This is a genomic window from Collinsella sp. SGI.184, from assembly GCF_050313415.1.
Lineage (GTDB): Bacteria > Actinomycetota > Coriobacteriia > Coriobacteriales > Coriobacteriaceae > Collinsella.
Window position 1 is genome coordinate 57672 of record NZ_JBNPLJ010000005.1, and the last position, 57671, is coordinate 115342.

The following is a 57671-nucleotide window of genomic DNA, read 5'->3' on the forward strand; positions in this document are numbered from 1 at the left end:
AAGGTGCCGTTTACCGCTTGACGTTTTGCAGCTGTGGCGGTGGAGTACACTCGGGGGTGTTGAATTTCCTGCCAGAGATGGGGATGCCCATGCAACATATCGATCGGATTATCCGCTCTAAGAACGTCTTTACCTCGCAAGACGGCATCGATACCGCCCGTGAGCTGGCGATTGCCATCGCAGGCGACCGTATCGTCGCAGTCGGCAAGCCCGATGACGTGATCGCCGCCGCGCCTGCCGCCACGCCGGTTATCGACTACGGCGAGCAGTTTGTCTGCCCCGGTTTCCATGACGCTCATCTGCACTTCTTTCATACCTCGGTCGGTTCCTCGCCGTATATGCTCATGGATGGGGGCACGTCCGAGGTGGCGCTGGTGCAGCACGTGCTCGAGTTTTCCCAGGATCTGCCCGACGACGCTTGGGTTGTGACGCAGGGCTGGCGCGACTACCGTTGGGACCCGCCCGAGCATCCTACCAAGGCGTCGCTCGATGCGGTATTTCCCGATCGTCCCTGCGTTATGTACTCGGGCGACGGCCACACGCTGTGGCTCAACAGTCGCGCTCTCGAGGCGCTCGGCGTCACGCGCGATAGCGAGCCGCCAGCGGGCGGCAGCTACGACAAGGACGCAAACGGTGAGCTCACGGGCATTGCTCACGAGGCGGCCGCCATGCAGCTGTTGCCGCGCTGCCTTGAGTGGCTGGGCGAAGATCGCATCGCAAGCGCTTACGCCGATCAAATGAGGCGCATGGCCGAGCAGGGCATCACCTCTATCTGCGACATGTCGCTCATGCCCATGCCGGGCTGCGATTTTATCCGCGACGACGTCTACGACAAACTGCAGACAGCCGGCAAGCTGGGCATTCGTGCCCATCTGTTCCCCACGCTGCTGGATGACCAGTCGCGTCTAGAAGAGCTGCAGGCACGTTACGCGAACAACGCACTGCTTTCGGCGCCGGGCTTTAAGCAGTTCTTTGACGGTGTGTCGAGCGAACATACGGCATATCTCACCGAGCCCTATACCAACCCGCGCTTCCCGGGCGACCAAGGCCGTCTGACGGTTTCCGCCGAGCGCATGCGCAAGCTGGTTCTGGCGGCTGCGGAGCGCGGCCGCGCCGTGCGCATCCACGTTATCGGCGACGGTGCGATTCATGCCGCGCTGGATATCTTCGAGGAAGCCGCCGGTCTGTACGGCCTGCCCCAGCACGGCCACAACACGCTCGAGCACCTGGAGAACCTCCTGCCCGAGGACATCGACCGCCTGCGCAAGCTCAACGTGGTCGCCTCGAGCCAGCCCTGCCACATTACGCTCGACCCGGGTGGACCGGAGCGCGATTTGGGCTTGGAGCGCAGCCGCATCATGTGGCCGTTCGCAACCTATAAGCAGCGCGGCATTCGCCAAGCCTTCGGTACCGACAGCCCCATCACGCCCGTTACCAGCATGGACGTGCTCTACACGGCTATCACACGCCAGGACCCCAAAAGCCACTGGCCCGAGGGCGGCTGGTTGCCGAGCGAGCGCATCGACGCGGCAACGGCTTTGCGCAACTACACCTTGGGCAGCGCCTATGCGGCAGGTGACGAGCAAAACCTCGGCAGTTTGGAGCCCGGCAAGTATGCTGACCTGGTAGTCTTGGATCAAAACCCGCTCACCGTTGACCCCCAAGAGCTGCAAGCCACCAAGGTTCAGGCCACCTACCTAGCCGGTAACCTCATCTACGAGCGCTGATGCTCATGCCGTGTCGTTAAACGCGGCCCGGGCGACTTATTTTGGGATGGCGCTCGAGCCACGTCTGCATATCGGTGGGGACTCGTTATGAGCGTCCCTGCTCTGCCGGATTTGTGCGTGGGGTGGAGGCGCTGCTGCCCCGCGCGTTCAAATCGGACATTTGCAATGCTGCCTCATGGTGTTTTGCATACTTCCCATTACAGATTGCATAAAAAGGTTGGGATGTTCTTTCTGGCCCTGATGTACCCCCGCCTGGGCCGTGCAAAAAACGGAGTATTCAGCACTGCGAGCTCTGCCGGCGCCGTTGCGGTCGGGTAATGTCATGGGGATTGACGTCATTTTGGCGTCCGGGCAGGCACGAGGCATGCCTTTATGCCCTGATGGGGTCTGCCTGCCGACTCAAATCGCCGGTCGAAGGCGTCCTTGGGACCAATAAGATGTGTCTGGCGCGTATACAGCCATCCTGGTCTGCTGAATACTCCCAAAAATGCACGGTGCTCCCCAGGGGACCCGTGCGTGCAGCGAAAGCCATGCCCATGTTCCTATCCACATCGCCATTTTGATGCACTGACGTTTCTGAATGCCGCGCCCGAACTAGTTAACTTGGCTCCCGTGTGGCGCCGGAGGGGCGGGATATAAGGTTTGTCGCGAGTTCCGCACGAGCCGAAGGCCACGTAATGTGGCCTTCGTGCGAGCAGGACTGCCCGAGCAGGAAACCTTATGCCCCGCCCCTCCGGCGCCACACGGGAGCTGCGCACAAGTTATTCCCCCGGCATTCAGAAAATCTAAGTGCCAAAAAATAAGATTTTTTGACTCTGTGTTGTATAACCCGCCATTCGTGGGTACCATTCAACGCGTACGCAAACAAATAGGGTTAATTCGCGTGGCATAACCACGCGGCCCAAAAAGGAGGAGACAAGCATGTCGTCTTTGAAACCGCTTGCAGATCGTGTTCTGGTCAAGCCCGACGAGGCCGAGCAGAAGACCGCTTCTGGTCTGTATATCGCCAGCAACGCTCAGGAGAAGCCGCAGCGCGGCACCGTCGTTGCCGTTGGCGCTGGCAAGGTCAACGACAAGGGTGAGCGCATCCCCATGGACGTCAAGGAAGGCGACGTTGTCATCTATGGCAAGTTCGGTGGCAACGAGGTCAAGGTCGACGGCGAGAAGTATCTGCTGATGCGCGCCGACGACATCTACGCCGTCGTCGAGGCCTAGTCTCATCAGGCTCTCTGATTCGTCTTTGAACGCGGTCGCCGCATAGGACTCGGAAGCGGCGACGTGAGTCACATTTCTTTTGGAGGATTACCTACCATGGCAAAGAACATTACGTTCAATACCGATGCCCGCGCTAAGCTCGCCAAGGGCGTCAACACTCTGGCCGATGCCGTTACCGTCACCATGGGCCCCAAGGGCCGCTATGTCGCCCTGCAGCGCACGTTCGGTGCCCCGACCATCACCAACGACGGCGTTTCCGTCGCCAAGGAGATCGAGCTCGAGGACAACATCGAGAACATGGGTGCCCAGCTGGTGAAGGAGGTCGCCACCAAGACCAACGACACCGTGGGTGACGGTACCACCACCGCAACCCTGCTCGCTCAGGCCATCGTTAACGACGGCTTGCGCAACGTCGCCGCTGGCGCCAACCCGCTGGCCATCCGTCGCGGCATCGACAAGGCCGTTAACGCCGCCGTCGCCGAGATGAAGAAGCAGGCCAAGCCGGTCGAGACCAAGGAGCAGATTGCTTCCGTCGGTACCATCTCCGCCGGTGACCCCGAGGTCGGCGAGAAGATCGCCGAGGCCATGGAAGTCGTGGGCAAGGACGGCGTCATCACCGTCGAGGATTCCCAGACGTTCGACATCACCATCGACACCGTCGAGGGCATGCAGTTCGATAAGGGCTACGTCTCCGCTTACTTCGTCACGGACAACGACCGCATGGAGGCCGTGATGAAGGATCCGTACATCCTCATCACCGACCAGAAGATCTCCAGCGTCCAGGACATCATGCCTGTTCTCGAGGCTGTCCAGCGCGCTGGCCGTGGCCTGCTCATCATCGCTGAGGACATCGACGGCGAGGCCCTGCCCACCCTCGTCCTCAACAAGATCCGCGGCGCCCTCAACGTCTGCGCCGTCAAGGCTCCGGGCTACGGCGATCGCCGCAAGCGCATTCTCGAGGACATCGCCGTCCTCACCGGTGGTCAGGCCGCTCTGGACGAGCTGGGCGTGAAGGTCGCTGACATCACCGCCGATATGCTCGGTACCGCTAAGTCCGTCACCATCTCCAAGGACAACACCGTCATCGTCGGCGGCGCTGGCTCCAAGGAGGCCATCGACGCCCGTATTGCTCAGATCAAGGGCGAGATGGAGAACACCACCTCTGACTTCGACCGCGAGAAGCTCCAGGAGCGCCTGGCCAAGCTCTCCGGTGGCGTTGCCGTCATCAAGGTCGGCGCTGCCACCGAGTCCGAGCTCAAGGAGATCAAGCACCGCGTTGAGGACGCCCTGCAGGCAACCCGCGCTGCTGTCGAGGAGGGCATTGTCGCTGGCGGCGGCGTCGCCTTCATGGACGCTGTGCCTGCGCTCGATGCCGTCGAGATCGACGACCCCGAGGAGAAGATCGGCGTCGACATCGTCAAGAAGGCTCTGACCGCTCCGGTCGCAACCATTGCCAAGAACGCTGGCTTTGAGGGCGCTGTCGTGGTCGACAAGGTCGCCGAGCTGCCCGCTGGCCAGGGTCTCAACTCTGCCAGCGGCGAGTGGGGCGACATGATCGAGATGGGCGTCCTCGACCCCGTCAAGGTCAGCCGCGTCACCCTGCAGAACGCTGCTTCTGTCGCCAGCCTGATCCTCATCACCGAGGCCACGGTTTCCGATGTGCCCAAGAACACTCAGCTTGAGGATGCTATCGCTGCTGCTACCGCTGGTCAGCAGGGCGGCGGTATGTACTAAGGCCGACAAGGTCTAGAACTCCCACCGGGGATCCGGGGGCGTGACGGGGTTTCTCTCCGGAACGTCCTCGGACATGCAAAGAGGCTCCGCATCGCGCTTCGCGCTGCGGAGCCTCTTTGCGTCCTGCGGAATGTTCCGGAGAGAAACCCCGTCACGCCCCCGGATTCCCTGCGTTTACGGCCTTGAGGTCGGCTCGCGGAGAAGGACATGGTTGTTGGGGATACGTATCCCGGACGCTGTTTCGCGCTTTGCGCGAAAGGCGCGTTACTGTGGGATGGGTGGGGAACGTGGTTGTTGCGGCAACTGATCCCCACTATAAATTACCCTTGGCATGCTTGCGCGAAAGCCTGCCCGTGCTAGACTTGGAATTGCTGTTTCAGGGCGGGGTGAAATTCCCCACTGGCGGTAAATCGGACGGTGCCAGAGGGGCACCGTGGCGCAGGCGAGGTGCCTGCGTCCGAGCCGATGAGTCCGCGACCCGTGCGTGCGTTGGTTCGCATGTCGGCTGAACTGGTGAGATCCCAGTACCAACGGTTAGAGTCCGGATGAAAGAGGCAGGTGATCTTATGTCTGAACAGTCGCAGCATATCCATTTCGAGAACACGAATAGGTGGAGCACCAAACAGCTCGTTACCATGGCGCTGATGTGCGCCTTGGGCGCCCTGTTTATGTACGTGCAGCTGCCCATCCTTCCTTCGGCGCCGTTTTTGACCTACGACCCGTCGCTGGTGCCGGCGATGGTGTGCGGTTTTGCGTATGGTCCCGGCGCCGGTACTGCTGTTGCCGCTATGGCTATCGTTATTCACGCGCTCACCACGGGTGACTGGGTCGGTGCGCTTATGAACCTGGTTGCCACGCTGGGCTACATTCTGCCCGCGGCTATCGTCTACCAGAAGATGCATACCTATAAGGGTGCTGTGATTGGCCTGGTGTTCGGCGTCATTGCCGCTACGGCACTGTCTATGGCCGCAAACCTTACCATTGGCGTATGGTTCTGGTATGGCTCGGTCGATGCGATCGCCCCGCTCATGGTTCCTGCCGTGCTGCCGTTCAACCTTATCAAGACCGTGCTCAACTCGGTGCTCACGCTTGCAGTGTACAAAGCGGTCTCCAACCTCCTCACGCCTAAAAAGAACCAGGTCAAAGGCCGCGCATGATTGATTGTCGAGGCGTTTCCTTTAGCTATGACGGTGTCACGCCGGCGCTCGACGGTATCGATCTGAACATCGAGGATGGCGAGTTTTTCTGCATCCTCGGCGGCAATGGGTCGGGCAAGTCGACGTTTGCCAAGCATCTGAATGCGCTGCTGCAGCCCGATGCAGGAACGGTGCGTATCAACGGCATGGACGCGTCCGATCCCGAGCTGGTCTACGACATCCGCTCGACTGCGGGCATGGTGTTCCAGAATCCCGATGATCAGCTGGTGGCAACGCTTGTCGAAGATGACGTTGCGTTTGGTCTCGAAAACCTTGGCGTGCCATCGGCGCAAATTGCGCAGCGCGTACGCGAGGCGCTGAAGGGTGTGGGCCTGGTGGGCTTTGAGCGCCACGAGACCCATGCACTTTCGGGCGGCCAAAAGCAGCGCGTGGCGCTTGCCGGCGTGCTCGCCATGGAACCGCGCGTGCTCATATTGGACGAGGCTTCTTCGATGCTCGATCCGCGTGGACGTAAGGGCCTCATGAAGGTTTGCCGCGCGTTGCACGATCGCGGCATGACCATCGTGATGATTACGCACGTTATGGAAGAGGCCGCCGAGGCCGATCGTGTCGCGGTGTTTCGGGCGGGGCGCGTTGCCATGCTCGGTGCGCCCGAGGAAATCTTGACGCGGGCGGACGAACTTGCCCAGCTCAACCTGGATATGCCGGCGTCGTGCTCTCTAGGTAGGGCACTCCGCGCGAAGGGCGTACCCGTTTGCGCGCAGGTGCGTGAGGCGGATATGGTCGCCGAGATTGCACAGGTTTATGCTGAGCGAAGCGGGGCGGACGTCGCTGGGCGGCCCTCCGCATCCGATTCTCGTGTGCTTGACCATGCATCCTCTGCAGCCGACGGGATGGTCGCGTCGGAGCCCGTCATCGAGATTTCGCACCTCTCGCATAGTTGGTCGCTGAGCGCCCGCGAGCGCCGCCGATGGCGCAAGCGCTCGACCACTGTGGGCGCATCGGGCAAACAGGCTCTTTGGGGCAACGATCCAAACAGCCCCTGGGCGCTACGTGATGTTTCGCTGACGGTGCGTCGCGGCGAGTTTCTGGGCCTGGCGGGTCATACCGGCTCGGGTAAATCAACGCTGGTTCAGCATCTCAACGGGCTGATTCGTCCACAGGAGGGGAGCGTTTGCGCACTGGGGCTCGACCTATCAAGCAAGAAAGGCGCCGCCGCGGTTAAGGCCAAGGTCGGCGTGGTGTTTCAGTATCCCGAGCGCCAGCTATTTGCCGAGACCGTGGCGCAGGACGTGGCGTTTGGCCCGCGCAACCTTGGCCTGCCGCAAGACGAGGTTGTTCGCCGTGTCGCAACATCGCTTGCGCGCGTGGGCCTCGACCTTGCTGCGATAGGCGACAAGAGCCCCTTTGAACTTTCGGGCGGTCAGCAGCGCCGCGTGGCGTTTGCCGGCGTGCTCGCCATGGAGCCCGAGGTCCTGGTGCTCGACGAGCCCATGGCGGGGCTCGATCCGGCTGCGCGCAGGGATTTCCTGGAGCTCATCGATCGGCTCCATCGTGAGGGCCTGACCGTTGTCATGGTTTCGCACAGCATGGATGACCTGGCAAATTGTTGTGACCGTATCGTTGTGATGAACGAGGGCGCGGTGTTCGCCGATGGAACGCCCGCACAGGTTTTTGCGCACGCGAACGAGCTCAAATCGATCGGTTTGGGCGTTCCCGCTGCGCAGCGCATGGCATTGTCGCTCGTGCAAGCCGGTGTGCCGCTCCGCTGCGACAAGCTTTATACGGTTGAGTCACTGGCCGACGAGTTGGCCGGCATGCTGCTAGGCTGCGCGGACGGACCTTTGAGGGCGTCGCGTCAGGCTGGTTCCAAGATGGCCACGCAAGAGGAGGGCTGCTAATGGAGGCGTTTTCGTTTGGCAGCTACTATCCCGGCGATAGTGCGATCCACCGCCTGGATCCGCGCACTAAGTTGCTCCTAGGTTTCGCATTTCTGATCACTGCGCTCACCGTCGGCAGCTTCCGCGGGCTGGTTCCGATCGCAATTTTTGTCGTGCTGGTCTATGTCGCGGCCCGGGTTCCGTTGCGTCGGGTCCTATCGTCGATGGCACCACTGCTGGCGATTGTCGTGGTGGTCGCGGTGCTCAACCTGTTTTCCGATCAGAGTGGCCGCATTTTGTGGCAGTTTGGCTTTTTGCAGGTGAGCGAGGGCTCGCTGCGTTCTGCGACGTTTATGGCGTGTCGCCTGACGATGATGATGGCCGGCATGAGCGCCATTACGCTCACCACGCCGACGCTCGACCTCACCGCGGGTTTTGAGCGCCTGCTCGCACCATTCGCGCGCGTGGGGCTTCCGGCGCACGAGCTCGGCATGATTATGGGTATCGCACTGCGATTTATGCCACAATTTGCCACCGAGATGAAACAGACGGCCGATGCACAGGCAAGCCGTGGCGCGCGCGTGACGGGCGGTCCGCTCGGTGGCGTGCGCATGCTCGGCAGTGTGGCGATTCCGCTGTTTACTGGCGTGTTCCGTCATGCCGAGACGCTTTCGGCCGCCATGGATGCGCGCTGCTATCACGGCGAGCGGGGGCGCACGCGTCTGCATGCGCTTACGTTTGGCCGCGGGGATGCACTGGCCGCGGTGGCGATGGCGCTGTTGGTGGCATGCGTTGTCGTTATCAATCTTCAACTCGTCTAAGCTCGATTCGAGCGCAAGAAAGGGGTCTCTATGACCGACATCGATCGCACGGCTCAGCTCGAGCGCGTCTGCTCGTATCTCCGGCGCATTCCGGCGTGGTATCTTGCCACGACCGATGCAAACGACGGGCATCAGCCCCGCGTGAGGCCGTTTTCGTTTGCCATGGTCGATAACGACAAGCTGTGGTTTTGCACGTCGCGCGACAAGGACGTGTGGGCGGAGTTGAGCAAGAATCCCAAGTTTGAGGTATCGGGCTGGAAGCCGGGGGAGTGCTGGATCGTGTTAACTGGCGAGGCCGCACTCGAGGACGATGCATTCGTGAGTGACAAGGTGCGCCAGACGGGCTTTAAGCACATGGTGGGCATTGGCGAGCAACACGATAGTGCCAACGATGGCCGCCTTGCGTTCTTCTCGGTCCGCAACATCGCCGCGCGGTTCTGCGATATCGACGGCAGCGAAGAGCTCCTCGAGCTTTAATTTCCCAAATTAGCTGCCCATTCCAAAAAGACTGGTCAGATGACAGGAGGAAACGTGGACGGATTGAATACGGTGCTGGAGTATCTGACGTCGGTGCCGGCGTGGTACCTAGCGACGAGCGTGGACGGGCAGCCGCATGTGCGTCCGTTCTCGTTTGCGCAGATTCAGGACGGCAAGCTGTGGTTTGTAACGGCGCGCACCAAAGATGTGTGGCAAGAGCTGCTGCAAAACCAGCGCTTTGAGGCCACGAGTTGGTGGCCGGGCCATGGTTGGTTGATCCTGCGCGGACGTGCGGGTCTGGACGACCGGGCTTCGGATGAAATGCGCGAGGCCGGGTGGAAACATCTTGAGCGCTTGAGCGAGCACTATGAGGGGCCTAACGATCCCACGCTCGTCTTCTTTAGCGTCGAGGACCCCGAGGCTTTTATCTGCAATCACGACGAATGGGTTCCGGTCGAGCTCTAGGCTGCTCTGGGCGACCCTTAAGTTTGGTATTCCGTATAAGGTGGGCTCTGCATTGGCCAGCAGCATGATGCGCTGCGGCTAATGCAGAGCTCGCTTATTTTTTGTCAATTCTTTCAAGCGAATGTGTCGGATATGTTTCAATGCATGAAGACACAAATTATTTGCGTAAATATGCATTCTCGGGTGCTAAAGTTTCAACCTACCTCATAACGACGGCTGCGGAATGCGCAATGACGCATAAGACCGCAGACAAGGAGTCCGATATGTCTTTAAAGGTTGGAATCGTCGGCGCGGCTGGATATGCCGGCGCCGAGCTTATTCGCCTCGTGCTCGGCCATCCCGAGTTTGAACTTGTTGCCATTACGTCCAACGCCGATGCCGGCCAGCTGCTGTCCGTGGTGTATCCGAGCTTTGCTGGCGTGAGCGATCTGGTTTTCACCACGCATGACGCCCCTGAACTCAAGAGCTGCGATGCGGTTTTTCTTGCCGTACCGCACACGGCTGCCATGGCACAGGTGCCCGCTCTGCTTGCATCGGGTGTCTCTTGCTTTGATCTTTCGGCCGATTACCGTCTGAGCGACGCGTCTGTCTTTGAGACATGGTATGCCGCCGAGCACACGAGCCCCGAGTTGCTTAAAACACGTGCCTTCGGTCTGCCCGAGTTGTTCTGCCGGGACTTAGAGACCGCTGCTTCCAGCCATGCCGCTGGCAGACCCGTGCTGGTCGCCTGCGCCGGTTGCTATCCCACCGCAACGAGTCTTGCTGCCGCGCCTGCCGTGCGTGCGGGCTGGGTGGCCCAGAGCGGCCCCGTAGTCGTCGACGCCATCAGTGGCGTGACGGGTGCCGGTAAGTCGTGCAACACCCGCACCCATTTTTGCAGCGCGGACGAGAATCTGGAGGCCTATGGCGTAGGAAAACATCGCCATACGCCAGAAATCGAGCAAATTCTGGGCCTTACCGATCGCGTCGTCTTTACTCCGCACCTGGCACCGCTCAAGCGCGGCCTGCTCTCTACGGTGACGCTGCCGCTCGCAACGCAGGCTCTCGAAGCGCTGACTCTTGAGGATGCCGTCGACCATTACAAGAAGTTCTACGCCGGTCGTACCTTTGTGCGCGTGCTCGATGCCGGCCAGCAGCCCAAGACGGCTTCGGTTGTCGGTACCAATGCCGCCCAGATCGGCCTTGCGCTCAACAAGCGTGCGGGCGTGCTGGTGGCGACGGGCGCCATCGACAATTTGTGCAAGGGCGCTGCGGGCCAGGCGGTCCAGTGCGCCAACATCGTCTTTGGTTTTGACGAGCGACGAGGCTTGCCCACAGTGGCGTGCCCGGTGTAGCACATTCGATTATTAACGATTTGGTAGTCGGGTATCGAGTTTGGCGCCACTTTTAAGCTGGTCTCATGATTGTGGCTGACATGGCGCACCAACCGATGCCCATTTTTTGTTTGACATAAGGAGTCGTACAGACGATGAATGCTGAGCAGTTCGATATCAAGATTCGTACCGTAGAGGGCGGCGTAACGGCGGCAGCCGGCTTTAAGGCGGCGGGCATCCATGCCGGATTCCGCAAGAATCCCGAGCGCCTGGATTACGCGCTCGTTGTGCCCGATAAACCCTGTCCCGGGGCCGGCGTGTTTACGACTAACCGCTTTTGTGCGGCGCCCGTGCAGGTGAGCCGTGCCAACCTGGGCGGTACGGACAAGGGCTATGGCATCATCGCCGGTGTTTCAATCAACTCCGGCAACGCGAACGCCGCCACGGGCGAGACCGGCCTTGCCTGTGCGCGCGAGACGTGCAATATCGCCTCGCAGGTCATTGGCTGTGAACCCCAACAGATTTTAGTTGCCTCCACGGGCGTGATCGGACAGATTCTGCCGATCGACACGTTTGAGACGGCAATTCCGTCCGCCTACGAGGCACTCTCTGCCCATGGCGGCGCCGATGCAGCCTGTGCCATCATGACGACCGATACGCATTCCAAGGAGTATGCCGTTCGCTACCGCAGTGAGGCTGTGGGCCATGTGGGCAACGCTTATACGGTGGGCGGCATGTGCAAGGGATCGGGCATGATCATGCCCAATATGGCCACCATGATCGCGGTCATTACTACCGATGCCCCCGTCGAGTCGGCGGCGCTCCACACCCTACTGCTCTCGACCGTTAAACAGACCTTTAATAAAGTAACGGTCGATTCCGATACCTCGACTAACGACACCTGTATCATGCTGGCTTCTGGCGCTGCCGCCGCGGATGCCGAGGCCATCGTCGAGGGCACTGACGCCTTTGGCGAGCTGGCCTTTGCCGTGCACGAGGTGTGCGAGAGCCTGGCGCGTAACATTGCGGCCGATGGCGAGGGTGCGTCAAAGCTCGTGACGGTTAACGTCACCGGCGCCGCCAACGACGAGGAAGCCGATATCGCCGCCCGTGCCGTCGCCAACTCGCCGCTCGTCAAGACCTGCATCGCTGGCCACGACTGCAATTGGGGTCGCGTTGCCATGGCGCTCGGCAAGTGCGGCGTAAAGTTTAATCAGGAGGACGTTTCCATCGACATGATGGGCATGCCCGTCTGCCGCGAGGGCCTGACTGTTCCTTTTGACGAGGACGAGGCCCTGCGACGTTTTGAGGCGCCCGAGATCGTGATTTCGGCCGACCTGGGCGCAGGCGACGCGGCAACGACCGTGTGGACCTGTGACCTCACGCACGAGTACATCTCAATCAATGGCGACTACCGCTCCTAGACTCCAGGCACGCTGCGCATCTCGCCGCGATTGCGGGCAGCGGAGCACAGCGCGATAACGATACGAAAGACGAGGCAGATTATGAAATTCGCACGCGATTGTCGTTCGAGCGAATCCAACGAAGCAACTGCGCAGCTGCTGTTCGAAGCGCTGCCGTGGATTAAAAACCTGACCGGCAAGACGGTCGTTATCAAGTATGGCGGGGCCGCCATGGTAGACGAGCAACTGCGTCGCGACGTGATGAGCGACATCGTTTTGCTCAAGATTATCGGCATGCGCCCCGTCATCGTGCATGGCGGCGGTAAAGCCATCAACGAGGCGCTGAGCCATTACGATATGCCCGTCGAGTTTAAGAACGGCCAGCGCGTGACCACGCCGGCGACCATGGATATCGTGCGCGAGGTGCTGGGCGGCAAGGTTAACCAAGAGCTGGTGGCGGCAATCAACCACCACGGTAACTTGGCCGTGGGCGTATCGGGCAGCGACGCCGGCACGCTCATCGCCGAGCCGCTCGACCCCGAGCTCGGACGCGTGGGCAAAGTGACGCATGTCAACACCGACTACATCGAGAACTTGCTCGATAGCGAGTATATTCCCGTCATCGCTACCGTCGCGGCGGGGGAGGACGGTGGCTTCTTCAATATCAACGCCGACACCGCCGCCGGTGCCGTTGCGGCGGCGCTCCACGCGCACAAGGCGATCTTTTTGACCGACGTCGACGGCCTGTACAAGGACTTTAGCGATAAAGACTCGCTCATCTCCAACCTAACGCTCGACGAGGTTAATGAGATGCTCTACGGTGGCGAGGTCGATAAGGGCATGATTCCCAAACTGCGCGCGGCCGTCGATGCGCTTGTCGGCGGCGTATTTCGCGCTCACATCATTAACGGTACCACGCCGCATTCGCTGCTCCTGGAGCTGCTGACCGATGCCGGCGTCGGCACCGTGATCCACTCTACCGAGACGGCCTACGAATTTGATACGCACCCGCACCCGCTTTCGACCTTTGCGGCGCGCCTGACCGAGAACCTCGACGAGGTCGAGAAGCTCCAGACGGTCTAGCTGGTTAGAAATCGTCACACCGTTACACCCACAGTCCGCGCCACCTGGCGCTTAACGAAAGGCATCTCATGTCACTTGCAGCTCAACAATCGCTCGAATCCCACTACGTTATGCAAACCTTTGGCCGCTCGCCGGTCGAGTTTGTCGAGGGCCACGGCATGAAGCTCACCGGCGACGATGGTCGCGAGTATCTCGATTTTCTTGCAGGTATTGGCGTATGCAGCCTAGGCCACGGCAATCCGGCGGTGCTCTCGGCGCTCGAGGCCCAGGCCAAAAAGCTCCTGCATGTCTCCAACTACTTCTACATTGAGCAGCGCGGCCAGGTCGCGGCGTTGCTGTCCAAGCTCGCCAACGACGATGCGGACGGTGCGCGCGTGCTTGCCGACGCGATTGCCGCTGGCGACGAGACCACGGCGGCGGCGCTTGGCGCTCCGGCTGCGGGCGAGCAGGTGTGGGAGACGTTCTTTGCCAATTCCGGTGCCGAGGCCAACGAGGGCTCTATGAAGCTCGCGCGTCTGTACGCCAAACGTGCCGGCAACGGTGGCAACACCATCGTGTGTATGCGCGGCGGATTTCATGGTCGTACGCTCGAGACCATTGCCGCGACCATGCAGGATTGGCTGCAGGACAGTTTCCGCCCGCTGCCGGGTGGCTTTGTGGCATGCACACCCAACGATGTAGATGAACTGCACGCAATCTTTAAGCAGTTGGGAAGCGAGATTTGCGCTGTGATGCTCGAGCCGATCCAGGGCGAAAGCGGTGTGCATCCCATGACCGAGGAGTTTATGGCGGCGGCGCGCGACTTGGCACACGAGGTGGGTGCCGTGCTTATCGCCGACGAGGTCCAGTGTGGTATTTTCCGCTCCGGCAAGCCGTTCGCGTTTCAGACTTATGGTGTGGAGCCCGATATCATGAGTCTTGCCAAGGGCATCGCCGACGGCGTGCCCATGGGTGCCGTGGTGGCAAAGAAAGAAATCGCTGACATCTTTAAGCCCGGCGACCATGGTTCGACCTTCGGCGGCAGCTGCTTGGCCATCGCGGCGTGTGCCGCGACGCTCTCCGCGCTTGTGCGCGGTGACTACGCAGACCATTCCGCCAAGGTGGGTACCTATATGGAGGCAAGGCTCGCCAAGCTGCCGCATGTTACCGAGGTGCGTGGTCGCGGCCTAATGCTCGGCTGCGATTTGGACGATGCTGCGGGTGATGCGCACGACGTTGTGGCTCGCGCATTGGTGGCTGGTGCGGTGATTAACGCTACGGGTGCACATACACTGCGCTTCTTGCCGCCGCTCGTGTGCGAGGAAGCCGACGTGGATGGTCTGATCGAGATCCTGGCGGGTGTTTTAGCTTAGCGCCATCAGGCATAGCAGTTTGAAGCGGGTTCCAGACCGTCACGTGCCGTTTGGCGCACGATTGGGCGAACTGGAGCCCGTTTTGCTATCGATTTACCATGGCTGGGATAGGCCGTGTGCAAACAAAAACGGTCCCCTTGCGAGGACCGTTTCCAATTCAGTGGTGGGCGATGAGGGATGTCCGCGTGCGGCTGGCGCCGCCCGCTTCCGCTTCGTCGCTCCGCTCCTCGCGTGCTGCGCTGGAAAACGCTTCGCGTTTCCTCAGCTCCGCACCCTTGCGGGTTCGAATCCCTCTGCACTGGGCCCAAAAAAGAAAGGCCCCCATCGCTGGGAGCCTTTTCAGTCAAGTGGTGGGCGATGAGGGATGTCCGCGTGCGGCTGGCGCCGCCCGCTTCCGCTTCGTCGCTCCGCTCCTCGCGTGCTGCGCTGGAAAACGCTTCGCGTTTCCTCAGCTCCGCACCCTTGCGGGTTCGAATCCCTCTGCACTGGGCCCAAAAGGGAAAGGCCCCCATCGCTGGGAGCCTTTTCAATCAAGTGGTGGGCGATGAGGGATTCGAACCCCCAGCCTTGTGCGTGTAAAGCACCTGCGCTAACCGTTGCGCCAATCGCCCGTGCGGAGAGAGTATAGCAAAACAATCGCCCCATTCACCTCATATCCATTAAAGGTAACCGGCGCGTGTCACAGCGGAGCTGATTCAGTTGAGATTGCCTGAACATTCCGCCCCTCTTTACGCCCTCGGGTATACTTAAAAGCTACTGATTCGATTTGATGCCCAGCAACAGCAGAGGGGATAGTATATGTGCGGTTTTGTCGGTTTTGTCGGTGGGACGGATAACCAATCCGAGGTGCTCACCAAGATGATGGACCGCATCGTCCATCGCGGTCCCGACATGGGCGGTCAGTTTATCGACGGCCGCGTTGCCCTCGGCTTCCGCCGCTTGTCAATCCTTGACCTGACCGAGGCTGGCGCCCAACCCATGGCCAACGAGGACGGTAGCGTCGTCATTGTCTTCAACGGCGAGATCTACAACTTCCAAGAACTCCGTTCCGAGCTCGAGGCCAAGGGCTACAAGTTCCACTGCGGCGCCGACACCGAGAGCCTCCTGCACGGCTACGAGGAGTGGGGCGAGGCCGTCCTCGATCGCCTGCGCGGTATGTACGCCTTCGTCATCTGGGACAAAAAGAAGAACAAGCTTTTTGGCGCCCGCGACATCTTTGGCATCAAGCCGCTTTACTACTATCCCATGGCCGATGCGGGCGACGGCGCTCCGGGCGTGCTCTTTGGTTCCGAGATCAAGAGCTTCCTGGACTACCCGCACTTCCACAAGGCGGTCAACAAAAAGGCTCTGCGTCCGTACATGACGCTGCAGTATTCGGCAACCGAGGAGACCTTCTTCGAGGGTGTCTACAAGCTGCCGCCGGCGCACTACTTTACCGTCGATATTCCGACCGGCAAGATGAACATCGAGCGCTACTGGGATTGCGATTACTCTGCCGTCGAGAAGCCGTTCGAAGAGTATGTCGATGAGCTGGACGAGGTCGTGCACGAGAGTGTCGAGGCCCATCGCATCGCCGACGTCAAGGTCGCGTCGTTCCTCTCCGGCGGCGTCGACTCCAGCTATATTGCTGCTTGCCTCATGCCCGACAAGACCTTCTCGGTGGGCTTTGACTACAAGAACTTCAACGAGACCAACTACGCCAAGGAGCTTTCCGATAAGCTCGGCGTCGAGAACGTCCGCAAGATGATTACCGCCGACGAGTTCTTCGGTGCGCTCGAGGATATCCAGTATCACATGGACGAGCCGCAGTCCAACCTGTCTTCTGTGCCGCTGTGGTTCTTGGCCGAGATGGCCCGCAAGGACGTCACCGTAGTGCTTTCGGGCGAAGGCGCCGACGAACTCTTTGGCGGCTACGCCTACTACGAGGACACGGTCCCGGTCCGCAAGTACAAAAAGATGGTGCCGCTGCCCATCCGTCGCGCGCTCGGTAACCTGGCGCTGCATATGCCGTACTTCAAGGGACATAACTTCCTGGTCAAGGGTGCCGAGATCCCTGAGAAGTCGTTCCTGGGACAGGCTCTGGTATGGCCGGAGCGCGAGGTCGACGGCGTGCTCAAGCCCGAGTACAACACCGGCGATGGCGCCTTCGAGCTTGCCGCTCCCATCTATGCGCGCGTGAAGGGTCAGCCCGAGCTGGTCAAGAAGCAGTACCTGGACATGAACATGTGGCTCCCGGGCGACATTCTGCTCAAGGCCGACAAGATGTGCATGGCACACTCACTGGAGCTGCGCGTGCCCTTCCTGGACCGCAAAGTCATGGAGTTCGCCGAGCACATTCCCGACCGCTACCGCATCAACGAGAACGGCAACAAACAGGTACTCCGCCACGCTGCCAACAAGTCGCTGCCCGATGAGTGGGCCACCCGTCCCAAGGTGGGCTTCCCGGTGCCGATTGTCTACTGGCTGCGCGAGCAAAAGTGGTACGACTATGTTAAGGAGTACTTCACCGCGCCGTGGGCAAGCGAGTTCTTCAATACCGACGAGCTCATGCACCTGCTCGATCTGCACTTTGCGGGCAAGGGCGATTTCCAGCGCAAGATCTATACGCCGCTCGTGTTCCTAGTGTGGTACAAGCGCTTCTTTATCGACGAGGGCCAGCCTTCTGTTCAGGCTGCCTAGCCTCGGCTTACGAACGCCTGCGCGTAACGGCTCCTCCGGGAGCCGTTTTTGCATGGGTGCGTTTCAGTTACTATAAAAACCGTCCCTGCCAAATGGCTGAGAAAGGTGAAAGATGCACCATTCGGATTCCGCGACCGTGACCACGGTCGATACGCTTGCCAAGCTTCTCGACGTGTGCGGCGAGCTGCGCGCATCAGAGCAGGTTGACGAGCGTGCCGTGACCGGCTGCTCGTTTGATTCGCGCGTGGTCTCGGCAGGTGACGTATTCTTTTGCAAAGGTGCTGCCTTTAAGCCCGCGTTTTTGAGCATGGCGCTCGATGCGGGCGCCGTCGCATTTGTGTGCGAGGAGTCGCTGGTCGAGTCTCTGGAGCCGCTGGCGCAGGAGAGCGGTGCTGCGATGCTGGTTGTTGATAGTGTTCGCACAGCCATGGCCCTGTTGCCGCCGGAGGTCTACGACCGTCCTGACCACGACGTCAAGATCGTGGGCATCACCGGCACCAAGGGAAAGACCACGGCCGCTTTTATGCTCCAGTCCATCATCAAGGCGGCGGGCGAGTCCTGCGGCATGATCGGCTCGGTGAGTACCGACGATGGTATCGAGTGCTACGAGAGCACCAACACCACGCCCGAGGCCCCCGAGGTTTGGCGCCATATCGCCAACTGCCGCACGTCCGGTCGCCAGTCCATGGTCATGGAGGTCTCGAGCCAGGCGCTCAAGTATCAACGCGTCGAGAATCTGCCGTTTGACGTGGCGTGCTTCCTCAACATCGGCCGCGACCACATCTCGCTGATTGAACACCCCACGTTTGAGGATTATTTTGAGAGCAAACTCAGGATCTTTGACCAGGCAAAGACCGCCGTGGTGAATCTGGGCACCGAAGAGGTCGACCGTGTGCTGGAGGCAGCGTCGACGGCCGAGCGCTTGGTGACCGTTGGTGTCGAGCATCCCGAGGCAACCCTGTGGGCGAGCGACGTGCGCATGGTCGGCTTTAGCATCGAGTTCAACTTGCATGGCCTGTGTGCCGACGAGTCCGAGGCGGGGGAGAAGATCCTGCTGGGTATCGCGGGAGACTTTAACGTGGAGAACGCGCTGGTCGCTATCGCCGCCGCGCGCGAGATCGGTATCGGTATCGAGGCCATCAAGAAGGGCCTCTCCAAACTGCGTGTGCCGGGCCGTATGGAGGTCGTGGAGTCGAAGGACGGCCGCGTGATCTGTGTCGTTGACTATGCGCATAACCAGCTTTCGTTCCGTTCGCTTTTCTCGTCGGTCAAGCGCGCGTTTCCCGCTAGTCCAGTCATTGCGGTGTTTGGCGCTGCCGGCGGCAAGGCGCAGGAGCGCCGCGAGCAGCTTCCGCGCGAGGCCGCACCATATTCCGACCTGATGATCTTTGCCAACGAGGACCCGGCTCACGAGGACCCGATGAAGGTCTGTCGCGAGCTTGCCGAACATGTTCCCGACGATACGCCGAACAAGATCATCCTCGATCGCGAAGCCGCTGTGCATGCGGCGTTCAAGGCGGCGCGCGAGGAGTACGTCAACCCCGATGCTCCCACCATTGTCTTGCTGCTGGCAAAGGGTGACGAGGAGCTCATGCACGTGGGCGACGAGTTCGTGCCCATCGAGAGCGACCTTTCGTTGGCCAATCGCCTGATCGATGTTACCCAGTTTGACTAATGAACCATGATGGCGGCGGCGCCCTGAGTGCGCTGTCGCCATAAGCGTGTTCCCTCAATCAAAACATGCCGTCCAAGTCCAAACCCTTCTACGTAAACGGAGTGACCATGTCCCACAACACCCTGCCGACCGTTGCCGAGCTTTCGGGCGAGATGCGCGAGCGCCTTGCCAAGGTCAAGTACGTCTTTACCGATCTGGACGCCACGATGCTCGCGCCCGGCTCGTGCGTGCTGCGCGACAACGACGGCAATCCCTCGACCAAGCTCGTCGAGGCCGTCGTGGCGCTTGCCCGCGCTGGCATCCAGGTAATTCCCACCTCGGGTCGCAACCGCACCATGATCCACGAAGATGCCCGCGTGCTCGGCCTCAACTCCTACATTGGCGAGATGGGTGGTCTGGTCATGTACGACCTCAAGGCCAACGACTGGGAGTATCTGACCGGCGACATGCCTTACGACCCCGCCTGCGGCCTTACGCCGCACCAGGTGATTGAGCAGACCGGCGTGTGCGAGAAGATTCTCGCTCGCTGGCCGCACAAGATCGAGTACCACAACGACATGTCGACTGGCTATAAGTACCGCGAGGTCACCGTCGGCATGCGCGGCGATATTCCCGATGACGAGGCGCAGGCCATCCTCGACGAGGCCGGCTGCGGTCTGGTCTGGGCCTGCAACGGCCACTTGACTCATCTGTCCAAGCCGACGACCCTCGAGCTCGATCGCGTCGAGGACGGTCGTGCCTTTAACATCAATCCGTCGGGTCTCGACAAGGGCGTGGCGGTCGCGCGTTTCTGCGAGCGTCTGGGCATCGAGCGCGACGAGACGCTGGCACTCGGCGATTCCGAGTCTGATTTCTACATGGCCGACCACGTGGGCACGTTCTGCCTGGTCGAGAACGGTCTGACCAGCGCCGGCGCGTCCGAGTTTCTTGCGTCCTGCGATAACGCCTTTGTCACGCGTGGCAGGATCGTTGACGGCTGGGCGGCGACGGCGGAGCTGCTCGTCGCGGCCCGTTCATAGCGCAGTGCCGTTACGCTTGGCCATATCTTTTCGAGAGAGAATCTGGTGAGGTAATGTCCGATATCGAGAATCTGGCCGGTGATACGCGCCCCATCGGCGTGTTCGACTCGGGCCTGGGCGGCTTGACGGTTGCGCGCGCGATTGCGACGGCGCTTCCGCACGAGTCCGTCTACTACTTTGGCGATACCAAGCGCTGCCCTTACGGCACCCGCACCGAGGACGAGGTGCGCTCGTTTGCGCTACAGGCGGGGCGCTGGCTTTCGAGACACGACGTCAAGATCATGGTCATCGCCTGCAATACGGCGACGGCAGCGGCGCTTCGCCTGGCTCAGCAGGTGCTCGATGTCCCCGTGATTGGCGTAATCGCGCCGGGCGCGCGTGCCGCCATCAACAGCACCCGCACGCGCCGTGTGGGCGTGCTCGCCACCAACCTCACCATCCGCTCGGGCGCCTACACGCGCGCCATCCAGGACTTGGATGCCGGCGTGGACGTGTATGGCTGCCCTGCCTCGAGCTTTGTCGAGGTTGTCGAGCACGAGCTCGCCTCGGGCGCGCATCTGCAGGAGCAGTGGCTCGAGAACGAGGATATTTTTGATACGCCAGCCGTTCGCGCGCTGGTCAACGCCACAGTCGAGCCACTGCACGATCGTGGCATCGATACCGTGGTGCTCGGCTGTACGCACTTTCCGTTGCTGGTGGGCCCCATCCGTCATGCGTTGGGGCCCGGAGTGCGCGTGGTGAGCTCCGCCGAGGAGACCACCCGCGAGCTGACCGATATCCTCACGCGCCGTGAGCAGCTGGCGGGCAACACCGCCGAGCCGCAGCATCGCTTTGCCACCACGTCCGACAACATCGCCGAGTTTGCGGTGGCGGGCAGCTTTATCTTTGGCCAGCCGCTCAAAAGCATCGAGCATGTCGATATCGACGAACTCGGTTAGGCACGCAACGTCGCCGGAGTCTTCGCCACTCTTTTGCCGAAAGGATAGTTCCATGGAATATATGCAGGTCAACCGCGCCAACGGCCGCGCCGCAAACGAGCTGCGTCCCGTTAAGCTCACCCGCGGCGTCATGAAGCACGCCCACGGCTCGTGCCTGGCAGAGTTTGGCGACACGCGCGTGCTGTGCGCCGCCACCATCGAGGAGGGCGTTCCGGGCTGGCGCAAGGGCGCCAAGGCCGGTTGGGTAACGGCGGAATATGCGATGCTGCCGGCGTCGACCGGCAAGCGCTGCAAGCGCGAACATGCCAACCGCAAGGGCCGTTCCATGGAGATCGAGCGCTTGATCGGCCGCAGCCTGCGCACCGTCGTCAACATGAAGGCGCTCGGCGAGTACACCGTTACCGTTGACTGCGATGTGATCCAGGCCGATGGCGGCACGCGTACGGCGAGCATCACCGGCGCCTGGGTGGCGCTGCACGACGCCCTTGCCATGTGGGTCGAGGCGGGCAAGCTCGAGCGCATTCCGCTTACCGGTCAGGTTGCCGCTATTTCCATGGGCGTCGTCGACGGCAACACCCTGCTCGACTTGGATTATTCCGAGGACAGCCACGCCGAGGTCGACATGAACCTCGTCGCCACCGACTCCGGCGAGATGATCGAGCTCCAGGGTACCGGCGAGCAGGCGCCCTTCGACCGCAAGCGTCTCAACGCCCTGCTCGATCTGGGCGACAAGGGCATCGCCGAGCTCATCGAGCTTCAGCGTCAAGCCCTCGCCTAACCTGCCAAAAGGGGATGTTGATTTTGGCAGGTTTAATCTGCGAAAACGCCGAAGTATAAGACTGCCGTTGATTGAGAGGGGAGAGGCCGAGGCCCTCGTCGTCCTCTACACGGCATTGCTATAAGAGACAAGGAGGCCAGCTATGGCACTTGAGAAGATTGACATCGACACCCTCGACCCGGCGGCGACCATTGTTGTGGCCACGGGTAACGCCCATAAGCTCACCGAGATCGAGGCCATTTTGGGCAAGGTCATGCCCGAGGTGCGCTTTGTGGCGCTCGGCCAGCTGGGCGATTTTGAGGACCCCGAGGAAAACGGCACGACGTTTTTGGAGAACGCCATCATCAAGGCGCAGGCTGCGGTCGAGGAGACGGGCCTTATGGCCATCGCTGACGATTCCGGCTTGGTCGTCGACGCGCTGGACGGCGAGCCGGGTGTGTATAGCGCGCGTTATGCGGGCGTACACGGCGATGATGCCGCCAACAATGCCAAACTACTCGTTAATCTGGAAGGCGTGGCAGACGAGGATCGCACCGCACGCTTTATGAGTGTCGTTGCGCTCATCGACCAAGACGGCCTGGTCACCTATGGCGAGGGCGCCTGCGAGGGCGTTATCGCACGCGAGGGCCGCGGCGACCACGGCTTTGGCTACGACCCGCTGTTCCTGCCGGTCGATACGCCGGGCAAGACTATGGCCGAGCTCACAGCGGACGAGAAGAACGCCATCAGCCATCGTTTCCATGCACTCGAGCACCTGTCCGCCAAACTCACGGGCGAGGAGTAGGCCGTGCGTGCGGTGGTGCAGCGCGTGCTCAACGCCGGTGTGACGGTCGACGGCGAGTGCGTGGGCCGCATTGGGCGCGGCTATCTGGTATTGCTGGGTGTGGGCCATGGCGATACGCGTGCCGAGGCCGATAAACTATGGGGCAAGCTCCGCGGGCTGCGTATCAACGAGGACGAGAACGGCAAGACTAACTTGGCGCTTGCCGATGTCGACGGCGAGGTGCTCGTGGTGTCGCAGTTTACGCTGTTTGCCGATTGCCGCCACGGCCGTCGTCCGTCGTTTACGGATGCTGGCGCGCCCGATGTCGCCAACGAGCTTTATGAGTACTTTCTGACGCTCGTCGCCCAGGACGTCGACCACGTGGCGCACGGCATCTTTGGCGCCGACATGAAAGTCGACCTGGTCAACGACGGCCCGTTCACCATTGTCCTCGATACCGACAATCTGTAAGTAGCCTAATTAGCTACTTGCGTGGGGTTGTAACAGGGTGCTATAGTATTAGAGTTTTGTCTATCTTAGGGGTATTATCCCCTTTTTGAATTGCACCTTCTGGAGGCCCTGTTCATGGAAGAGATGGAAGTCAATTACGTCGACGACATCCACGAGAAGCTGACCGATATGGTGGGCGATCGCGTCAAGGTGAAGGCCAACATGGGCCGTACCCGCGTTGTCGAGCGCATGGGTACCATCAAGAGCGTCCACCCGGCTGTCTTTATCGTCGAGGTTGACGAGCGCCGCGGCCGCAAGTCGCGTCAGTCCTACCAGTACATCGACGTCCTTACCGGTCAGGTTGAACTGTTCGACCCCGAGAGCGGCGAGCACATCTTTACTCCGCTCGGCAACCAGCTCGAGGAGCATTAACGGTGACCGATCGGTCCCTCATCCTTACTGCGCCGGCAAAGATTAACCTCTACCTGGGGGTTCATACCGAGCGCGATACCCGCGGCTACCACAAAGTCGATTCCCTGATGGCAGCTGTCGGCCTAGCCGATACCGTGACGGTCACGCCGGCGCAGGCGTTGACCGTCCAGACGGTTCCGGCATCAGATTTTCCCATGCAAAAGAATACTGCCTACCGCGCCGCCGTCGCCATGGCCGATCATTTCGGGCGCGAGGCAAACGTGTGCGTGACGATTGAGAAGCGCATCCCGCTGTGCGCCGGCCTGGGCGGCCCCTCGACGGATGCCGCGGCGGTTATCGTTGCCCTGGCTGAGCTGTGGGGCATCGACCGCACTGATCCTGCGCTGGATGAGATTGCGCGTGGCATCGGCGCCGACGTGCCGTTCTTTTTGCATACGAGCCCCGCATTCTACGTGGGTGGGGGAGACGTTCTGGCAACTGAGTACCCCGCGCTTCCTGTGACGCCCGTTGTGCTGGTCAAGCCGCGGGAGGCGAGCGTTTCGACAATTGAGGCCTATCGACGTTTTGACGAGGCCCCGGTGCCCGCGACTGCGCCCGGTGCCATTGCATCGGCTCTTAGCGTGAGTGATGCGAAGATGGCGTATTCGCTCATCCATAACAACTTGGGCATCATTTCTGCTTTGATGGAGCCGCAGATCCAGGCGGTTCTCGACTGGCTGAGCGAACAGGAGGGAACCGTTGCCGTGGACGTGTGCGGGTCGGGTGCCTGCTCGTTTGCCATTTGCGACACCGCCGCCACGGCCGAAAGGCTTGCCGGGGCTGCCCAGCAAAATGGCTGGTGGTCCTGCGCGACTGAGCTTATTCCCAACACGGTTCAAATCGACGCGCCAAAGAAATAAAAATTTCTCTAGCACGCGGCGAAAAACTTTGTTACTATAGTCGAGCTAACGGGTTGTGGCTCAGTTTGGTAGAGCACTGCGTTCGGGACGCAGGGGTCGCTGGTTCAAATCCAGTCAACCCGACCAGAGCATGAGGAGGGACCGCTTCTTGCGGTCCCTTTTTTTAGCTATTGTTGTGATACCGCGATACCCGCGGTATACTCATTCGAGCTTGTCTCGCTGTTTTGTGGAGGTCTACATGTTTGGACTGAGGGCTCCTGAGCTCATCATTATTCTCGTCGTTGTCCTGATTATCTTCGGGCCCAAGAACCTGCCGAAGCTCGGCAAGTCCCTCGGCTCTACCGTCAAGAATATCCGCGAGGGTATGGAGGGCGACGATAAGGACGAGACCAAGCAGGCCGAGGACGTTGTGGTCGAGGAGTCCGAGGAGGACAAGAAGATCGCAGAGCTCGAGGCCCAGCTCGCCGCCGCCAAGAAAAAGAAGGCAGAGGACGGCGACGCGGACGCAGAGTAGTCCCATCCCTTTGGGGTGAGCACCTGACCGGCTTGCCCGCAGGCTAGCCGGTCTTTTTCGTTATGTTGACAGTTGATTGTTACATCATAGTTGGGGAGATATCCGTATGGACGCAAGCCAGATCGTACTGACCGCTGAGGGCCGCCAGAAGCTCGTCGAGGAGCTCGCTTGGCGTGAGGGCGATTACGCCAAGGAGATCGTCGAGGACATCAAGGAAGCCCGCGCGTTTGGCGACCTTTCGGAGAACTCCGAGTACGATGCCGCCAAGGACAAGCAGGCTCAGAATGCTGCTCGCATTGCCGAGATTCAGGCTATTCTCGCCAACGCTCAGGTTGCTGCCACCACGGGCGATCTGACCGTCTCCATCGGTTCCACCGTTTCGCTGATTGATCCCAACGGTGAGGTCATGGAAGTCACGCTCGTCGGTACCACCGAGACCAACTCGCTCGAGCACAAGATCTCCAACGAGTCCCCGGTCGGCCACGCCATCATCGGCCACGGCGAGGGCGACTCCGTCGAGGTCGTTACGCCTTCCGGCAAGACTCGCGTCTACACCATCGCCAAGATCGCACGCTAGACCACGGTCCCGCGTAAAGGTATGTTTTCGCTCCCTGGGACCGAATCCTGGGGAGCGTTTTAGTTTGAGGAGTTAACTTATGGCAGAGAACCAAAACGCCGCCGAGCAGGCATCGACGCTCAATGACGAGCGCGCCACGCGCCTGGCCAAGCGCGCCGCCCTGTTCGAGGCGGGCCAGAACCCCTATCCCGAGCATTCCGAGATCGAGGACTACGTTGCCGACATCGAGGCTAAGTATGCCGATCTTGCCGATGGCGAAGACACCGAGGACGTCGTGAAGATCGGCGGCCGCGTGGTCGCAAAGCGTGGTCAGGGCAAGATCATGTTCATCGTCGTGCGCGACGCAACCGCCGAGATTCAGCTGTTCTGCCGCATCAACGACATGGACGAGGCAGCCTGGAATACGCTCAAGGCCCTCGACCTTGGCGATATCCTGGGTGTGACCGGTGTGGTTGTGCGTACTCAGCGCGGCCAGCTCTCCGTCGCCCCTAAGAGCGCGACCCTGCTCTCCAAGGCCGTTCGCCCGCTGCCCGAGAAGTTCCACGGTCTCTCCGACAAGGAGACCCGCTATCGTCAGCGCTATGTCGACCTGATCGCCAACGACGATGTCCGCGAGACCTTCCGCAAGCGCTCGCAGATCCTCTCCACCTTCCGTCGCTTTATGGAGTCCGACGGCTACATGGAGGTCGAGACTCCCATTCTGCAGACCATTCAGGGTGGCGCTACGGCTAAGCCGTTCATCACGCACTTTAACGCTCTCGATCAGGAGTGCTACCTGCGCATTGCTACCGAGCTGCACCTCAAGCGCTGCATCGTCGGTGGCTTTGAGCGCGTCTTCGAGATCGGTCGTATCTTCCGTAACGAGGGCATGGACCTCACCCACAACCCCGAGTTCACCACGATGGAGGCCTACCGTGCCTTCTCCGATCTCGAGGGCATGAAGGCGCTCGCCCAGGGCGTCATCAAGGCTGCCAACAAGGCCATCGGCAACCCCGAGGTCATCGAGTACCAGGGCCAGACCATCGATCTTTCCGGTGAGTGGGCAAGCCGCCCCATGACTGATATTGTCTCTGACGTGCTCGGCAAGAAGGTCACCATCGACACGCCTGTCGAGGAGCTTGCTGCCGCCGCGCGCGAGAAGGGCCTGGAGATCAAGCCCGAGTGGACTGCAGGCAAGATCATCGCCGAGATTTACGATGAGCTGGGCGAGGACACCATCGTCAACCCGACCTTCGTGTGCGATTACCCCATCGAGGTCAGCCCGCTCGCCAAGCGTTTTGAGGACGACCCGCGTCTGACCCACCGCTTTGAGCTGGTCATCGCCGGCCACGAGTACGCCAACGCATTCTCCGAGCTCAACGACCCGGTCGACCAGGCTGAGCGCTTTGCCGCCCAGATGGCCGAGAAGGCCGGCGGCGACGATGAGGCCATGGAGTATGACGAGGACTACGTACGCGCCCTCGAGTACGGTATGCCTCCCGCGGGCGGCATTGGCATCGGTATCGACCGCGTGGTCATGCTGCTCACCAACCAGGCTTCCATCCGCGATGTCCTGCTGTTCCCGCACATGAAGCCCGAGAAGGGTTTCCAGTCCGGTGCCGCTGCCGCCAAGGCTGCAGAGGCCGGCAACGCCGCGAGCCCGTTCGTTAAGTCGCTCAAGCCCACGCTCGATTACTCCAAGATCGCCGTTGAGCCGCTGTTTGAGGAGTTCGTCGACTTCGATACCTTCTCCAAGAGCGATTTCCGCGCTGTGAAGGTCAAGGCATGCGAGGCCGTCAAGAAGTCCAAGAAGCTGCTGAACTTTACGCTCGACGACGGTACCGGTGTCGACCGCACCATCCTCTCCGGCATCCACGAATACTATGAGCCCGAGGACCTGGTCGGCAAGACCCTGCTCGCCATCACCAACCTGCCTCCGCGCAAGATGATGGGCATCCCCAGCTGCGGCATGCTCATCAGTGCCATCCACGAGGAGGAGGGCGAGGAGCGCCTCAACCTGATCCAGCTCGACGCCTCCATTCCCGCCGGCGCAAAGATGTACTAATTGGTTCCGCCGTTCTACCGAACGGCGGACCAGCCGACGCTGCGCGCCGCCCAGTGCGACAATTTGTCATTCAAAAGGCAAGGCATGACCAGAAGGTCTATGCCTTGCCTTTTTCATGCCAACTTGTTCGCCCTGGACGTCGCTCGCTGTCGTTGCCAAAACATCGGCGTTGCCGGAGTAGTCGTTGGGGACGTTCTTAAACGACTACCCAACGGCTATTGTGCACATGTCTCGCATGACAGTTGTCTCTTTTATGCTTCCTTTAGCTGTCGCTGTCTAGGATGGGGGCTAGTCGGCAGGAAGGGAGCGCCTATATGGACGATGCGAGCGAGCGCGCAATCGAAGAGGACATGCTCGATCAGTTCAATTACTTTGATGATGAGGACGAGGAGCTGATCGACCGTCGCGAGCCAGCGCCGCTTGATTCCTTTGATCTGGTCGATGAAGAGACTGATGAGGTTGAGGACGAATCAACGGAGTCCCCACAGTCTTCGCGCCTTAACTCGCTGCTTTCGAGAGCCCCCATGCACCACGGCGTTCGTGCCGGCGCGCTCCATATGAAAACTGACTGGCACCAGATCGTGACGGCAGGCGATGAACTTGCCGTCGATGCGCCGCTCACCGATAAATCATCCATCGTCTGCCGCACCGGTATGCTTATGCTCGCGAGTGGAACGGGTGCCTGGCGCGTACGCGATACCATGAATCGAGTCGCCGCCGTACTCGGTGTCACCATCCATGTTGACTTAAGTCTCCTGTCGTTTGAGTGTACTTGCATCGAAGATGGCCACTGCTTTAACGAGGTCGTCAGTCTGCCGACAACCGGCGTCAACACCCATCGCATTTGGATGATGGAGAGTTTCCTCAAGGAAATCGAGACCTATGGTCGTCGCTTCACGGTGCACGAGTATCACGAGATGCTCAAGACCGTTGAGAGTTCAAAACCTGATTACGCGCCCTGGCAACAGGGCCTTGCGGCAGCCTGCGCCTGTGGCGCCTTTGTCTTTTTACTTGGTGGCGGTCCCATTGAGATGGCATGCGCGTTCGTGGGCGCGGGTGTCGGCAACTTTGCCCGCTCCCATATTCTCAAGCAAGGCCTTGGTCAGTTCAGCGCTTTGACGCTCGGTGTCGCACTGGCCTGTATCTCATATTTGCTGGCATTGCTCGGCCTCGCCCAGGTTGTTCCGGGTGCAATGTCGCACCAAGAAGGCTATATCGGCGCCATGCTCTTTGTGATTCCTGGCTTTCCGCTCATTACGGCAGGTCTCGACATCGCTAAGCTCGACATGCGAAGCGGTATCGAGCGTCTTTCGTATGCTGTGTCGATTATTGTGATGGCGACCCTCGTAGGTTGGATGGTTGCCGAGTGTGTGGGACTGGCGCCGGACGACTTTGCCCCACTGGGCCTTTCGCCGCTTGCCCTTACGCTCCTGCGCGTGGTGATGAGCTTCGTTGGCGTATTCGGCTTCTCGGTGATGTTCAACAGCCCGGTAAAGATGGCCGCGGCAGCTGGGTTGATCGGCGCCGTGTCCAATACCCTGCGTCTGACCCTTGTCGATGCGCCGACGATGATTCCCTTCCTGGGCCTCAGCACGGGAATGCCTCCCGAGGCAGCAGCGTTTATCGGCGCGCTGGTATCGGGTCTGCTGGCAAGTTTGGCCGAAGTCAAGCTCACCTACCCGCGCATCGCCCTCACGGTGCCTTCGATTGTCATTATGGTGCCCGGTCTGTATCTCTATCGCTCTATGTATTACATGTGCACCTTCGACACAGTCAATATGCTCGGCTGGTTTGTGCGCGCAGTGCTCATCGTAGCGTTTCTGCCCGTTGGGCTGGGTGTGGCGCGTACGCTCACCGACCCTCGCTGGCGCTACACCAGCTAATTGGTACAAGGGGGACAGGTTACTTTGCACCAAATGAGTTGCGGTGAAATAGGGACTGAATTGCTGCTTAAAGGGTCAAAACAGTCCGTATTCCACTGCAACTTATGGGGTCGGGGGATTATCGGTGCCCTGCATCTTCATAAACTCAACGCTTACGAAGCGCGCGCCGTTCGTGTTAGGGTAGTTCCACCACATAAGTAGTCGCAGACGCACGTACCACGGGCGGGCGAGATGAAGTCCCAGTAGCTCCATCTCGCCCGCCCGTTTTTGTTGTGCACCGCGGCGTAACACAGAAAGGATTTTGCCCTTTATGCCTATCAATAAACGAGAGAGCTTGCTGTTTACTTTTATCATGTGCTTTTGCATGGTGCTCTGGATGAGCATCTACAACGTTGCCCTGCAGCATGGGGCCATCAACGGCGAGGTCATTGCCGCCGCGTGGCTCGGCTTCCCCGTTGCCTACATTTTTGCCATGCGCTGCGACTGGTTTGTTGCCAGCCCCCTTGCCAAGGGTTTCGCTTTTAAATTCCTGGTCACGCCGGGGTTGCTCGCTTTATCTTCCGACGCGCCTTCCCCATGGGAACCGTCTTTGAAGAGCAGCATATGGAGCTTGTACGTATGCCGGGCGCTCCCGTTGCCGATGTCGTCGATGACGTTGCCGAGAGTATGGACGCCGAGCCCGCCTGCTAGGCAAGAGCCTCTAACCTAGAGCGCCCGCCGCACCCGGCGATTCCTTTTTTGTAGACGTTGTCGTATGGCTGCACGCGGAAAAGGCCACAGCGGTTAACATATACTCCATATGGGTAAAGAGACCAAAGCGCCGCCACGAGTGGCGCTTTGCGTTTGAAAAACTAGCTCGTCTAAGAGGAACTAGCATGTTGGACCGTTTTACCGATCGCGCGCGCAAGGTCATGTCCATGGCCAAGCAGGAGGCGCTCGATCTTCACTCAAATAAGGTGGGTACCGAGCATCTGCTGCTCGCGCTCGCCAAGGAGGACGAGGGCATTGCCGCCGAGGCACTGCGCTCACTCGATATCTCCTACGATGACATCATGGACACGCTCAAGGAGGTCCAGACCACCGTTCCCGAGCCCAGCGAGGAGACCGAGGCCGCTAAGCTCGCCTTTACGCCGCTCGTCATCAGCGTGATGGAGCGTTCCTTCCGCGTGGCGCGCGAGAACAACCAGACCTATGTGTCGACCGAGCACCTGCTCATCGGTATCGTCGAAGAGGGCAACGGCATGGCCATGGACATTCTCATGCGCCTGGGTGTTTCGTCCGCTTCCATTAAAAAAGCCATCGAGAAGCTTACCGCCAAGGATCAAGACAAGAAGCGTCCGCTCGCCGGTGCCGGCGCCGGGCGTCCCGGTACAGGCCTGCCGTTCTTTAGCGGCTCGGACGCCTCGCAGCAAAAGGGGAGCGGCACCGACACGCTCAAGCAGTTCGCCACCAACCTTACGCAGAAGGCGCGCGACGGCGAGCTCGACCCGGTGATCGGTCGCGAAAAGGAAGTCCAGCGCATGATGGAGATCCTTTCGCGCCGCACCAAGAACAACCCGCTTATCTTGGGTGACCCCGGCGTGGGCAAGACGGCCATCGTCGAGGGCCTAGCGCAGCAGATCGCTGCCGGCAACGTGCCCGAGAACCTTATGAACCAGAACATCTGGACGCTCGACTTGCCGGGTCTTGTCGCGGGCGCCAAGTATCGCGGTGAGTTTGAGGAGCGTCTCAAGAACGTGATCCAGGAGGCAACCGAAGCCGACGACGTCATCCTGTTTATCGACGAGATGCACACCATCATCGGTGCCGGTTCTGCCGAGGGATCCATCGATGCAAGCTCCATGCTCAAGCCCGTGCTCGCGCGCGGCGCTTTCCAGATCATCGGTGCCACCACGGCCGAGGAGTTCCGCAAGTACCTCACCAAGGACCCGGCCTTCGAGCGCCGCTTCCAGACCATCGATGTTGAGGAGCCAAGCGTCGAGGACACGGTCAAGATCCTGACCGCGCTCAAGCCGCGCTACGAGGAGCACCACCACGTGCGCTATACGCAGGGTGCCATCGAGGCCGCCGCGAACCTCTCCAACCGCTACATCCAGGATCGCTTCCTGCCCGATAAGGCCATCGACCTCATCGACGAGGCCGGCGCCCGCGCCCGCATTGCCGCCAACCGTGCGCCTGAGCCGGTGCGCGAGGCCGAGCATCGCGTGGAGGAGCTCAAGGCTGCCGCGCAGGAGGCCACCGAGGGCGACGACATGAACAAGGCCGCCGAGATTACCGAGCAGCAGAAGGCTGCCGAGATTGAGCTCGCCGAGGCCAAGGCAGCTTGGACGGCCGAGCTCGACGCCAGCCCGCTCACCATCGATGTCGCCCAGGTTGCCGACATCGTGTCCGTGACCTCGGGCGTACCGGTGTCTTCGCTCACCGAGAGCGAAAGCCGTCGTCTGTTGCAGACCGAAAGCGTGCTCAAGACCCGCATTATCGGCCAGGATGAAGCTGTCGAGGCCGTGGCCAAGGCAGTGCGCCGCAGCCGCTCGCCGCTCAAGGACCCGCGTCGTCCCGGCGGCAGCTTTATCTTCTTGGGTCCTACCGGCACAGGCAAGACCGAGCTCGCCAAGACGCTCGCCGAGTATCTCTTTGGCAGCAAGGACGCGCTTATCAGCTTCGACATGTCGGAGTTTGGCAGCGAGTTCGAGGTCTCCAAGCTTATCGGTAGCCCCCCGGGCTACGTGGGCCACGACGAGGGCGGTCAGCTCACCAAGGCCGTTCGCCGTCACCCGTACTCGGTCGTGCTGTTCGACGAGATCGAGAAGGCGCACCCCGATATCTTCAACATCTTGCTGCAGGTGCTTGAGGAGGGTCGCCTGACCGATAGCCAGGGCAAGACGGTCGATTTCCGCAACACCGTGATCATCATGACGTCCAACGTGGGCGCCCGCGAGATTGCGCAGGATGCGAGCGTTGGCTTTGGCACCACCGGTGAGCAGGGTCTTACCTCGAGCGAGATTAAGGGCCGTGCGATGGGCGAACTCAAGCGCCTGTTCCGCCCCGAGCTGCTCAACCGTATCGATGACATCGTGGTGTTTCAGAAGCTTTCGGGCGAGAACCTGACCAAGATCGCTCACCTGCTGGTGGACGACCTGCGCCAGCGCCTGATTGCCAACGGCATGAACATCAAACTCACCGATGCGGCCTACGACAAGATTGTAGCCGAGGGTACCGACCTCACCAACGGCGCACGTCCGCTGCGCCGCGCCATCCAAAAGCTCATCGAGGATCCGCTATCCGAGGAGCTGCTGGCCGGCGAGTGGGGCAGCGGCGATACCGTCCTGTGCGACGTGGCCGACGGCAAGTTCGTTTTTAGCCACGGTACGGGCGAGATCCCGGCGCCGCGTCCGGCAGGTGCGCTAGGGGGCGATACCGCTCCGGCAGCGCCGCACACCGGAAACGCCGCGCCTGTGAGCAGTGGCGTAAGCTCGGGCCCCGGCGGCATGATGCAAGCCGGTTCCGGCGCGCTGTAGGGCGTAACAAAACCTTGTGTCCACGAGGGCGTTCCAAAGGAGCGCCCTTTTTTGTTGGAAAGGCCCCTCGTTCAAAGCAAATCTCATTAAACATACCAACGGTGTATGCATAAGCGTTGATCAGGCGTTGAGGTTGGTTGAAGGGTCCAACGTCCCTTCGGCGCGGTCCGTCTACCTGCTTTATCTTAATAAAGCGGCGTCTATCCGCCGTTAGCCGATGATGCGAGAGCGCTCGGCGTTTTCGACTGGTTTATGCAAACGAAGTCTGGGAATATACAAGGCGCATGTCTTATTGTCTAACCAGTTGCGCCAAGGAGGCACCATGGACTACAAGATCACCGGCTATGAGCCCGCCCAGCTGTTCCATTTCTTTGAGGAGGTCAGCGCGATCCCCCGTGGGTCTGGCAACGAGAAGGGCATCAGCGATTTCCTGGTTGCGTTTGCCAAGGAGCGCGGTCTCGATGTGTATCAGGACGAGGTCTACAACGTCATCATTCGCAAGCCCGCATCTGCCGGTGCCGAGAATGCCCCGACCGTGATGCTGCAGGGCCACATCGATATGGTGTGCGACAAGTTGGGCTCCGTTGAGCACGACTTTACGACCGATGGTATCGATCTGCTCGTCAAGGACGGCGTTCTCACCGCTAACGGCACCACGCTGGGCGCCGACAACGGTATCGCCGTCGCTCTGATGCTCACTGTTCTCGATGACGATTCGATCGTTCACCCCGCCCTCGAGTGCGTATTCACCACCGACGAGGAGACTGGCCTGGTCGGCGCCGAGACGCTCGACAAGTCCCAGATTAGCGCCCGCACCATGATCAACCTTGACTCCGAGGAAGAGGGCGTTGCCACCGTCAGCTGCGCCGGCGGCGTCGTCGTTACCTACACCTGCCCGATCGCGCGCGAGCACAAGACCGGTAGCACCCTCACGTTCGACATCTCCGGCCTGCTGGGCGGTCACTCCGGCAGCGATATCCACCTGGAGCGCGGCAACGGCAACCTCATCATGGCCCGCATCATCGACCGCCTGATGGTTGCCGGCGAGCCCGCCATCGTTAGCTTTAACGGCGGCACCAAGGACAACGCCATCAACCGTGAGTGCAAGGCTGTTCTGGTCTACGCCGACCACGCTGCCGCCGAGGCCGCGGCCCAGATCGCAAAGGGCATTATCGCCGACGTCACTGCCGAGCTCGAGGTCTTCGACCCCGGCTTTACCTGCACTGTCGAGATTGCCGACGACGCCGAGGTCGAGGCCATGGACGAGAAGTCCGCGCTTGCCCTCATCCGCGCCCTGCGTCTTGCCCCCAACGGCGTGATCCGCCGCAACGTTGCTACCGACGGCTCCGTCGAGGTTTCCTCCAACATCGGTGTGGTTGCCACTTCTGACGACGAGGTCAAGATTATGCTGTCCCCGCGCTCCTCGATCACCTCGCTGCAGAATGAGTTCAAGGACCGCCTGCAGACGCTGGCCGATGTCCTGGGCTTCGACGCCAAGTTTGAGTTCGAGTATCCCGGCTGGAGCTATGCCGAGCATTCGCCGGTCCGCGACGTCTTTGTCGAGAGCTATCGCGAGCTCTTTGGCTCCGAGCTGCGCATCGAGTCCATTCACGCCGGCCTTGAGTGCGGCCTGTTTGCCGAGGCCCTGCACGGCCTGGACGCCATCGCCGTGGGCCCGACGCTCTCCGATGTCCACACCCCGGACGAGAGCATGGAGCTCGCTTCTGCCGAGCGCTTCTACGAGCTGCTCATCGACGTCCTCAAGCGCCTTGCCGCGTAAAGGTCGCCTTGGTTAAGCCGCTCTAAAACGGCTGGCTATGAAAACGGCCGCCTGGCGTAATGCCGGGCGGCCGTTATTCGTTACAGTGCGAGGATCCCAAGGTGCTCAAGTAGGATCTTGAGCCCGATGAGGACGAGTACGACGCCACCCACGATGGTGGCGGGTTTTTCGTAGCGCGCGCCAAAGGTGTGGCCGATCGCTACGCCGGCGACGGAGAAGATAAACGTTGTGACGCCGATAAGTGATACAGAGGGCACGATATCGACCGAGAGCGCGGCAAACGAGATGCCCACGGCGAGCGCGTCAATCGAGGTGGCGATGGCAAGGATTAGGTACTCGCCCAGGTCGATCTTTTCGGCATCCTTGCCGTCGCCTTCGTCCTCATTCTCGTCTTCGGTAAAGGCTTCCCACAGCATCTTGCCGCCGATAAAGGCCAAAAGGATAAAGGCGATCCAATGGTCTATGGGACCGATGATGCCCATGAACTGGCTGCCGAGTGCCCAACCGATTACGGGCATGCCGGCCTGAAAGCCGCCAAAGAACAGGCCGAGCACAACGGCGACTTTAAGGTTGATCTTTTTCATGCCGAGACCCTTGCAGATAGAAACGGCAAAGGCGTCCATCGAAAGGCCAACGGCGAGCAACACGAGCTCTGCGAGTCCCATAGTCTGGCTCCCTCTCTCCGGGCGAACCCGATTACACGACCACTCCCTCATTTATATGAGACCCGATGCTACCACATGAGCAGCCAAAAGAGCCCCGTCCCAAATGAGCTACCTAAGCGGTGTTCGCTCATTCTGTAAGCATCGGAATTTGCGGGCGTCACAGGGGCAAACCGTGAGAAACTTATTGACGTTTATGGAGCGTATACGATGGGAGCGATGCCTTGGATAAGAACGAGCTGCAAAAGCGTATGGAACAGGCCATCCGCCTGACGGCACCTGGTCAGCCGATCCGCACCGCCCTTGACATGATCATCGCCGGTCACCTGGGCGCCCTTATCTGCGTCGGCGACACCGAAAACGTGCTCGCTGCCGGTAACGACGGCTTCCCGCTCAACATTTCGTTTACCTCGAACCGCCTGTTCGAGCTTTCCAAGATGGACGGCGCCATCGTCATCGACGGCGACCTTACCCAGATTCTGCGCGCCAATTTCCACCTCAATCCCGACCCCTCGCTCGCCACGAGCGAGACGGGCATGCGTCACCGTACTGCCGCTCGCATGTCGGTGCTCACCGACGCCATCGTGATCTCGGTCTCGGCCCGTCGTGCCGTCGTCAACGTGTATGTGCACGGCAAGAGCTATGAGATTCAGCCCGTCACCACCATCATGAGCTCGGTCAACCAGCTCGTCGCTACGCTTCAGACCACCCGTCAGTCGCTCGACCGCTCCCTGCTGCGTCTGACGGCCCTCGAGCTGGACGACTACGTCACGCTCGCCGACATCACCGGCATTTTCTCGAGTTTCGAGATCATGCAGCAGGCAAAGACCGAGCTTAAGGATTGCATTGTCAAGCTGGGCAACCAGGGCAAGCTCGTGCAGATGCAGCTCGAGCAGCTCGCCGGCTCCAGCATGGATACCGAGTACGACTTGATGATTCGCGACTACGCAAGCGATTCCTCCGAGGCAAACGCCGAGAAGATCCGTGCCGAGCTTAGCCGCATGACGCCCAAGGACTTGTCCGATCCGCAGCATGTGGCGGCGGTTCTGGGCTACGACGACTTGGACGAGGACTCCGTCATGACGCCGCTGGGCCTGCGCACGCTTTCGCGCGTGTCCGTCGTGCGCGACGGCGTGGCCGAGAAGATCGTCGACGAGTATGGCTCGCTGCAGGAGCTCATGGACGACATCAGCAAGGATCCGGAGCGCCTGGGCGACTTTGGCGTTAACAACCCTGCCATTCTTGCGGACTCCCTGTACCGCATGAAGGGCACCAAACAGGGGAACGCATAATGGCGCCCGTATGCGCCGTGGTCGTTGCCGGTGGCAGCGGCCAGCGCTTTGGTAATCCCGGTGGCAAGCAGCTCGTCAATGTAGCGGGCCGTCCGCTTATGAGCTGGTCCATCCGCGCGTTTGACCGTAGCGATAAGGTCGGCCATATCGTCGTGGTCTGCCCTGCCGAGCGTCGTGCCGAGATGCGCCGCCTGGCCATCAGCCCGTATTCGTATAACACGCCCATCAGCTTCGCCGATGCCGGCGATACTCGCCAGGACTCCACTCGTGCCGGCGTGCATGCGGTGCCGGCAGGCTTTGAATACGTCGCCATTCACGACGGCGCTCGTCCGCTCATTACTACCGAGGCCATCGATCACGCTATCGACGTGCTCGTGAGTGACCGCTCGCTCGACGGTGTCGTGTGTGGCCAGCCCGCGATCGACACGCTCAAGATCGTCGATGGGGACAACATCGTCGAGACGCCGCCACGCGAACTCTATTGGGCCGCGCAGACGCCGCAGATCTTTAGTGTCGACGCCATGAAACGCGCCCATGCCGCGGCGATTGCCGAGGGCTTTATCGGTACGGACGATTCGTCACTGGTCGAGCGCATGGGTGGGCGCGTCCGCTGCGTCCAGAGCCCGCGCGACAACCTTAAGGTGACGGTGCCCGAGGACTTGCGTCCCGTAACCGCGATTTTGCTCGGGCGGATGGCCGAGAGAGAGGACCTTCCCCATGTTCAGTAACCTGCGCATTGGCCACGGCTACGACGTCCACCGTTTGGTGGAGGGGCGTCGATGTATCATCGGCGGGGTCGACATTCCCTACGAGCGCGGCCTGCTGGGCCACTCGGATGCCGATGTGCTCGCGCACGCGCTGGCCGACGCTATTCTGGGCGCCTGCCGCGGGGGAGACATTGGCAAGCTGTTCCCCGACACCGACCCCGCCTACGAGGGTGCCGACTCGATGGTGTTACTTGCCCGCGTAATGGACTATGCGCGCGAGCTGGGCTTTGAGTTTGTCGATGCCGACTGCACCATTGCCTGCCAGCAGCCTAAGATCACCCCGCACCGCGATGCCATGCGTGCCAACTTGGCCCATGCCCTGGGCGTTGACGTCGAAAACGTGGGCGTCGCCGCCACCACGACCGAAAAGCTCGGTTGGGAAGGTCAAGGCGAGGGAATTGGCGCCTGGGCCGTCTGCCTGCTACAGAAAACCGTTAAGGAGTAACGAATGCGTATCTACAACAGCGCTACCCATAAAAAGGAAGAGTTCCAGCCCATCGAGCCCGGCAAGGTCCGCATGTACGTGTGCGGCCCCACGGTTTACGACAACATCCACATCGGCAACGCCCGCACGTTCATCAGCTTCGATGTGATTCGACGCTGGCTCATCGCGAGCGGCTACGAGGTCACGTTCGCCCAGAACCTTACCGATGTCGACGACAAGATCATCAATCGTGCCAACGAGCAGGGCCGTACGGCCGCCGAGGTCGCGACGGAGTTCTCGGATAAGTTTATTGGCGTCATGCGCGCTGCCAACGTGCTCGATCCCGATGTGCGCCCCCGCGCCACCAAGGAGATCGGCCCCATGATTGCCATGATCAAGGCGCTCATCGAGCAGGGCCACGCTTACGCCGCCGATAACGGCGACGTGTACTTTTCCGTGCGCAGCGATCCCAACTACGGTCAGGTCTCGGGCCGCAACATCGACGACCTTATGGTGGGTGCGCGCATCGAGGAGAACGAGGACAAGAACGACCCGCTCGACTTTGCCCTGTGGAAGGCCGCCAAGCCCGGCGAGCCCAGCTGGCCGAGCCCCTGGGGCGAGGGCCGTCCCGGCTGGCACACCGAGTGCGCCGCCATGGTGCACCGCTACCTGGGTACCCCGATCGACATTCACGGCGGTGGCTCCGACCTTGCCTTCCCGCATCACGAGAACGAGTGCGCCCAGGCTGCCTGCGCCTGGCACCAGGGCTTCTCCAACACCTGGATGCACACGGGCATGCTGCTGGTCGACGGCGAGAAGATGTCCAAATCGCTTGGTAACTTCTTTACGCTGGCCGAGGTGCTCGAGCAGCACTCCGCTGCCGCCCTGCGCCTGCTGATGCTGCAGACGAGCTATCGCTCGCCGCTCGACTTTTCCTGGGAGCGCCTGGAGGGTGCCGAGAATTCGCTCACGCGTATCGCCGGTACGGTCGAGAACCTGCGCTGGGCCGCGAACCATGCGACGGCCGATGCCGATGCGGCTGCCGCCGAGGCGTTTGCCGCCAAGGCTGCCGAGACCCGTGCCACCTTTAAGGAGTGCATGGACGACGACTTTAACACCGCCGGTGCCATGGGCGCCGTCTTTGGTTTTGTCACCGAGTGCAATCAGTATCTGGAGCAGGCGGGCGACGCTGCCGACAAGGCCGCGGCTCTTGCTGCCGCCGATACGCTGGTCGAGCTGCTCGATACGTTTGGCGTTGAGCTTCCCGAGCCCAAGGTCGAGCTGCCGCTGGGCCTTTTGGGCGTTGCCGCCGGTTTGGTCGCCTACACTGGTGACGACGTGGACGAGGCCGCTGCCAAGATTCTCGAGGCTCGCGCCGAGGCCCGTGCCGCCAAGAACTGGGACTTGGCAGACGCCATCCGCGATCAACTCAAGGACCTGGGCCTGACGATTGAAGATACCGCCGCCGGCACCCGTATCAAATCCCTCTAACCCCCGCGGGTTTCCCAAGCACCCGACCGCCCGAGCCACGGCACCTTGCCTTTCAATCGTCGGGCATGACCTCAAGGTCTATGCCCTCTTCTTTCAAGGCAATCTGCCGCACCTCGGGCGGTCGGTCTATTTGTTTCGTTTGATAGTTGTATTTAGGAGGCCGTCCTATGGCCGACAATCGCAAGCGTGCGCCTCGTGGCGGCAAGCAGGCCGCTTCTGGCTCGCGTCCGATTCGCCGAAATGACCGCGCTGCCGCTTCCAAGGGCCAGCGCGATCGCACCCAAGCTGCGCGTCCGCAGCGCGATCGCAACCGCGACGCTGTCCAGGCTTCCAAGGGCGAGTTTATCGAAGGCCGTCGTGCTGCCGTCGAGGCGCTGCGCACCGGTTTTCCCATCAAGTGCGCGCTCATTGCCGAGGGCGGGGAGCGCGATGCCGCCCTGTCTCGTCTGGTCGATGACCTCAACGCCGCGGGTGTCCGCATTAAGTATGTGCCGCGCGCGCAGCTCGATGCGCTGTCGAGCCACGGCGCTCACCAGGGCATTGCACTCGAGGTGGGCAACTTCCCTTATGCCGATGTCGCCGATATCCTCGACCGTGCAGGCGAGGGTCCGGCACTTGTCGTGGTGCTCGACCACGTGACCGACGACGGTAACTTTGGCGCCATCGTGCGCTCCGCCGAGGTTGTAGGCGCCGCGGGCGTCATCATCGCCAACAAGCGCGCTGCCGGCGTGACCGTTGGTAGCTACAAGACCTCCGCCGGCGCCGTCATGCATCTGCCTATCGCGCAGGTCCCCAACATTGCCCGTGCGCTCGACGATCTTAAGGCCGCTGGCTTTTGGGTGGGCGGCGCCTCCGAGCACGCCGAGGGCAGTTGCTGGGATGCTCCCTTCGAGGGCCGCGTGGCGCTTGTCATGGGCTCCGAGGGCGACGGCATCTCGCGCCTGGTGCTCGAGAAATGCGACTTTTTGACCAAGCTTCCTCAGCGTGGCATGACCGAGAGCCTCAACGTTGCCCAGGCAACGACGGCACTGTGCTTTGAGTGGCTACGTCGCAACGCCGGCGAGCTCATGGGGGAGGAGTAGCGCATGTCCAAGAAGAACCGCGCCAAGTCTAAGGCCAAGCGCTTTGGCGAAGGCTCGGCCAAGCCGATTGTCTCGGCCGCGACCTATGGCGTGGGCGGCAATGCGTTTGCGCAGGCTATCGCCGACCCGGTCTCGACGGTTCACTCCAATAAGCCCGAGCTGCTGGTGGTCGACGGCTACAACGTGATCCACTGCACGCCGCGCTACGAAAAGCTCGTGTACGACCATTCCGACGATCCGTATTCCAGCGACGTTCACGATATGGCGCGCACCGCGCTTATCAACGACGTCGCCGCCTTTGCCCAGGGCCGCTACGAGGCCGTAATCGTGTTTGACGGTGCTGGCAATATCTCTAGCGAGCGCCCCAACCTGCCGGCTCGCGGCGTGCGCATCGAGTTTTCGCCGACGGGCGTATCGGCCGATACCGTGGTACAAAAGCTCTGCATCGAGGCGCGCGAGGAAGGCCGCGCGTGCTCCGTGGTGTCGAGCGACGGCACAATTCAAGCCGTCGTCATGGGCAAGGGCGTTACGCGCATCTCGAGCCGCATGCTGGTGGACGAGATCAAACAGATCGATAACGACGTCCGCGAGGCAGAGGAAGCTCCGCAGATCAAGATGACTCTGGGCAGTCGCCTGAGCCCCGAGGCATTGGCCAAGCTCAAGGCCCTTCGCGGGAGGTAGGTAAACCTTCTATGGGGAGCTGCTTTCTCGATTGATCAACCAACTGGTTTGAAATCAATGGGTTGCGGCTTGGCATCGCCAAAACGAATAGTTTTTGGTTCTGGCGAACAGATAAAACTATTCGTTCTGACGAATAGTTTTGAGATGTGGTCGGTCAAAGGGCCTGTTGCGCCTTGTCCGCAATTCCTTTATTCTTAATTGGCTTCGCGCGAAAGCGCCAAGTGTGCCAGTGTGGCGCAACGGTAGCGCAACTGATTTGTAATCAGTGGGTTGCGGGTTCGATTCCTGTCACTGGCTCCATGAGAGTTTCGGGCTCTGTTCCCCTGTGGGACAGGGTCCGTTTCTATTTATGGCGATTAGCGTCGGGCTGGGAGCCTGCCAGCTTTCCAGTTGTCTTAATCTGTAACAAGCGGAAGCAAAATATCGGTCTTGAAAAAAGTTCCGCCCAAATGCGAACGGCCCTCAAATTCTTATAAATGAGAAATGGAGGGCGTGCGCATTTGGGCGGTACAGGGTGACCTTAATTAAGTTGGCTGAAATTCTATTCAGCCTCGTAATAAGTAGGCTCAACCTTTACGGTCTGCGCGCTGACGGTGCCGTAGGCTTCGAAGCGAACCTTCTCGCCCGGTGCCCAGCTGTTGACGTCGGTGTAAGCCTCGCCCTGCCTTACGCCATCGGCGTCATACAGTCCAAGGGTGATGGTGACGTTCGAGTAGGTGTACTGCGTAGTATTTTCAACGACGGCTGAATACGTGTAGCTGCCATAGCCGTCATCAGCGCAATCCCACGGGACATTGTTGAAGTTATTGGCTAGGCCCTCGTCCTGCTCGTTTTTCTTAGTGGCAGCGGTGCCGTTGGCAACGATGTCGTCAAAATCATCCTTGTACTTATCCGAAACAGTCAGATCGTATTTTTCGACAAGAACCTTCAGCGCAGAGGAGCGCTTGTCATAGGCGTCCGACCATTCCGTGTAGAACGAATCGCTCGAGGGGGAGTTGTTCTCTACCACATCCAATTGACCCTGGAGGGAGTTGATGTAGGAGAGGACGTCCTCCTGCATTTGGGAGTCCTTGAACTTTGCGTCTTTGAGCTCCTTGTCGATATCGAGCTCTGTGTTGATGAACTTCTTGTATGCTTTGCTGGTTCCGGTGTCTTCGCCATTTTGCTCCATCTCGCTTATGGCGTCCTGGCGAGCTTCATAGCCCTTGGCGATCGTCTCCATGGCGGTGTCATCAACATACTGAGGCTCCTCGCTCTTGTTGTTCGAGGAACATGCAGCCAAGCCGATCATGACGACCAGGCATGCAAATAGTACGGTAAGGCGTTTTTTCATATCGCATCCTTTCCCTTATTCCGACACGTCATAGGCTACCACCCCTTGTCATTAAAACACTGTTATAAGGGAGCTTTTCGGTAAATGGGAGCGAATCGTTTTCAATTTGTTGAGCAACAAAAAGTATTTTGTGACCGTCCGCGATGATGATCCTAAGTAAGCCGAAAGTGCCTCCCCGCCTTTGGTCTTGAATCTAGCTGGGGCTTCGAAGTCGCCGGTTTTAACGTACTGGAACTTTGGCATAGCCGCTCCTGTCTACCGTGTTTGCATCTATTTTACTGAGGCAGACGAACTCGAGGCTGCGACAAAGGTGCGAGTTGGGGGGCGGGAGCGATAAAAGAAAGACCGCCTGAGGCTGCATTGCCTGGGCGGTCTTCTGATCTTGAGTCGTTCTCTACTGGAGGTTCATTGCTTCGGAGATAACTTCCTCGCGCGATGCGACTGTTTTAATGTCGCTTGTATCGAACTTGAAATCATACGAGACGTTACTGACTTTCGCTTTTTCGCACTTCTCGATGTCAGATTTGGCTACCGAGGAGAAGCTCATTACCATGTGGTATTTATCACCGGACCCCGCAACAAGAGTATCCATGCCGCTCCAACAGCCATAGCCGGTCCCTGCGAACAGCTCATCGTACTGCCCCTTGTTCAGGTAGTAGTCGTCGGTATAGGAGTTCTTGTCGTCAAACTGTATTTCAGGCCCACACGTCCCGGCCGCGCCGCCCTTTGCCGCGTTTTCGTAATAAACGCCATTCAGGTTCTCGTCTTCGTCGGCGTCAACGGTCGAGAGCACCCATAACTCAACCGTCGAGTTTTCCGCATTCTCTACGGCGTACGCGCCCTTAAACATCACGTGGTTCTTAGCGTTGTAATCTTCGTTCGAGACGTTGCCACAGCCTGCCATGGAAAGCGAAACGGCGCCCATCAATGCGAGAAAGCCCCTTCTGGGCAGTTGATTCATCGTCGGCCTTTCTTATTGCACACTAAACAGCTCCTTTACTGTAATACGGACGTTCATTCGATTTGTTGAGCAACAAATACGAGCGGTGCATTATTTGGGGTCAAACGGAGTGGCTTTTGTGCGAGTTGAGGGGGCGGGTGCGGGGGTGATGCCTAGGTGTTTCCGTGATTTGACTTGTCTTCGAACGGTCTGCTCGCCCGCATAATATCGAACCACTCTTGCGACAGTTGCGGGACAATCCGCGCCCGTCCTTTCTCTTCTACGACAAAGGGTATGCCCCCGATGGCAGGAGGCTCCTGCCCGTCGGCTAGCGTCGGACCGAGCAGATATGCGGTTCCGCCTTTGAAGGGGCAGGCGTTGGTGACCTTGACGTTCCATGCTCGATATTTGTATTTGACCCAGGCGATGGCAATCTGTGCCCTCACGTTCCGCGACCCCCTCAGATTGCTGCATTCATTACCTATTTCCATTCGATCTTAGGACTCATGCCGCTGGGCGACGCAAGGCCTGAAGCCGATTCGATCTTAACGTCTCTTTGTGACCTCCTTCGACCATAAACGGTAGTTAAACGCTGGTCGGAGGAGGTTTTAGAGGTTCGAAAAGAAGTTCTCAAAAGCTCCTGCAAAAAGCTCGAGTGCGGCTGCAATGATTTCCGTCATAAGATTGAAAACCTTGAGTGCTAGATCTGGGCGATTAACGAACAAAATTATTGCAAGCATTAAGGCGGCGAACGCGAGCAGAGGGAGCAGGCATCCCGTAAAGCAGTCTTCATTTTCTGACTTCTTACGACGGTTTCCCGGTTTCTCTTTACGGCTCTCTGGCTTCCTCTGGCGGCTTTCCTCGGCGCGTTGTTTTTCAAGCTTTGACTCGGCAATATTGCAAGTAAGTTCTGCAACATTTGAAAGAAGCTTTGTTGCTTCTGTAGCGACTCCGAGAACTGCCAATAGCGGGCTGTCGGTATCTGCGAGGACATAAGGCTCTTCATCAGTCATGTTGGGCATGCCGCATTCGCTACAGGTATGGAGTGGTTGCCAGTCCTCGTAATCATTTTGACCATTTAGGACGGCGTCGCAGCATTCGCAGCGCTTGATGTCCGTTGTGGGGTCGTAGATGAACTCTCCGCATGCGTCGCATACATAGCTATCGTTGTCCGCAGTGAACAGGGGCTGCTCCTTTAGGTCAGCATTGCAGTGGGGACAGTGATATGAGCTCACGGAGACTCCTCCTCTTATGGGGTAAAGGCGTTATTCAATATAGCCGTTATGAGGGGTAGTGTCCGCAGTGGCTAGGTGAGTGGCTAGGCGGTGGGCGTAGTGGGCGCCGTGGTCGGTGGCGGCGTGTTCGATGATGTGGGTCGCGCGGGTGTTGGGGTTGTAGGCGACGATGCCCGCGTGGTGGCGATCGCCTTCGGGGTGGTAGGCGTAGAGCAGATCCTCGGCAGATTCATTCAATAGCTCAAACGTAAGGCCAACCCAATAACAGGTTGCACTGTCGTTCATCCGACAAACGCTTGGAAATATGAACAGGTCACCTATGAAAAACATGTGGCCGAAAACCGACTCTACTGGGGAAAGGATGGAGGTAACACCTATTCAAGATTAAAGAAATTCCTAGCGGAGATGGACGGCGCTGTTCCCGCGAATCTCTGGTCATATAAGGAAGTGGGGTCGACGGATGTAGCAAGCAAGGAAGTGAGTAGCATCCTAGACGGTAAGTACTTTGACTTTCCCAAACCCACGGCTCTAATAGATAAGATTCTTGATATTGTTGCTGATAGTAACTCATTTATTGCCGATTTCTTTTCCGGATCTGGCGCAACCGCGCGTTCCGTCATCCATCAAAACATGCTCGACTCGGGATTAAGAAAGTTTATCTTGGTCCAACTCCCCGAGGTTTGCGACAGCAATTCGACAGCGTACAGAGACGGATACGGTACGATTTGTGAAATCGGCGAGGAGTGCATCCGTCGAGCAGGCGAGAAGATCAGGGCCGAGGTCGATAAGACAAACGAGCAGCTCGAACTCGGCGCCGAGTCCAAGCCCGTGCCCGACATCGGCTTCCGCGTGCTGCGTGTAGACGAGTCCTGTCTCAAGGACGAGTACGCCACGCCCGAACAGTACGAGCAGACCGCGCTCGACCTCTTCGCCGACAACGCCGCTGAGGACGCCCCGCCGCTCGACCTTCTCTTCCAGGTCCTGCCCACGTTCCGCATCGAGTACTCCGCGAAGGTCGTCGAGCGCGAAACCGGCGGCAAGGTGTGCTTCGATGACAATGGCGGCCAGCTTATCGCATGTTTTGACGAGGATGTCGATACCGTAGCGCTGGAGGCCATCGCCAAGGAGCGCCCACGCCACATGCCGTCTTCCGCGACGCATACTTCTCCAACGCCGCCGCCGTGGCAAACCTCGAGGAGCTCTTCAAAACCTTCAGCCCCATTACGAGGCCGAGCGGCGACGTGACATTTCGAGTCTCTTCGGCATGTTCGAGCCACAGGTCGAAAGCATTCTCGGTAGAGAGCGATATGAGGAAGACGATGGAGAGTGGGCTGACGCGTCTTCCCAGATTGTCCGCTCGATGACTCCGGCTCGCGAAAAATCTGGCGGGCAGAATCCGAGATGTGGTTGAATACGCGTTTTGGCTATCGTCTAAGCAAGAAGGATTTCGAGGCCATCTTCGAGATTCGCGGGCTGGAGCCAAATGAATGGACCGGTCGGTTCGTTGAAGATCTGCTGCCGATCAAATCAAAATGACGTCGCTGGTGAATCCCGTCTTCCAATTATTGGGAGACTTGCATTGCGGTTTGGGGCGTCGCTATAAAGTCCGAATCGAACCACACGTACATGGATTGAAACGTATGGTTCGATTCCAGTGCACAGCTATTTTCGATTACCCGCCGTTAGCTTAAAAGCGACGAGGTACAAGATGCCGCCGATAACGTACATGCAGGCATCAAGCGGATCTGGGGTACTAAACTCGAGCACCATGGGCGCAAGTACTTCCCAGCAGATTGAGCATCCCACCGATAATGCCAAGCTACTTGCAAAGTTGCATATCGGCGTTTTCCCACTCACCGTTTCGCAGAGGACGTTTACGTAGGCGGGAAAAATGATTCCTCCGCACAGATCTCCGAGCTGATAATGGGCGAAGTCGTAGGGGAGGAAAAAGTCGAAGCTCGCAATGTATCTGTTAACGAGATACACGATGCCGGCAAGCAGCGGCAAAAGATTTGCGCTGGAAATAAGCGCAGATCTGAATCGTTTAGCCACAGACCGCAAACATAGTCAGGCCAAGGCAAATGCCCAAAGCAATGATGATGATCTGGCTGCAGCCGTTACCCGAAGGGACCATGACACTCTCTTTCTCGATGCTATCGATGCATTAGTGAATAAAGTATGCCACAGGAGGCAGCGTATTTGTTGAGCAACAACCTGTGGCCGATACCGTGTTATAGGGCCTTGCGTCGGCTGAGGCATCAGCCGAATGACCTGGCACCTGTCGTGATGGCGCTCGACAATGGCGTGAGCACCGTCTACGCCCGTGACGGGCTATCGGTAGAACACATCATCTGGCTTCGAATAATGGGGGGAGTGCGAGTCATTGGCGTTTCTCGAAACGCTCGTTGCGCTCGCCGATTAATAGGCAACCCGTTGGGACTCATTACGCAGCCCGATTTAAACTGCTGACTTGGGTACCGCATGCATTTCGCATAGCCGCGGGAGGCTGCGGCAACCGCCTGACGCTATTTATGAGTCATGAGCTGTTTTGGTTATGCGAGATATCGAAAGGAATTCTAGGATGTCTGTAGATCTGAAAACAGTAAAAGATGCGATGAGCCTTGCGGCGAAGGTCCTGGTTGCGGCCGCGGACGTCATTGATGGCGCAAAGCAGCTCGGCGTCGATGTCGAAGCTGTCGGCGGCGCTGTAAAGGATGCTGCGGATGGTGCCGCTAACGGTGCACGTGTCGTTGCCGATGGTATTGGCAAGGGGCTCGGTGTCGCGGCCGACGGCTTTGGCGCGGCAGTTGGCGCGCTGGGCGGCGCCGCGAAAGCGTTGCAGGACTCAAGAGAGGCCGCCGAGGCTCGCAAGAAGATCAACGCCGCAAGGCAGTCGATTTTCGAAAGTGCGTCCACGGCGATGCCCCTGCACAAGTTTGTCTGCCAGCAGAAAAAGGCTGCCGATGCCGCGTTTAACGGCTTTGATATGCCTGGCTGCTACCTTATCGCAAAGTATCAAAAAGGCGATCACGATAAGAACTACAGTGACTATCTGGGAATTTATGTGGGCTCAAGCGAGCACATGTCGGAGGATATCGTTTCCACGCCCACGCGCTTGGGCGATCCGGATGTCTATGCCGATTACAAGTACCATCAAAACGTGATGCTATTTGTGTTTCCCTGCGAGCTAAAGGACCTCGATGAACGTCGCGAGCTCCTGCTGCGCTCGTTTGAAGGCAGCAGGCTCTACAACGGATCTGAGGTACTGGCTTAAGGGCTTGGTTGGAGTTGGTCGACAATCTAGATCTGTAACACGAGGACGAGCGTTCAGCTCCCAGCTGTTACAGATTTAGACAATCTGGGGGCGAGCTGAGAAGTGTCTCAATCTGTAACAACTAGGGAAGGAAAACCGTTCTTGTTGTTACAGATTTAGATAAATGGGAAACCGCCAGGGAAACATCTCGATCTGTAACAAATAGGGGAGAAAATGTTCTCTAAATGTTACAGATCGAGACAAAGGCCGGACCGGTCCCAGTCATCCTGGTTGAGCGAGGATATTCGGACGCACGAGGATCGTTATCGAAAGTCGATACCGCAAGGGTACTCCACCACACCAAAGTGTTCCCTCGGGAAATGTCGCCAGCGCAGTCAAATCCGCCGTCCTTCATATCTAAATTCAGCAAAACCGCAGGTCAAAGGTATATAGATACGCCCGGCACCGTGTATTTAGAGGTTTTCGTTGACAGCCCCCAAGGTTGCATCGTATTATCTTTTTCGTTCGCGGGGGCGGAGGCCCAAAAGACCAAAGAACCTGCGGATACTTGAACGATTGGGAGTTTGCCCGAGTGGTTAATGGGGACGGGCTGTAAACCCGTTGGCTCTGCCTACATAGGTTCGAATCCTATAGCTCCCACCCGTCAAGTGCCTGTATAGCTCAGTCGGTAGAGCACTTCGTTGGTAACGAAGAGGTCACCAGTTCAAGTCTGGTTGCAGGCTCCATCCGGCGGTGTAGCTCAGTTGGTTAGAGCACACGGTTCATACCCGTGGCGTCACTGGTTCGAATCCAGTCACCGCTACCATAGGTAACACGGTGGCTTCTCAATAGTATGTTGAGAGGCCACTATGGTATAAAGGCATAGTCCCGTCCGGGGACGACCTGTTTAGAGGAGGGCTTTATGGCCAAAGAGAAGTTTGAGCGCACTAAGCCGCATGTTAACATCGGCACCATTGGTCACGTTGACCACGGCAAGACCACGCTGACCGCTGCCATCACCAAGGTTCTCTCCGAGACCGAGGGCTGCAAGGCTGACTTCACTGCGTTCGAGAACATCGACAAGGCTCCCGAGGAGCGCGAGCGCGGCATTACGATCTCCGTCTCCCACGTCGAGTACGAGACTGCTGCCCGTCACTACGCTCACGTTGACTGCCCGGGCCACGCTGACTACGTCAAGAACATGATCTCCGGTGCTGCTCAGATGGACGGCGCTATCCTGGTCATCGCCGCTACCGACGGCCCCATGGCTCAGACCCGCGAGCACATCCTGCTCGCCCGTCAGGTCGGCGTTCCCTACATCGTCGTCTTCCTGAACAAGTGCGACATGGTCGACGATGACGAGCTCATCGACCTCGTCGAGATGGAGACCCGTGAGCTCCTTTCCGAGTACGAATTCCCCGGCGACGACATCCCCGTCATCCGTGGTTCCGCTCTGGGCGCTCTCGAGGGCGACGCCAAGTGGATGGACGCCATTCGCGAGCTCATGTCTGCCGTCGACGAGTACATCCCGACGCCTGCTCGTGACAACGACCTCCCGTTCCTGATGGCCGTTGAGGACGTTATGACCATCTCCGGCCGTGGTACCGTTGCTACCGGCCGTGTCGAGCGCGGTGAGCTCAAGCTCAACGAGCCCGTCGAGATCGTCGGCATCAAGGATACCCAGAACACCGTCGTTACCGGTATCGAGATGTTCCGTAAGTCCATGGACTTCTGCGAGGCTGGCGACAACGTCGGTCTGCTGCTCCGCGGCATCAAGCGCGAGGACATCGAGCGCGGCCAGGTTCTCTGCAAGCCCGGTTCGGTTACCCCGCACACCAAGTTCACCGGTGAGATCTACGTTCTGACCAAGGAGGAGGGCGGCCGTCACACCCCGTTCTTCGATGGTTATCGTCCTCAGTTCTACTTCCGTACCACCGACGTTACCGGTACGGTCAAGCTCCCCGAGGGCACCGAGATGGCTATGCCTGGTGACCACATCACCATCGAGGGCGACCTCATTCACCCGATCGCTATGGAGGAGGGCCTGCGCTTCGCTATCCGCGAGGGTGGCCACACCGTCGGTTCGGGCATCGTCTCCACGATCATTGAGTAAATTAGCTCTCTGATACAGCTGACTTAGAGAACCCGGCACTTATATGGGTGCCGGGTTCTTTTCTACGTGGGTCTTTTTGCCTGATGATTACGCTTAGCTCGCTCTTAAGTTGAGCGTGAGGGATCGATTAGATCTCGTTGGCTCCATTGATGTGTTCCAAATATGAATGGATCTACCGAGAACCAATTGATGCGAGGTTTTCATTGACAGCACTTACGTAGAGCTGATAAAGTACCAACTCGTGCCCGTACGGGGCGGATATGAAAGGTTCAGGACACATGCGTACTCTAGTTACTCTTGCGTGCACTGAGTGCAAGCGCCGCAACTATACGACCACTAAGAACAAGGCGAACATGCCTGATCGTATGGAGATCAAGAAGTATTGCCCCTGGTGCCGTCACCACACGCTGCACAAAGAGACTCGCTAGTCTCTAGTCACATACGCCAGTAGTTCAATTGGTAGAGCATCGGTCTCCAAAACCGAGTGTTGAGGGTTCGAGTCCTTCCTGGCGTGCCAGTCATTATTCCGTAAGCTCCCATTTGGGGGCTTACGGTTTACTCATGTATAAGCGCATTGCGCGGAGGTAACCCAAATGGCCAACAAGAAGAACAAGAAGAAGGCACAGCAGCAGGCGCCTGCCAACAAAGCTGCCGCCAACTCCAAGGTTGAGGCCAAGAAGGCCGTTGCCAAGAAGAGCGAGAAGGCTGCGAAGTCCAAGAAGAACGAGAAGCCCGGTTTCTTCGCCCGCACCAAGAAGTATTTTGCTTCGGTGAAGTCCGAGATGAAGCGTGTCACGTGGCCCGATAAGAAGGAGCTCGTGAACTACTCGGTCGTCGTTTGCGCTTCTCTGATCGTCGTCGGCGTCGTCATCGCTCTGCTCGATGCTGGCTTTGGCGAGGCTCTTGCTCTGTTCTCTGGATTGAGGGGCTAAACCATGTCTAAGCGTTGGTACGTCGTCCACACATACTCTGGATACGAGAACCGCGTTAAGTCCGATCTCGAGCATCGCATCGAGACCATGGGCATGCAGGATCGTATCTTTGATATTGAGATTCCTATGGAGCGCGTCACCGAGATCAAAGAGGGTGGCAAGCGCGAGACCAAGGATTCTAAGATCTTCCCGGGTTATGTCCTGGTTCGCATGGAGATGGATGACGATGCATGGACGTGTGTTCGCAACACGCCCGGCGTCACCGGTTTCCTGGGCGGCAACGGCAAGCCCGCTCCGCTTTCCCGCGACGAGTACAATAAGATGACTCGTCGTCCCGGTAAGGGCGATTCGCCCAAGCGTACGTCGGTTGATATTGAGGTTGGTACGTCCGTCCGCGTCACCGATGGCCCGCTTACCGACTTTGATGGCAAGGTCTCCGAGGTTAACGCCGAGGCAGGCAAGCTCAAGGTCACGCTGATGATCTTTGGCCGCGAGACGCCGGTCGAGCTTGACTTTAACCAGGTCGCTGTCATCGCTTAAGTTTTCGTCCGTTCGCGCGAGCGTGCTTCTTCTGTGACTGCTCATCTCAGGAGTGCTTCTAACACGTGCGTGCTTACGATATAGCAAGTACTTCACACTCGTGATTCGAAAGGAATGACCATGGCTGAGAAGAAGGTTGCCAACGTCATTAAGCTCCAGATTCCTGCTGGTGCCGCTAACCCCGCTCCTCCCGTCGGCCCCGCCCTGGGCGCTGCTGGCGTGAACATCATGCAGTTCTGCCAGGCCTTTAACGCCGAGACGCAGGACAAGAAGGGCGACATTATCCCCGTTGAGATTTCTGTCTACGAGGATAAGTCCTTCTCCTTCATCACCAAGACTCCGCCGGCGGCTCACCTCATCAAGAAGGAGCTGAACCTCAAGTCTGGTTCCGCTAAGCCCCAGGCCGACAAGGTTGGCCAGCTCTCTCAGGAGCAGCTCACCAAGATCGCCGAGATCAAGATGCCGGACCTCAATGCCAACGACATTGACGCCGCCAAGAAGATCATCGCCGGTACCGCCCGTTCCATGGGCGTCACCATCGCTGAGTAGCGTTTTTCTAGGTAACGACGGGTGCTCCGACCGGGGCGCCCGTTAAATGTGTGCAATAGGGCACACGATACGATGTGGGAGGGCTCACGCCCGTTTAACCACAGGAGGTAATGCACATGGCTAAGCATGGTAAGAGCTATAACGCCGCTGCCGAGAAGGTCGACCGCGCCACGCTCTACACCCCCCTTCAGGCTGCCAAGCTCATCAAGGAGCTCGACACCGCCAAGTTCGACGAGACCGTCGAGGCCCACTTCCGTCTGGGCATCGATACTCGTAAGGCTGACCAGAACATCCGTGGTTCCATCTCCCTGCCCCACGGCACCGGCAAGACCGTTCGTGTTGCCGTCTTCGCCGAGGGCGAGAAGGCCCGTGAGGCCGAGGCTGCCGGTGCCGACATCATCGGTTCCGACGAGCTCGTCGCCCAGATCCAGAAGGGCGAGATCAACTTCGACGCCGCTATCGCTACGCCGAACATGATGGCCAAGGTTGGCCGCATCGGTAAGATCCTTGGTCCCCGTGGCCTCATGCCGAACCCCAAGCTCGGCACCGTGACCATGGACGTCGCCAAGATGGTCTCCGAGCTCAAGGCCGGCCGCGTTGAGTATCGCGCCGACCGTTATGGCATCTGCCACGTGCCCCTGGGCAAGAAGTCCTTCTCTGAGCAGCAGCTCGTTGAGAACTACGCTGCCCTGTACACCGAGATCCTGCGCGTCAAGCCCTCTTCTGCTAAGGGCAAGTACGTCAAGTCCATCTCTGTGTCTTCCACCATGGGCCCTGGCGTCAAGGTCGATCCCGCTGTCCAGCGTGACTTCCTGGCTGAGTAACTTCTAGTTACTGCCTGAGCAAAGCAAGCATTGCTAAAGGAACCCGGTTCTGTCTCGTGCAGGACCGGGTTCCTTGCTATTTCGGGCCAAAACCAACACGAAGGAGATAGGCGCCTTTGTGGTGGTTTTGGTTCAAAATCCCCGTTGAGCGTCGTTTTGACTGTGTTACACTTTAGCCCAATGTAGTGAATACCCGAGGCCGAAAGGAGCCAGACTTGTTCAATTACAATCAGCAGCTCCTAGGCCTAGCGCTACTAGATTGGATAGCGCGCTAGGGTTGTAATTTTGCTATAACGATTAGTTGTACCCGGGTGCGCTATCTTCCGCCGCTTTTGGGCGTGATGAGCGACACGGGTATTATCCTATCTTGAGGCACTCCATCTCTCCTGAAAGCCATCTGTATCTTTAGCCTGTCAGGAGGAAATCATGAGCCGCAAAATCGCAATCTTTGACACAACGCTGCGTGACGGGGAGCAGTCTCCCGGCGCCAGCATGAATACCGAGGAAAAGCTCGTTATTGCACGCCAGCTGGTACGTATGAATGTCGACGTGATCGAGGCGGGATTTCCTATTTCGAGCCCCGGTGATTATCGTTCCGTACAGGAGATTGGCAAGATCGCGGGTGACCGGTGCACGGTATGCGGTCTCACCCGTGCGGTCGATAAGGATATCCAAGTAGCGGCAGAAGCCCTCAAGACGGCTCAGAGGCCCCGTATCCATACCGGTCTGGGTGTGAGTCCCAGCCATTTGCGCGACAAGCTCCATATGACCGAAGACGAGGCTATCGAGCGCGCTATTCACGCCGTAAAGCACGCTCGTAAGTTTGTCGACGATGTCGAGTTTTATGCCGAGGATGCGGGCCGCTCCGATTAGGAGTTCCTGGTCCGCATTCTCGAGGCAGCGATCAAGGCCGGCGCTACGGTCGTGAATATTCCGGACACCACGGGCTATAACATGCCCTGGGAGTTTGGCGCCCGTATTCGCGATCTACGCGAGCGCGTGGCCGGAATCGAGGACGTTACGATTTCGGTCCACACGCATAACGATCTGGGCATGGCCACAGCCCTTGCACTCGAGGCCGTCCGCAATGGCGCGACGCAGATCGAGTGCACCATCAACGGCTTGGGCGAGCGCGCGGGCAACACGGCGCTCGAGGAGGTCGTCATGGCCATGAGGATGCACGAGCAGGATCTGGATGCACATACCGATATCGTAACGACCGAGCTCACGCGCGCATCTAAGCTCGTCAGTTCAATTACTGGTATCAACGTGCAGCCCAACAAGTCCATTGTGGGCGCTAATGCGTTTGCCCACAGCTCGGGCATTCACCAGGATGGCGTGCTCAAGGCGCGTGACACCTACGAGATTATCGATCCCAAGGACGTGGGTGCAGCGGGATCCGAGATTATCCTTTCGGCACGTTCGGGCCATGCGGCACTGCGCCATCGTCTCGCTGAGCTGGGTTATACGTTTGGCGATGAGGAATTCGAGTCGATCTATCAGCGCTTTTTGGAGATTGCAGATCAAAAGAAAGAGGTCTTTGACGAGGATCTGGAATCGATGATTCAGGAGCGCCAGCGCGAGGTCAAGGCGATCTACACCCTCGACGCGCTCCAGGTTTCCTGCGGCGACCCGCTTATTCCTACGGCCACGGCAACCATTACAGACGAGAATGGCGCGACACGGGTAGTTTGCTCGACGGGTACTGGTCCGGTTGATGCGGCCTACAAGGCGGTTGACAAGGCCATCTCTGCCCATGGCGAGCTGACGGAGTTCAACGTTAAGGCCATTACGCGTGGTATCGACGCCATCGGCGAGGTGACGGTGCGCATCACCGCCGAGGACGGCAAGATCTACACCGGCCGCGGCGCGGATACCGACATTATCGTGAGCTCGGCCAAGGCTTACATCAACGCTATTAACCGCATGATTCAGACCAACCGTTCCAAGGCGGGCAAGTAACGATATTCGGCAGGGCAAAGCCCGCTTGAGAGGGGAATCACATGGCACGTCCCATGACCGTAGCAGAGAAGATTTTGGCGGCACACGCAGGCCTGGACGAGGTAAAGCCGGGCCAGCTGGTCGAATGCGACCTGGACATCGTGCTCGCCAACGATATTACCGCACCTATCGCGATCGATGTCTTTCGCGAGCTGGGTGCCACCGAGGTGTTCGATTGCGACCGCGTTTGCCTGGTGCCCGATCACTATGCGCCCAACAAGGACATCAAGAGCGCCGAGCAGACCAAAAAGATGCGAGATTTTGCGCACGAGCAGCATGTGACGCACTATTACGAGCAAGGCTGCGCGGGCATTGAGCATGCCCTGCTGCCCGAGCGCGGCGTGGTGGTCTCGGGCGATCTGATTATCGGTGCCGACTCGCATACCTGCACGTATGGCGCCTTGGGTGCGTTTTCGACCGGTGTGGGCTCAACAGACGCCGGCGTGGGCATTGCCACGGGGCGCGCATGGTTTAAGGTGCCGCCGACGATTCGCTTTGAGATTAACGGCGAGCTTGAGGACGGCGCCACCGCCAAGGACATCATCCTGCACATTATCGGCATGATCGGCGTGGACGGTGCTCTGTACCAGGCCATGGAGTTTGCCGGCAGCACCATCGAGGGCCTGTCGATGGAAGGTCGCATGACAATTTCGAACATGGCGATCGAAGCGGGTGGCAAGGCGGGCATTATCGAGATCGATGATGTTGCCCGTGCCTGGCTCAAGGGGCGCTGCGAGCGTGATTACGTTGAGTATCACGCCGATCCAGACGCCGAGTATGCCCAGGTTATTGCCATTGACGCGGCCGACATTAAGCCGTGTGTATCGTGGCCGCATCTGCCCAGCAACACCCATCCGGTGAGCGAGAGCCGTCACATCATGGTCGACCAGGCGGTAATCGGCTCGTGCACCAACGGACGTATCGAGGATATGCGTGCTGCGGCCGAGGTCATGCGCGGCCATAAGGTTGCCGACGGGGTGCGTTGCATCGTGATTCCGGCGACCCAGGCGGTCTTCCGCCAGTGCATGAAGGAGGGATTGACCGACATTTTCCTAGATGCCAACTGTGTGTTCTCCACGCCCACGTGCGGTCCGTGCCTGGGCGGCTACATGGGCATCTTGGCGGCGGGGGAGCGTTGCGTTTCTACGACCAACCGCAACTTTGTCGGCCGTATGGGTGACCCCACGTCCGAGGTCTATCTGGCCTCGCCGGCCGTGGCGGCTGCTTCTGCCGTGGCGGGGCACATATGCTTGCCGTCTGACCTGTAGGGGCTACGGGGTCCTTCGACCTTTGCTCGCTACTGCGGACAGTCCTGGCACTTTTTTGTTCGCCGAAGGCGAACGCTAACTTCCCATTAGCTTTTTTGTAGCCGAAACGCGAACGAGGGATTTGATATTTGCTTGCGTCGAGTTCTGCACGAGCCGGAGAGCACTTAATGTGCTCTCCGTGCGAGCAGGACTGTCCGAGTAAGTAAATATCAAATCCCCCGCATTCCATGTTTGAACGGAGAATGATATGAACTTTGAAGGTTCGGTTTTTCGATATGGTCGTGACGTTGATACTGATGTGATTATTCCTGCTCGTTATTTGAACTCGTCGGATCATGCGCACTTGGCGGCGCATGCTATGGAGGATATTGATCCCGCGTTTGCCTCTGCCGTGAGGCCCGGTGACATCATTGTGGCTGAGGAGAACTTTGGTTGCGGTTCTTCGCGTGAGCATGCCCCGGTTGCCATTAAGGCTGCAGGGGTGTCGTGCGTTATTGCCAAGAGCTTCGCACGCATCTTCTATCGCAATGCCATTAACGTGGGCCTGCCCATTATGGAGTGCCCCGAAGCTGTCGATGCGATTTGTGCCGGCGATACCGTGAAGGTCGATACCGATGCGGGTGTCATCACCAACGAGCGTACTGGCGAGACTTTTACAGCTGAGCCGTTCCCGCCATTTATTGCCGAGATTATCGAGGCCGGCGGTTTGGTTGCGCGCACGCGTGCCAAGATTGTCGCGGCAAAGGGTCAGGAGGCGTAAGCGATTATGACGGTCAAGCTGGATAATCCGTTTGCAAACGGGCCGAGTAGCGAGAGCTGGAGCTGCAACGTGAAGAAGACCTATAAGATCTGCTGTCTTCCTGGTGACGGCATTGGGCCCGAGGTTATTGCCGAGGGTAAGAAGGTGCTGGCTGCCGTGGGCAAGCGCGCCGGCGTAGAGTTTGCCTTTGAGGATCACCTGATTGGTGGCGCGGCGATCGATGCGTGCGGCAATCCGCTGCCCGATGAAACCCTTGTGGCGGCAAAGGCGTCGGACGCCGTGCTGTTGGCATCCGTCGGTGGCCCAAAGTGGGATTCGACCGATCCGGCGGCCCCGCGCCCCGAGCAAGGCTTGCTGCGTATCCGCAAAGAACTCGGCCTCTATACCAACCTTCGCCCTGTAAAAATCTACGACGCACTTGCCAGCGCATCGACGCTTCGTCCCGAAGTCATCAAGGGCGTTGACATGGTACTCGTCCGCGAACTTACCGGTGGCATTTACTTTGGCAAGCACGAGCGCTTTTATGACGAGGGCGGTGCGGGCACCGACGGTGTGGCTGGCCAGCGCGCGGTTGACGTAATGGAGTACCGCGAGTACGAAGTTGAGCGCATCGCCCGCCAGGCGTTCGAGGCAGCTCGCAAGCGCCGCGGCAAGGTGACAAGCGTGGACAAGCGCAATGTATTGGAGACGAGCCGCATGTGGCGTGAGGTCGTGCATCGCGTGCATGACGAGGAGTATCCAGATGTAGAGCTTGAGGACCTGCTCGTCGACAACGCCGCCATGCAGCTCATTAACCGACCGGCCGACTTTGACGTCGTAGTTACGGAGAACATGTTCGGCGACATTCTCTCCGACGAGGCGGCGCAGATTACCGGATCGCTCGGCATGCTTGCCTCGGCTTCGCTGGGCGATGGCGTGTCGCTGTTTGAGCCGAGCGCCGGCAGCGCG

52 protein-coding genes, 7 tRNA genes, 1 pseudogene and 1 riboswitch (1 of these 61 only partly in view) are annotated in these 57671 nt (G+C 59.3%); of the genes and pseudogenes, 52 read left to right on the top strand and 8 right to left on the bottom strand.

What is annotated here, in order from left to right; translation table 11 throughout:
• The first annotated feature begins 83 nt into the window (after positions 1-83).
• From ACQRAJ_RS02820 to ACQRAJ_RS02875, 12 genes are all read left to right on the top strand, one after another.
• Positions 84-1727: an amidohydrolase gene (locus ACQRAJ_RS02820; protein ID WP_427747676.1), complete on the top strand. Its 1644-nt coding sequence runs from the start codon at positions 84-86 to the stop codon at positions 1725-1727.
• 921 nt (positions 1728-2648) lie between these two features.
• Positions 2649-2942 carry a co-chaperone GroES gene (groES, locus tag ACQRAJ_RS02825; RefSeq protein WP_427718293.1) on the top strand — a complete coding sequence of 98 codons (294 nt, stop codon included), beginning with the start codon at positions 2649-2651 and terminating at the stop codon, positions 2940-2942.
• Between the two features lie 96 nt (positions 2943-3038).
• Positions 3039-4676 (top strand): chaperonin GroEL, encoded by a 1638-nt coding sequence (gene groL, locus ACQRAJ_RS02830; RefSeq protein ID WP_154514811.1) that lies wholly within the window; start codon positions 3039-3041, stop codon positions 4674-4676.
• A 368-nt stretch (positions 4677-5044) separates the two neighbouring features.
• A riboswitch (FMN riboswitch) is annotated at positions 5045-5237 on the top strand.
• 5 nt (positions 5238-5242) lie between these two features.
• Positions 5243-5833: an ECF transporter S component gene (locus ACQRAJ_RS02835; protein WP_427747677.1), complete on the top strand. Its 591-nt coding sequence runs from the start codon at positions 5243-5245 to the stop codon at positions 5831-5833.
• Entirely contained in the window at positions 5830-7734 is a 1905-nt protein-coding gene (locus ACQRAJ_RS02840; RefSeq protein ID WP_427747678.1) for an energy-coupling factor transporter ATPase, read from the top strand. The genes ACQRAJ_RS02835 and ACQRAJ_RS02840 overlap by 4 nt, the downstream gene beginning before the upstream one ends.
• Positions 7734-8534: an energy-coupling factor transporter transmembrane component T family protein gene (locus ACQRAJ_RS02845; protein WP_427747679.1), complete on the top strand. Its 801-nt coding sequence runs from the start codon at positions 7734-7736 to the stop codon at positions 8532-8534. The genes ACQRAJ_RS02840 and ACQRAJ_RS02845 overlap by 1 nt, the downstream gene beginning before the upstream one ends.
• 30 nt (positions 8535-8564) lie before the next feature.
• On the top strand, positions 8565-9011 hold the full coding sequence (locus tag ACQRAJ_RS02850) for a pyridoxamine 5'-phosphate oxidase family protein (protein WP_154514803.1): 447 nt from the start codon (positions 8565-8567) through the stop codon (positions 9009-9011).
• A gap of 54 nt (positions 9012-9065) precedes the next feature.
• Complete coding sequence (locus ACQRAJ_RS02855; RefSeq protein ID WP_427718303.1) at positions 9066-9476, top strand: pyridoxamine 5'-phosphate oxidase family protein; 411 nt, start codon at positions 9066-9068, stop codon at positions 9474-9476.
• A gap of 263 nt (positions 9477-9739) precedes the next feature.
• On the top strand, positions 9740-10810 hold the full coding sequence (argC, locus tag ACQRAJ_RS02860) for an N-acetyl-gamma-glutamyl-phosphate reductase (protein ID WP_427747680.1): 1071 nt from the start codon (positions 9740-9742) through the stop codon (positions 10808-10810).
• 134 nt (positions 10811-10944) lie between these two features.
• Positions 10945-12213 (top strand): bifunctional glutamate N-acetyltransferase/amino-acid acetyltransferase ArgJ, encoded by a 1269-nt coding sequence (argJ, locus tag ACQRAJ_RS02865; protein ID WP_427747681.1) that lies wholly within the window; start codon positions 10945-10947, stop codon positions 12211-12213.
• A gap of 81 nt (positions 12214-12294) precedes the next feature.
• Positions 12295-13275, top strand: coding sequence for an acetylglutamate kinase (gene argB, locus ACQRAJ_RS02870; RefSeq protein WP_427718310.1), 981 nt, complete (start codon positions 12295-12297; stop codon positions 13273-13275).
• Between the two features lie 68 nt (positions 13276-13343).
• Complete coding sequence (locus ACQRAJ_RS02875; protein ID WP_427747682.1) at positions 13344-14627, top strand: aminotransferase class III-fold pyridoxal phosphate-dependent enzyme; 1284 nt, start codon at positions 13344-13346, stop codon at positions 14625-14627.
• Between the two features lie 535 nt (positions 14628-15162).
• Here the strand turns inward: ACQRAJ_RS02875 and ACQRAJ_RS02880 are convergent.
• Positions 15163-15238, bottom strand: a tRNA-Val gene (locus ACQRAJ_RS02880).
• Positions 15239-15425: 187 nt separating this feature from the next.
• Between ACQRAJ_RS02880 and asnB the strand changes: the two genes are divergently transcribed.
• From asnB to ACQRAJ_RS02950, 14 genes are all read left to right on the top strand, one after another.
• Positions 15426-17306, top strand: a complete 1881-nt coding sequence (asnB, locus tag ACQRAJ_RS02885; RefSeq protein WP_161115110.1) for an asparagine synthase (glutamine-hydrolyzing) — start codon at positions 15426-15428, stop codon at positions 17304-17306.
• A 112-nt stretch (positions 17307-17418) separates the two neighbouring features.
• Entirely contained in the window at positions 17419-18981 is a 1563-nt protein-coding gene (locus ACQRAJ_RS02890; protein WP_427747683.1) for a Mur ligase family protein, read from the top strand.
• A gap of 107 nt (positions 18982-19088) precedes the next feature.
• On the top strand, positions 19089-20000 hold the full coding sequence (locus ACQRAJ_RS02895; protein WP_427747684.1) for an HAD family hydrolase: 912 nt from the start codon (positions 19089-19091) through the stop codon (positions 19998-20000).
• Positions 20001-20053: 53 nt separating this feature from the next.
• Complete coding sequence (gene murI, locus ACQRAJ_RS02900; protein ID WP_117769301.1) at positions 20054-20938, top strand: glutamate racemase; 885 nt, start codon at positions 20054-20056, stop codon at positions 20936-20938.
• 52 nt (positions 20939-20990) lie between these two features.
• A complete protein-coding gene (rph, locus tag ACQRAJ_RS02905; protein ID WP_117799672.1) occupies positions 20991-21716 on the top strand; it encodes a ribonuclease PH in 726 nt (241 codons plus the stop codon).
• A gap of 142 nt (positions 21717-21858) precedes the next feature.
• Positions 21859-22500, top strand: a complete 642-nt coding sequence (gene rdgB, locus ACQRAJ_RS02910) for an RdgB/HAM1 family non-canonical purine NTP pyrophosphatase (protein WP_427747685.1) — start codon at positions 21859-21861, stop codon at positions 22498-22500.
• Between the two features lie 3 nt (positions 22501-22503).
• Positions 22504-22950, top strand: coding sequence for a D-aminoacyl-tRNA deacylase (dtd, locus tag ACQRAJ_RS02915; protein WP_117797049.1), 447 nt, complete (start codon positions 22504-22506; stop codon positions 22948-22950).
• A 114-nt stretch (positions 22951-23064) separates the two neighbouring features.
• Positions 23065-23361 carry a Veg family protein gene (locus tag ACQRAJ_RS02920; RefSeq protein WP_118206416.1) on the top strand — a complete coding sequence of 99 codons (297 nt, stop codon included), beginning with the start codon at positions 23065-23067 and terminating at the stop codon, positions 23359-23361.
• A gap of 2 nt (positions 23362-23363) precedes the next feature.
• The gene (gene ispE / locus ACQRAJ_RS02925; RefSeq protein WP_427747686.1) at positions 23364-24260 is read left to right on the top strand and encodes a 4-(cytidine 5'-diphospho)-2-C-methyl-D-erythritol kinase; all 897 of its coding nucleotides are present in this window, start codon (positions 23364-23366) and stop codon (positions 24258-24260) included.
• A gap of 49 nt (positions 24261-24309) precedes the next feature.
• A tRNA-Pro gene (locus ACQRAJ_RS02930) sits at positions 24310-24386 on the top strand.
• A 112-nt stretch (positions 24387-24498) separates the two neighbouring features.
• Positions 24499-24774, top strand: a complete 276-nt coding sequence (gene tatA, locus ACQRAJ_RS02935) for a twin-arginine translocase TatA/TatE family subunit (RefSeq protein WP_195838497.1) — start codon at positions 24499-24501, stop codon at positions 24772-24774.
• Positions 24775-24880: 106 nt separating this feature from the next.
• The gene (greA, locus tag ACQRAJ_RS02940; RefSeq protein ID WP_006234960.1) at positions 24881-25351 is read left to right on the top strand and encodes a transcription elongation factor GreA; all 471 of its coding nucleotides are present in this window, start codon (positions 24881-24883) and stop codon (positions 25349-25351) included.
• Positions 25352-25430: 79 nt separating this feature from the next.
• The gene (gene lysS / locus ACQRAJ_RS02945; RefSeq protein ID WP_427747687.1) at positions 25431-27395 is read left to right on the top strand and encodes a lysine--tRNA ligase; all 1965 of its coding nucleotides are present in this window, start codon (positions 25431-25433) and stop codon (positions 27393-27395) included.
• 314 nt (positions 27396-27709) lie between these two features.
• On the top strand, positions 27710-29278 hold the full coding sequence (locus ACQRAJ_RS02950) for a threonine/serine ThrE exporter family protein (protein ID WP_427747688.1): 1569 nt from the start codon (positions 27710-27712) through the stop codon (positions 29276-29278).
• Positions 29279-29380: 102 nt separating this feature from the next.
• On the opposite strand, the gene ACQRAJ_RS02955 is transcribed toward ACQRAJ_RS02950, so the two are convergent.
• Entirely contained in the window at positions 29381-29662 is a 282-nt protein-coding gene (locus ACQRAJ_RS02955) for a hypothetical protein (RefSeq protein ID WP_427727022.1), read from the bottom strand.
• A 491-nt stretch (positions 29663-30153) separates the two neighbouring features.
• Between ACQRAJ_RS02955 and ACQRAJ_RS02960 the strand changes: the two genes are divergently transcribed.
• Complete coding sequence (locus ACQRAJ_RS02960) at positions 30154-32796, top strand: ATP-dependent Clp protease ATP-binding subunit (protein ID WP_427747689.1); 2643 nt, start codon at positions 30154-30156, stop codon at positions 32794-32796.
• A 322-nt stretch (positions 32797-33118) separates the two neighbouring features.
• Complete coding sequence (locus tag ACQRAJ_RS02965; RefSeq protein ID WP_154514776.1) at positions 33119-34576, top strand: aminoacyl-histidine dipeptidase; 1458 nt, start codon at positions 33119-33121, stop codon at positions 34574-34576.
• An 80-nt stretch (positions 34577-34656) separates the two neighbouring features.
• On the opposite strand, the gene ACQRAJ_RS02970 is transcribed toward ACQRAJ_RS02965, so the two are convergent.
• Positions 34657-35241: a manganese efflux pump MntP family protein gene (locus tag ACQRAJ_RS02970; RefSeq protein WP_427747690.1), complete on the bottom strand. Its 585-nt coding sequence runs from the start codon at positions 35239-35241 to the stop codon at positions 34657-34659.
• A 248-nt stretch (positions 35242-35489) separates the two neighbouring features.
• On the opposite strand from ACQRAJ_RS02970, the gene disA reads away from it, so the two are divergent.
• The 7 genes from disA (at position 35490) to ACQRAJ_RS03005 (ending at position 41275) form a co-directional block, all read left to right on the top strand.
• Positions 35490-36530, top strand: a complete 1041-nt coding sequence (gene disA, locus ACQRAJ_RS02975) for a DNA integrity scanning diadenylate cyclase DisA (protein ID WP_370450554.1) — start codon at positions 35490-35492, stop codon at positions 36528-36530.
• On the top strand, positions 36530-37258 hold the full coding sequence (gene ispD, locus ACQRAJ_RS02980; protein ID WP_154514770.1) for a 2-C-methyl-D-erythritol 4-phosphate cytidylyltransferase: 729 nt from the start codon (positions 36530-36532) through the stop codon (positions 37256-37258). The genes disA and ispD overlap by 1 nt, the downstream gene beginning before the upstream one ends.
• Positions 37248-37742: a 2-C-methyl-D-erythritol 2,4-cyclodiphosphate synthase gene (gene ispF / locus ACQRAJ_RS02985; RefSeq protein WP_006234975.1), complete on the top strand. Its 495-nt coding sequence runs from the start codon at positions 37248-37250 to the stop codon at positions 37740-37742. Before ispD ends, ispF begins: the two co-directional genes overlap by 11 nt.
• 3 nt (positions 37743-37745) lie before the next feature.
• Positions 37746-39212 (top strand): cysteine--tRNA ligase, encoded by a 1467-nt coding sequence (gene cysS / locus ACQRAJ_RS02990; protein WP_427747691.1) that lies wholly within the window; start codon positions 37746-37748, stop codon positions 39210-39212.
• Positions 39213-39379: 167 nt separating this feature from the next.
• The gene (gene rlmB, locus ACQRAJ_RS02995) at positions 39380-40294 is read left to right on the top strand and encodes a 23S rRNA (guanosine(2251)-2'-O)-methyltransferase RlmB (RefSeq protein ID WP_427727031.1); all 915 of its coding nucleotides are present in this window, start codon (positions 39380-39382) and stop codon (positions 40292-40294) included.
• A gap of 3 nt (positions 40295-40297) precedes the next feature.
• Positions 40298-40975 (top strand): NYN domain-containing protein, encoded by a 678-nt coding sequence (locus ACQRAJ_RS03000; protein WP_154514764.1) that lies wholly within the window; start codon positions 40298-40300, stop codon positions 40973-40975.
• A gap of 225 nt (positions 40976-41200) precedes the next feature.
• Positions 41201-41275, top strand: a tRNA-Thr gene (locus tag ACQRAJ_RS03005).
• 241 nt (positions 41276-41516) lie between these two features.
• On the opposite strand, the gene ACQRAJ_RS03010 is transcribed toward ACQRAJ_RS03005, so the two are convergent.
• The 5 genes from ACQRAJ_RS03010 to ACQRAJ_RS03030 all read right to left on the bottom strand — a co-directional run bounded on the left by ACQRAJ_RS03010 (position 41517) and on the right by ACQRAJ_RS03030 (position 44768).
• Positions 41517-42308 (bottom strand): FxLYD domain-containing protein, encoded by a 792-nt coding sequence (locus ACQRAJ_RS03010; RefSeq protein ID WP_427747692.1) that lies wholly within the window; start codon positions 42306-42308, stop codon positions 41517-41519.
• Between the two features lie 394 nt (positions 42309-42702).
• Entirely contained in the window at positions 42703-43269 is a 567-nt protein-coding gene (locus ACQRAJ_RS03015) for a hypothetical protein (RefSeq protein ID WP_427747693.1), read from the bottom strand.
• Between the two features lie 152 nt (positions 43270-43421).
• Complete coding sequence (locus tag ACQRAJ_RS03020; RefSeq protein ID WP_427727039.1) at positions 43422-43694, bottom strand: hypothetical protein; 273 nt, start codon at positions 43692-43694, stop codon at positions 43422-43424.
• 162 nt (positions 43695-43856) lie between these two features.
• The gene (locus ACQRAJ_RS03025) at positions 43857-44483 is read right to left on the bottom strand and encodes a hypothetical protein (RefSeq protein ID WP_427727041.1); all 627 of its coding nucleotides are present in this window, start codon (positions 44481-44483) and stop codon (positions 43857-43859) included.
• Between the two features lie 30 nt (positions 44484-44513).
• Positions 44514-44768, bottom strand: coding sequence for a hypothetical protein (locus tag ACQRAJ_RS03030; protein WP_427727043.1), 255 nt, complete (start codon positions 44766-44768; stop codon positions 44514-44516).
• A gap of 45 nt (positions 44769-44813) precedes the next feature.
• Here ACQRAJ_RS03030 and ACQRAJ_RS03035 point away from each other — a divergent pair, with 45 nt between their 5' ends.
• From ACQRAJ_RS03035 to leuB, 17 genes and pseudogenes are all read left to right on the top strand, one after another.
• On the top strand, positions 44814-45728 hold the full coding sequence (locus ACQRAJ_RS03035; RefSeq protein ID WP_427747694.1) for a DNA methyltransferase: 915 nt from the start codon (positions 44814-44816) through the stop codon (positions 45726-45728).
• A gap of 1336 nt (positions 45729-47064) precedes the next feature.
• Positions 47065-47757 (top strand): hypothetical protein, encoded by a 693-nt coding sequence (locus tag ACQRAJ_RS03040; RefSeq protein WP_427727045.1) that lies wholly within the window; start codon positions 47065-47067, stop codon positions 47755-47757.
• 557 nt (positions 47758-48314) lie between these two features.
• A tRNA-Tyr gene (locus ACQRAJ_RS03045) sits at positions 48315-48396 on the top strand.
• A 10-nt stretch (positions 48397-48406) separates the two neighbouring features.
• Positions 48407-48482 (top strand) — tRNA-Thr (locus ACQRAJ_RS03050).
• Between the two features lie 3 nt (positions 48483-48485).
• Positions 48486-48562: transfer RNA gene (locus tag ACQRAJ_RS03055), tRNA-Met, on the top strand.
• Positions 48563-48658: 96 nt separating this feature from the next.
• On the top strand, positions 48659-49849 hold the full coding sequence (gene tuf / locus ACQRAJ_RS03060) for an elongation factor Tu (protein ID WP_154514756.1): 1191 nt from the start codon (positions 48659-48661) through the stop codon (positions 49847-49849).
• Between the two features lie 278 nt (positions 49850-50127).
• Entirely contained in the window at positions 50128-50277 is a 150-nt protein-coding gene (rpmG, locus tag ACQRAJ_RS03065) for a 50S ribosomal protein L33 (protein WP_102372646.1), read from the top strand.
• 13 nt (positions 50278-50290) lie between these two features.
• A tRNA-Trp gene (locus tag ACQRAJ_RS03070) sits at positions 50291-50366 on the top strand.
• A 76-nt stretch (positions 50367-50442) separates the two neighbouring features.
• A complete protein-coding gene (secE, locus tag ACQRAJ_RS03075; protein WP_154514754.1) occupies positions 50443-50781 on the top strand; it encodes a preprotein translocase subunit SecE in 339 nt (112 codons plus the stop codon).
• Positions 50782-50784: 3 nt separating this feature from the next.
• Positions 50785-51321: a transcription termination/antitermination protein NusG gene (nusG, locus tag ACQRAJ_RS03080; protein ID WP_427718370.1), complete on the top strand. Its 537-nt coding sequence runs from the start codon at positions 50785-50787 to the stop codon at positions 51319-51321.
• 120 nt (positions 51322-51441) lie between these two features.
• On the top strand, positions 51442-51870 hold the full coding sequence (gene rplK, locus ACQRAJ_RS03085) for a 50S ribosomal protein L11 (protein ID WP_022093893.1): 429 nt from the start codon (positions 51442-51444) through the stop codon (positions 51868-51870).
• A gap of 116 nt (positions 51871-51986) precedes the next feature.
• Positions 51987-52694: a 50S ribosomal protein L1 gene (gene rplA / locus ACQRAJ_RS03090; protein ID WP_154514750.1), complete on the top strand. Its 708-nt coding sequence runs from the start codon at positions 51987-51989 to the stop codon at positions 52692-52694.
• 426 nt (positions 52695-53120) lie between these two features.
• Positions 53121-53930 (top strand): annotated as a pseudogene (locus ACQRAJ_RS03095) (2-isopropylmalate synthase); the annotation flags it as partial.
• Between the two features lie 54 nt (positions 53931-53984).
• Positions 53985-54656: an alpha-isopropylmalate synthase regulatory domain-containing protein gene (locus ACQRAJ_RS03100; RefSeq protein ID WP_427747703.1), complete on the top strand. Its 672-nt coding sequence runs from the start codon at positions 53985-53987 to the stop codon at positions 54654-54656.
• A 41-nt stretch (positions 54657-54697) separates the two neighbouring features.
• Positions 54698-55963 carry a 3-isopropylmalate dehydratase large subunit gene (gene leuC / locus ACQRAJ_RS03105; RefSeq protein ID WP_427747695.1) on the top strand — a complete coding sequence of 422 codons (1266 nt, stop codon included), beginning with the start codon at positions 54698-54700 and terminating at the stop codon, positions 55961-55963.
• 247 nt (positions 55964-56210) lie between these two features.
• Positions 56211-56723, top strand: a complete 513-nt coding sequence (locus ACQRAJ_RS03110) for a 3-isopropylmalate dehydratase small subunit (RefSeq protein WP_154514746.1) — start codon at positions 56211-56213, stop codon at positions 56721-56723.
• Between the two features lie 6 nt (positions 56724-56729).
• Positions 56730-57671: the 5' portion of a 3-isopropylmalate dehydrogenase gene (leuB, locus tag ACQRAJ_RS03115; protein ID WP_427747696.1), read on the top strand. It continues 231 nt past the right edge of the window; 942 of the gene's 1173 nt are visible here — the first part of the coding sequence; the start codon lies at positions 56730-56732; its stop codon lies beyond the right edge, outside the window.

Coding starts and splice junctions, on each gene's coding strand:
- ACQRAJ_RS02820 (WP_427747676.1), top strand. CDS start 84: ATGCCCATGCAACATATCGATCGGATTATCCGCTCTAAGAACGTCTTT.
- groES (WP_427718293.1), top strand. CDS start 2,649: ATGTCGTCTTTGAAACCGCTTGCAGATCGTGTTCTGGTCAAGCCCGAC.
- groL (WP_154514811.1), top strand. CDS start 3,039: ATGGCAAAGAACATTACGTTCAATACCGATGCCCGCGCTAAGCTCGCC.
- ACQRAJ_RS02835 (WP_427747677.1), top strand. CDS start 5,243: ATGTCTGAACAGTCGCAGCATATCCATTTCGAGAACACGAATAGGTGG.
- ACQRAJ_RS02840 (WP_427747678.1), top strand. CDS start 5,830: ATGATTGATTGTCGAGGCGTTTCCTTTAGCTATGACGGTGTCACGCCG.
- ACQRAJ_RS02845 (WP_427747679.1), top strand. CDS start 7,734: ATGGAGGCGTTTTCGTTTGGCAGCTACTATCCCGGCGATAGTGCGATC.
- ACQRAJ_RS02850 (WP_154514803.1), top strand. CDS start 8,565: ATGACCGACATCGATCGCACGGCTCAGCTCGAGCGCGTCTGCTCGTAT.
- argC (WP_427747680.1), top strand. CDS start 9,740: ATGTCTTTAAAGGTTGGAATCGTCGGCGCGGCTGGATATGCCGGCGCC.
- argJ (WP_427747681.1), top strand. CDS start 10,945: ATGAATGCTGAGCAGTTCGATATCAAGATTCGTACCGTAGAGGGCGGC.
- argB (WP_427718310.1), top strand. CDS start 12,295: ATGAAATTCGCACGCGATTGTCGTTCGAGCGAATCCAACGAAGCAACT.
- ACQRAJ_RS02875 (WP_427747682.1), top strand. CDS start 13,344: ATGTCACTTGCAGCTCAACAATCGCTCGAATCCCACTACGTTATGCAA.
- asnB (WP_161115110.1), top strand. CDS start 15,426: ATGTGCGGTTTTGTCGGTTTTGTCGGTGGGACGGATAACCAATCCGAG.
- ACQRAJ_RS02890 (WP_427747683.1), top strand. CDS start 17,419: ATGCACCATTCGGATTCCGCGACCGTGACCACGGTCGATACGCTTGCC.
- ACQRAJ_RS02895 (WP_427747684.1), top strand. CDS start 19,089: ATGTCCCACAACACCCTGCCGACCGTTGCCGAGCTTTCGGGCGAGATG.
- murI (WP_117769301.1), top strand. CDS start 20,054: ATGTCCGATATCGAGAATCTGGCCGGTGATACGCGCCCCATCGGCGTG.
- rph (WP_117799672.1), top strand. CDS start 20,991: ATGGAATATATGCAGGTCAACCGCGCCAACGGCCGCGCCGCAAACGAG.
- rdgB (WP_427747685.1), top strand. CDS start 21,859: ATGGCACTTGAGAAGATTGACATCGACACCCTCGACCCGGCGGCGACC.
- ACQRAJ_RS02920 (WP_118206416.1), top strand. CDS start 23,065: ATGGAAGAGATGGAAGTCAATTACGTCGACGACATCCACGAGAAGCTG.
- tatA (WP_195838497.1), top strand. CDS start 24,499: ATGTTTGGACTGAGGGCTCCTGAGCTCATCATTATTCTCGTCGTTGTC.
- greA (WP_006234960.1), top strand. CDS start 24,881: ATGGACGCAAGCCAGATCGTACTGACCGCTGAGGGCCGCCAGAAGCTC.
- lysS (WP_427747687.1), top strand. CDS start 25,431: ATGGCAGAGAACCAAAACGCCGCCGAGCAGGCATCGACGCTCAATGAC.
- ACQRAJ_RS02950 (WP_427747688.1), top strand. CDS start 27,710: ATGGACGATGCGAGCGAGCGCGCAATCGAAGAGGACATGCTCGATCAG.
- ACQRAJ_RS02955 (WP_427727022.1), bottom strand. CDS start 29,662: ATGCTCATCCAGAGCACCATGCAAAAGCACATGATAAAAGTAAACAGC.
- ACQRAJ_RS02960 (WP_427747689.1), top strand. CDS start 30,154: ATGTTGGACCGTTTTACCGATCGCGCGCGCAAGGTCATGTCCATGGCC.
- ACQRAJ_RS02965 (WP_154514776.1), top strand. CDS start 33,119: ATGGACTACAAGATCACCGGCTATGAGCCCGCCCAGCTGTTCCATTTC.
- ACQRAJ_RS02970 (WP_427747690.1), bottom strand. CDS start 35,241: ATGGGACTCGCAGAGCTCGTGTTGCTCGCCGTTGGCCTTTCGATGGAC.
- disA (WP_370450554.1), top strand. CDS start 35,490: ATGGAACAGGCCATCCGCCTGACGGCACCTGGTCAGCCGATCCGCACC.
- ispD (WP_154514770.1), top strand. CDS start 36,530: ATGGCGCCCGTATGCGCCGTGGTCGTTGCCGGTGGCAGCGGCCAGCGC.
- ispF (WP_006234975.1), top strand. CDS start 37,248: ATGTTCAGTAACCTGCGCATTGGCCACGGCTACGACGTCCACCGTTTG.
- cysS (WP_427747691.1), top strand. CDS start 37,746: ATGCGTATCTACAACAGCGCTACCCATAAAAAGGAAGAGTTCCAGCCC.
- rlmB (WP_427727031.1), top strand. CDS start 39,380: ATGGCCGACAATCGCAAGCGTGCGCCTCGTGGCGGCAAGCAGGCCGCT.
- ACQRAJ_RS03000 (WP_154514764.1), top strand. CDS start 40,298: ATGTCCAAGAAGAACCGCGCCAAGTCTAAGGCCAAGCGCTTTGGCGAA.
- ACQRAJ_RS03010 (WP_427747692.1), bottom strand. CDS start 42,308: ATGAAAAAACGCCTTACCGTACTATTTGCATGCCTGGTCGTCATGATC.
- ACQRAJ_RS03015 (WP_427747693.1), bottom strand. CDS start 43,269: ATGAATCAACTGCCCAGAAGGGGCTTTCTCGCATTGATGGGCGCCGTT.
- ACQRAJ_RS03030 (WP_427727043.1), bottom strand. CDS start 44,768: ATGAACGACAGTGCAACCTGTTATTGGGTTGGCCTTACGTTTGAGCTA.
- ACQRAJ_RS03040 (WP_427727045.1), top strand. CDS start 47,065: ATGTCTGTAGATCTGAAAACAGTAAAAGATGCGATGAGCCTTGCGGCG.
- tuf (WP_154514756.1), top strand. CDS start 48,659: ATGGCCAAAGAGAAGTTTGAGCGCACTAAGCCGCATGTTAACATCGGC.
- rpmG (WP_102372646.1), top strand. CDS start 50,128: ATGCGTACTCTAGTTACTCTTGCGTGCACTGAGTGCAAGCGCCGCAAC.
- secE (WP_154514754.1), top strand. CDS start 50,443: ATGGCCAACAAGAAGAACAAGAAGAAGGCACAGCAGCAGGCGCCTGCC.
- nusG (WP_427718370.1), top strand. CDS start 50,785: ATGTCTAAGCGTTGGTACGTCGTCCACACATACTCTGGATACGAGAAC.
- rplK (WP_022093893.1), top strand. CDS start 51,442: ATGGCTGAGAAGAAGGTTGCCAACGTCATTAAGCTCCAGATTCCTGCT.
- rplA (WP_154514750.1), top strand. CDS start 51,987: ATGGCTAAGCATGGTAAGAGCTATAACGCCGCTGCCGAGAAGGTCGAC.
- leuC (WP_427747695.1), top strand. CDS start 54,698: ATGGCACGTCCCATGACCGTAGCAGAGAAGATTTTGGCGGCACACGCA.
- ACQRAJ_RS03110 (WP_154514746.1), top strand. CDS start 56,211: ATGAACTTTGAAGGTTCGGTTTTTCGATATGGTCGTGACGTTGATACT.